Here is a 57,671-nt window from a genome sequence, read left to right on the forward strand (position 1 = left end):
AAAATTACTGGGAAGGTTTCAAAGAAGTTGGGGAGACGACGCACGGTCAATTCCCGTCCTTCAGAATCTTTGAATACGGCGTGACCTTGCCAAGATTGAGCAATGCCATCACCCTTGACCATCGGCCCAGTACGGAATAGACCGCCTTTAGCGGGGCTATTACCGACATAATCATAGAAAGCCAGCTTTTCGGGAATCTGCGACCAAGCTTGCTCAAGGGTTGCACCTTGGGCAACACTTGTTTGGACGCGCTGCTGAATTTCTTGACGGAAGTAGCCTTGATCCCATTGATAACGGGTTGGGCCAAATAATTCGATGGGAGTGGCGGCGTTACCGTACCACATAGTACCTGCAACAACGAAAGCAGCAAAGAAAACTGCTGCAATACTGCTAGAAAGTACTGTTTCAATGTTCCCCATCCGTAAGGCTTTGTAGAGCCGTTCGGGCGGTCTTACTGTGAGGTGGAATAAGCCTGCAATAATACCAACAACGCCAGCAGCAATGTGGTGAGCCACAATGCCACCAGGGTTATATGGGTTAAAACCATCTGGGCCCCATTCTGGTGCTACTGCAAGCGCTGCTCCAGTTATACCATAGGGGTCAGTAACCCACATGCCTGGGCCAAATAGTCCGGTGAGGTGAAAAGCACCAAACCCAAAACAAAGTAGACCAGATAAGAACAGGTGAATGCCAAACATTTTTGGCAAGTCTAGGGCAGGTTCACCAGTGCGGGGATCTCTAAAGAGTTCCAAATCCCAATAAACCCAGTGCCAAACGGCGGCTAGGAACAAAAGACCGGAAAGAACGATGTGAGCTGCTGCAACGCCTTCAAATGACCAGAAACCAGGATCGGTTGCTGGGCCACCGGTAACGTTCCAACCACCCCAAGATTGGGTAACACCCAAACGCGACATGAAGGGTAGAACGAACATCCCTTGACGCCACATCGGATTGAGAACCGGATCGCTAGGGTCAAAAACAGCTAGTTCGTAGAGTGCCATCGAACCAGCCCAGCCTGCTACTAAGGCTGTGTGCATTAAGTGTACAGAAATCAGCCGTCCTGGATCATTCAGAACGACTGTATGTACTCGGTACCAGGGTAGTCCCATCGACTACGCTCCTCCTCGATGAGTTAGTTTACAAAGCAATTTTCTTACTGAGATTCTAAGGAACGAAACTCGCCACTCAGAAAACTCTCTCTTGTTTTTTGTTATTGCCACAGCCAGAACCTTACCACAGCTTAGTCTTATAAGTTAGACAGTGTGGGTGCTTTGGCAATGCTTACTCGCTCTTTTGAGATTTACCCTGTAGGGTAGCCATCACTAAGCAAAAATGAGAATGTTTTAAAAAGTGTAACTATTGATGGAATTGTTTGCAAGCGTGTAAATTGATGCGATCGCGTAGCATGTCCAAGTTTTTTCGCTACCAATCGCTGTCGGGGATTAAATTTTCTTATCTTTTCTTTACGAGGGCAATGGGGAGCAGGGGAAGAAGCAAGGAAGCAAGGGAGCAGAGTTTTCCCCTCTACCCCCCGCTCTTCTGCCTCTTTCCCATGCCCAATGCCCAATTCCCAATTCCCAATGCCCTACTATCTACTGAACCACCAATTGGATGTTTTGCAGTTGACATTTTGTCTCAGCTGTAGCCAGGCGTTCAATTACCTGTTCGGCGCTCATCAAGCGCTTGAGTACTACTTGACCTATGGTCTGACTGGCAATTTCTGGTGTTGTTGGCTTCACTTCGACGGTTAAAACGGCTTCTTCAACTCGATAAAGCCATAGCAATTCGTTTTGTTCCACTAAACAAATATTCATTCGCTGAATATCTGGTTGGCGTCGCCATGCGGTTATTTGCCAGAGTCCATCAGATGCCCAGACTCTCGCAACTGCCCATCCCTCAGATAGAAAGAAATATTTCACGCTCTTAGTCTCACTATTAGACTTTCAATCTGCTGTTTACAATATCGTATATTATTTATTAATAATGTATAGTTAATGATATTTTAAATTCAGGCTATTTAAATTATTATTAGTCTACATTTTAATAATAAAAACACTTATTTAAATAATTGAACTCAGTACAATAAATAACAACATCATATCTGATTTTAAGCTAATAGTTTTATTTGATCGCCAAGTATACATAAAATATTTATGTATACTATAGTTAGCAAATGCCGAACATAATTCTATGAATACTTCAGACAATTATGAACAAACCTATAAATTCACCATTTAGATATCCTGGTGGCAAATTTTATGCTCGTAATTTGATTCTTAATTATATTCCTTCTCATTCCTATTATGTTGAACCTTTTGCAGGGGGTGGATCTATCTTTTTTGTAAAAGATAAAGTAAACATTAATTGGCTCAATGATATTGATGAATTATTAATAAATACATTGTTAATAATTCGAGATAAACCCGAAGAATTAATAAAATTTTTAGAAGGTGAATCTGCTACTAAGGAAAGACATACATATTACAAAAGTGAATTCATACCACAAAATAAATTAGAACAAGCTGTTAGATGGTTTTACCTCAACAGAACCTCCTATTCTGGGATCATGAAGCATCAGAACTGTTATTGGGGATATGGTGAAAAATACAGTATGCGTCCAGAAAATTGGCCCAGAAATATCCGTCGAACTTCTGAGAAGCTTCAAAACGTTAAAATTACTAATCTCGACTTTGAAGAAGTTATTGAATCTGTACCTGATGGCTCTTTTTTATTTATTGATCCTCCTTATTTCAATGCAGATCAAGATAAATTTTATGTTCATTCATTTTCTAAAGACGATCATTTCAGACTATGCCAAATATTAAACAAACATAAGCAAAGAATAAAATTTCTTATAACTTATGATAATAGCGAAACAATTAGAAAATTATATGAATGGGCATTGGAAATATACGACAAAGAATGGAATTACACAATTAGTAGAACCGACGATCAAAAAAATGGAAAAAGTAAACAAGATCACTTTAAAGGCGAACGATATAAGGGGAAAGAAATTTTTATATTAAATTACTCTTATCTTGAGTCTACTTCTCAAAATTATGAACTTCAATATTGATAAGAGTGATGTTTTTCTGGTCTCTTTCAATCATTCTTATGTATGTGCGATGAAGTTCTGCTTTTTCGGCTAATTCCTCTTGGGATAGCCCTCTTTGCAATCTTTCATCTCTGACTCGTTTTCCAAATTGATCAAGTATCTCAGCTCTCATAGAATTTTGCTAAGACAACTAAAGACAGTAGTAAACTTATGCTAACTATAGTTTTACATACTATAGTTAGCATTGCAGTGAATAAACTATGACTCGATATAGTTTATTCATTTTTTTTTAGTATTTTGACTTAATCATCCTGAATACGCATAATCTATCTATCGAGCAAAGCTCTCTATAAAAAGTGTGTAAAGTAGTAACTAATTGTAAAAATTGCTATAAAACTAGCGAATATATAGTAATATCACTCACCGCTCATTACAAAAAATTTAACTGTATGACCTGGTTTTCTTGGTCCGTGAAACGGTGGGGTCGGATTACACAATTCCTATCTCTGTTCTGTCTATGTTTGTTTTTAGTTGTTAGTTGCGCTCCTCGTCCACAGTCAGCTACGCCACCATCGGGCTCTGTGAATAGCCCTACAGGTGATGGTCGTATTACTATAGGTACAACAGCAAAGCCGAGAACCCTTGATCCGGCTGATGCTTATGAGTTAGCATCGTTAGGTTTGGTGTTTAATATGAGCGATCGCCTCTACACCTACGAACCAGGAAGCACGGAAATTAAGCCCCAGCTAGCTACAGCATTACCTAAAGTTAGCCAAGATGCCTTAACTTATACCATTCCCTTACGTCAGGGAGTAGTTTTTCACGATGGGACTCCCTTCAATGCCCAAGCAATGGCTTTTACCATCAACCGCTTTATTCAAAATAAAGGAAAACCATCATTCTTACTAGCTGATGTAATAGATTCGGTAAAAACTACAGGCGAGTATGAGTTAACCTTTAAGCTGAAAAAGCCCTTTGCAGCGTTTCCTTCATTGCTGGCGTTTCCTGGGGTATGTGCAGTTTCGCAAAAAGCTTACGAACTTGGTGCTGGTAAATTTAAGCCGAATATTTTTGTGGGGACTGGCCCTTACAAATTAGGACAGTATGGTACTGATTCAATCCGATTTGATCTGTTTGATAAGTATTGGGGAGAAAAACCAGTTAACAAGGGTGTTAACCTCCAAATTCAAACTAGTCCGGTTAATTTGTTTAATGCTTTCCGTACAGGCGCAATCGATGTAGCTTATCTATCGTTACAGCCAGATCAAAATCGTAGTTTGGAAGAAGGTGGTAAAAAAGGGGATTGGCAAGCGATCGCAGCTGAGGGTAGTGTAGTAAGTTATCTGGTATTAAACCGGAATCAAAAACCTTTAGATAAATTAGAGGTAAGACAAGCGATCGCCTCAATAATTGACCGTCCACTGTTAAATGAACGGGCGTTACTTGGTCAAGCAGATCCGCTTTATAGCATGATTCCGACGACGTTTAAAGTTTCTGTGCCATTATTTAAAGAAAAATATGGTGATGCTAACTTTGATCAAGCTAAAAAATTGTTAACTACTGCTGGTTTTTCTAAAGAGAATCCGGCAAAAGTACAAATTTGGTATCCTTCTAGTTCACCTACTCGTAGTTTGGCAGCACAGACGCTCAAATCTCTTGTTGATGCCAAAATGGATGGAATACTGCAATTTGAAGTCACCCCCGCCGAAGGGCCAGCCTTCTTTAAAGACATTACCAAAGGTTTATATCCAGGGGCTTTACTAGATTGGTATCCAGATTTTTTAGACCCAGATAATTATGTCCAGCCGTTTTTGGCTTGTGACAAAGGTTCAGTTGCTAAAGGATGCGAAGATGGAGGCAGTCAAAGTCAGGGTTCGTTTTACTATAGCGAAGCCATGAATAAACTGATTGATCAGCAACGCAAAGAACTAAACCCCGAAGCGCGTCAGAAAATTTTTGCAGAAATTCAAACGCAAGTAGCTACTGATGTACCTTATGTTCCTTTATGGCAAAGCAAAGACTATGTATTTGCCCAAAAAGGTGTTAGTAGTGTACAACTTAACCCTACCCAAATTCTGGTTTACCAGACAATTAAAAAGTAGTCATTAGTCATTAGTCATTAGTCATAACTGTTGACCATTGACTTTTGACTCTTAAGTAAAATGTTTCATGTTCAATATATATCTAGTTAATAGCTAAGATAGTTTCAAAAACTGCATTTATAATTTTGAATTGTTTATGTCTCGTTCTAAAGCTTTACAATATTACATTGTTTCTCGGTTGCTTCTCGCGCCACTTCAGCTATTAACGATTATCACCATTGTATTTCTCTTATTAAGAGCAACACCAGGAGATCCAGCAGATGCAATTCTCGGCGGACGTGCGCCAGAAGCTGCTAAAGAAGAATTGCGAAAACAACTAGGTTTAAACCTTCCTCTGTGGCTACAGTACCTCAATTATTTGGGAAATTTGTTGCGCTTTGATTTGGGAACTTCTTTGTTGAGTAGCGGAGATAATGTTTGGGACATAATTAGACAATATTTCCCGGCGACAGTGGAGTTAGCAGTATGTAGTATGGCGGTTGCACTCATCGTTGGAATTGCGGTTGGGACTCTTTCAGCTTCTCGTCCTGGAACATATTTTGATGTCGGTGGGCGCTTATTTGGGATCATCACCTACGCACTCCCCATGTTTTGGGCAGGAATGCTTTTACAGTTGATTTTCTCAGTCCAACTGGGTTGGTTTCCCAATTCCAACCGCTTTCCGCCTAATCTTCCGGCTCCAACTACTGTGACTGGATTGTATACAATTGATAGCTTACTCGGTGGAAATTTCACTCAGTTTTTCACATCTTTGCACCATCTTGCCCTACCAAGTCTCACATTAGGAATTTTACTCAGTGGGATTTTTGAGCGAATTGTGCGAGTGAATTTAAAGCAAACCTTGCAAGCTGATTATGTAGAAGCCGCTAGAGCCAGAGGTATTGGTGAAAATAAGATTTTAGCCTCTCACGCTTTAAAAAATGCTCTAATTCCAGTAATTACAGTCTTGGGATTAACCTTTGCCTCTCTGTTAGGTGGGGCAATTTTGACAGAGGTAACATTTTCTTGGCCTGGGTTAGCAAATCGACTTTATCAAGCGATCGCCGATCGCGATTATCCCACAGTCCAGGGAGTGCTGGTGTTCTTTGGTGCGATCGTTGTGAGTGCCAGCATTTTAATTGATATTTTAAATGCTTATGTAGATCCCCGAATTCGATATTAGCAAAGAGTTGTTAAAATAATTCTTAATTCGTAAATATAGGTTTTTCGTTTACTCTTACCTCTCTCCTAAAAGGAGAAAGACATTGAATCTTACTCCCCTTACCTTGTAGGGAAGGGGCTGGGGGTTAGGTCTATAATTCGACTCAACCCCGAAGCACCATAATACTATTTTTATAATTTATAAAAGCTTCAAGTAAATAAATTAAACTCTAATTTGACCACGTAAGCTAATATAAAAGCTGCCATATACTCTTTTATATAAAAATAATAAGAATTTGTTTCCCTCTTTTTGGAATTATTTTTGGTTTTGTAAATGCAATTATTACAGGAAAAGTACTGGTTCGATTCTTGAGACAATCTAAACAAACCCACTCGTGATATAATTCCAGTGATTACAGTCTTGGAATTAACTTTTGCGTCTCTATAGGGTGGGACAACTTTGACATTTTATTGAGAAATACCACTGGCTAAAATACCAAGAATTTTATTCACATCTTTAAGATAATATTCGCTTAAATCAATGGTCAATGTTTGTTCTTCTAATTTGAGGAATTGCCAAATACTGCCCGTTGTAACTGCTCCGTAAACTGTTTTAATCTCACTTGCAGCTTGCGCATTAAAAATTTGGGCTGCTACCATTTCTGCTGCACACTGACCCAAACCTGCATTAATATTTTCTTTTTTAGCTTCTACAACTGTAATTACTGGTGCTGTCAAAATTAGAATTTCTGGAGATTTAGTAATAATAAAATCGCAAGTACCGTTTAATCCTTTGCTATTATCGACAGTAAAATCTACCCCAGAAAACAAACCAATTTGTTCTCGTAACTGTCGCCGTAAATCAACTAAAATTGGAGCAATAATTAACTCAGAACGAGCTTTTTCACTATTACTACCTAAAGCGATCGCCAGGTTATAATTGAGTGTTTCTACAAGTAAATTACTCGCAGCTAATTCAGGAGCTTCGACGAAAATATCACGTTTCTCTAATGTAGTTAAACTAAACTCTTGTTTTGCTTTAGCTAAACTAAACTCGCTGTAGGACATAAAACTACTACTCCGTTTAGTTTCTAGTTGAAGAATACACACTCAATTTTTGCACAAAAGCTTAATCTAGAGGATGACCTAGATAGTCTACTTCATTAATTTGAAATTTGCTGTCAGCGATGCCTACGCAATTTGCTATTCTAAACGCTTATCTTCTTAAACTACGCGGGTCGAGTGCATCTCTCAGCCCATCACCGAGTAAGTTGAATGCTAACACTGTGAGAATAATCAGCACAGCCGGCGGCCAAATTAACCAAGGTTGCAACACCAAAATTGAAGCATTGCTAGCTAGAGAAAGCATATTTCCCCAAGAGGGGTCTGGTTGTTGTATTCCCAAACCGATGAGACTTAATATCGCTTCTGCGCCAATAAAGCTGGGAATTGCAAGAGTAGCAGAGATAACTACATAACTAGCCGTTTGCGGCAAAACGTGGCGGAGGATTATATAAATTGGGTTCGCGCCCATCGCGCGTGCAGCTTGGACAAATTCTCGCTCTTTGATTGATAGTACCTGTCCCCGAATAACCCGTGCTAAACCAGCCCAGCTAATAACCGAAGTAATCACTACAATCAGCAAAAAGCGCTGGGTACTGCTTAAACCAGGTGGTAAGACTGCTCCTAAAGTCACCAAAAGATAAATACTAGGGAAAGTCATTAACACTTCTGCCAAGCGCATAATGACGCTATCAGTCACACCGCCCAAATAGCCGGAAATTCCCCCGATGATCAAACCGAGGGGATAGGTAATAATAATGCCAAAAATACCGATAAACATACTGATGCGACCACCATGCAGCAAGCGACTGAATTGGTCGCGGCTTTGGTCATCAGTGCCCAAAATGTTGAATTTTGCCCCAGTTGTTGTGCCAAATAAATGCCAATTTAAGGGAATACCAGAAAAGATTGTGACCTCATCCCACTTTGGGGGTAATGGCAAACTCATCTGCAACAATCGGTATTCTGGCCCAGAGACAAATAAACGCAGGGGTGAGGGCTTTGTCAAGTCTACAATGAGTTCGCGATCGCCTGTTTCTAAATTCGTGTCTCCCTGAGTCGTCGGGTAAATATACGGCCCGACAAACTGCCCTGATTTAGAAACCCAATGTATCTTAGTTGGTGGCAGCAGTGAACCATTGGGCTGTGAAGCATAGGGGTCATAAGGAGCCACGAAATCTGCTGCAATTACTGCTATGTAGAAAATTAACAGCAAAATTGCCCCAAATCGTGCCAAAGGATTTTTTTTCAGTCGTCGCCACCAATCCATAGTAGTTAGGAGTTATAAATTAGGATTTATGAGTTATTAAACTTTTATCTTAATTCATAACTCCTGTACAGACGCAATTAATCGCGTCTCTCTAATTCCCAACTCCTAATTTCTCTAAATAGCGCTGCTGTTCTTCCTGTTGTTTTTCATGTTCCACAACAAACACGTTTGAGTAGAGATTAGCCAGAATTTGTTTTCCCTGTTGTGTCAGTGATAGATAATGTAGCCCCTCTTGGATATAAGGATAGACGCCATTCCAGTAAAACTTAGCGTAATTATTACGTAAATCAGCAGGGGTTTTATAGCCTAAAACTTTATTTACACCAGTTTCTTCAAACTCGTAAAATAAAGAAGTAATTTTCTTCAGGTAACGAGGGTCGCTTAGTTGACCAATCAAATCAGCAGCACGGACTAATCCTGCAAAGCACCTTGTATCTTGATGATCTTCTGCCGCAGGCACGGGAAATCGAGTCAATTCAATATTGCTCTTAATTGCCTCAGCATCTATTAACTTGTGACCTCCAAAACGCTCATCAATAAAAAGCTTGGCTCTATCAACATGATATGGCGTCAGACTGGCATCAGAAGCGCCAGGAGCTACAGAAATCATTTTGCCATTTTTACCTGTGGAATATAAGTTTGCTGTCTCTCGGTCTTGTCGGCAAACTCCCTTAACGTAGCCAATATCATGAGACACCAAGGAAATGATACAATGCAGCCAGTCTTCACTGGAAACACCACCTTCCCTAATGTGTTTGCCACGTAAGATTTCTTGCCCCACCAGGGTTACAAGTACTGTGTGTTCAACATTATGATAAAGAGCGTCGCTATTGGCAATATTTTCCAAAGCCATGTTACCAGCCCAGGCGATGATATCCTGATAATCATTTTTGAAGCAGCCATAAGTGCGACGGTAACCTTCTCGAATTTCATTTACAAAGGCATCAATTAAAATTTCAGTAGCATTGAACATATCTGGTTACTCTGGTAAATAGCAATTATTTATTGATTTGATTTCAAAATTCTATAATCAGGCTTGCCCTTGCTGGAATTTAACCTCACTTCCATTCTTTTTTCTTCCTAAAAGAGAGGCTTAAAAACCTGATTATTTCATTGCTCCCCTCTCGGAGGGAGGCTCGGTAGGAGAGGTTCGTCAAACTCACATGAATTTAAGACAATATATTTTGCTCCTTTGTAACTCATGTTTAGCTGCGGATGCTAGCTTGTCCTATCCCTAAATTGAATAGTAGAGAATGGTTTCCTGGTGACACAAAGGCTTCAGAGGAATTATCGATGCCGGACAAAAATATTTATTTGATATAACTTTATACATAAAAGGCTGGGTTTTAAATTAGATAAATCTAGATTCGCTTTACTAGTTTTTCATATCTAGCCATTGGTTGACGGTGATCTAAATACATATATTGTGTGACCTTGAGTAACTAAATGATATGAAATAATTTTTGTATCATAACTTACATAAGTTTTTCTAAGCTTTTTTGGTAGTAATTACTCTTAGCAAGTTTGTTTTATTATATACATTGATATATAAAAGACATTTACTATGAAATGCGTCATAGTTGATATGAAGTAAATAAACTTCAAGTTTTCTTAAGAAAATACCAAGATTGGTATGCATAGACAGAAAGTGGAGGTAAGACTGTGAGCGATGAAAGTGTTTCAGAAGTCGAGGTGAATAAACCTGTAACATCTGAAGATGCTAGCTTTTTGAGCAAATCAGATCAAAAACCAACCAGGGCATGGTTGAAGCCATTATTCTTGGGTGCTGGTTTAGGAATTGCGATCGCCTTTGGTAGTATGGCTGTATTAAGTCGTCTTCCATCTCGTCAGCAAAGCGCGGTAGCGGATAAAAAAGTTAACCCAGCAATGACAGTTACCATCGCCACAATAGAAACCGCCCGTGTTTTCCGTACCCTCAAAACTACTGGAACTGTAGCAGCACGCGATTTAATTCCGGTGTTACCGCAGACAAACGGCTTACAAATCAAAAGCATCCCCGAAGATGTAAAAGAAGGGGCTTTTGTCAAAAAAGGTCAAGTGTTGGCGGTGTTGGATGGTTCCATATTGCAAAGCCAAATTAGCCAAGCCAAAGCAGATGTGGAATCAAAACAAGCAGATGTGGAATCAAAACAAGCAGATTTAGCTTCTAAGCAGGCAGATTTGGCATCAAATAAAGCCATAGTCCAGCAAAAACAAGCAGATTTAGCTCAAGCTAAGGCGAAGTTAGAAGAAGCAGCCAAGAATTATCAGCGCTATCAACAATTGGCTGACTCTGGAACGATTAGTAAGCAAGAACTCGATACTCGTTCCTACGCTGTGAAAACTGCCGTAGAAGTTGTGAATCTGTCCCAAGAAAATGTGCGTAGTGCTAAAGCTAATATCGGCAGCGCCCAAGCCAATATTAGTAACGCCCAAGCTATCATCAACAAAGCCAAAGCCGATGTCAAGAGCAGTGCTGCTAAGGTGCAACAACTACAAACTCAGTTAGGACAAACTGTGGTGCGATCGCCTGTTGCTGGAATAATCGCCGAAAAACTTGCCAGAGTAGGTGATGTAACTGGTGTACCGCCACAAACTCAGGTGGGAACTGTGATTGGTGGCACACAAAAGCTATTTTCAATTATCCAAGATGAAAAGTTAGAACTTCAGGCGAAAGTACCTGAAATTCAATTAAATCAAGTGAAAATTGGCGCATCTGTGCAAATTACTTCTGATGTCGATCAGCGCGTGCGATCGCAAGGACGAGTTAGGGAGATACAGCCACAGGTAAACGATCAAAGGCGGGAGGCGACAGTAAAAATTGACTTACCGCCAACAACTTTACTTAAACCAGGGATGTTTGCTAGTGCTGCAATTACTACTAACTCAGGGATGAAGATAGTAGTGCCGCAAAAAGCAGTGCAATCTCAAGCAGACTCAAGTGTAATTGTATTTACCTTATCGAGTGGAGATATAGTCCGCAGCCAAAAAGTAGAGTTAGGAGATCCTGCCAATGAGGATAAAGTGGAAATAAAAAGTGGGTTGCAATTAGGCAATCGCGTCATAGTTGATGGTGCAGGATATCTCAAAGATGGTGATAAGGTTCGAGTGGCTGAAGGGAATGGGGAGAAATAACCAATGACAAATGACAAATAACCAATGACAAATGACTAATCCAAAATCTAAAATTTCCCGATGTCTTTTAATATCTCAGCTTGGTCGATTAAAAAACCCGTTCCTACAATAGTCTTATTTTTAATTTTAACGGTTGTGGGTTGGTTCTCTTTCATATCCTTGGGGATTGATACTAACCCAAATATTGATGTGCCAACAGTTTCGATAAAAGTCACCCAACCGGGTGCAGGCCCGGCCGAACTAGAATCCCAAGTGACGAAAAAAATTGAAGATGCCGTCGCGGGGTTGGGCAATATCGATTTTATGATTTCCACCGTTAGTGATGGGAATTCTAACACGACAATCAATTTTGTTTTGGGTACAGATAGCGATCGCGCCACCAATGATGTTCGGAATGCGATCGCTCAAATTCGCCAAGATTTACCCCAAGATATCAACGATCCAATTGTGGAACGTCTGGAATTTGCCGGCGGCCCGGTGATTACTTACGCGGTTAAATCAGATCAGCGTTCTGTAGAAGAATTAAGCAATATTGTCGATCAAACCATTAGCCGCGCTTTATTGGGAGTCCGTGGTGTAGCACAAATTCAGCGCGTGGGTGGAGTTGACCGAGAAATTCGGATTAATCTTAATCCAAACCGTTTACAATCTTTGGGTATTACCGCCACTCAGGTAAACGACCAAATCCGCACTTTGAACATTAACTTACCTGGAGGACGCGCCGAAGTCGGTGGTAGCGAACAAAGTATCCGCACTTTAGGGAGTGCTGCCAGTGTGGATATGTTGAAAACTTACGAAATCCTCTTACCACAAGGCGGTTCCGTCCCCTTATCCACCTTGGGAAGTGTAGAAGATAAATTTGGCGATGTGCGTCAAGCCGCCCGCTTAAATAATCAACCTGTGGTAGCTTTTCAAGTGTTGCGTAGTACCGGCAGCGTTCTGGTGACTGTGGAACAAGGAGTGAAAGCAGCTGTCAAAGAACTGGAAAAAACCCTTCCCGCAGATGTCAAGCTGAATTTAATTTTTACTAGAGCCGATATTGTTCGCCAATCTTATCAAACCACCATTGATGAATTGATTCAAGCTTCGCTGCTGGCAGTCATCGTTATTTTAGTATTTTTGCGGGACTGGCGAGCAACATTAATTACGGCTGTTGCCTTACCTCTGTCAATAATTCCCACCTTTGCAGTGCAGCAAGCCCTTGGTTACACCCTCAACAACATGACTTTGTTGGCATTAGCGCTGGCAGTGGGCAACTTGGTAGATGATGCCGTTGTAGAAATTGAAAACATGGAACGGCACATGGCTATGGGGAAATCAGCTTGGGAAGCTGCTTTCGACTCTTCTGATGAAGTAGGGTTAGCGGTAATAGCAAGTTCAGCCACAATTATTGCGGTGTTTCTGCCCGTTGCCTTTATGGGTGGGATTCCGGGGCAGTTTTTCCAACCATTTGGTGTTACCGTTGCCGTTTCCACAATTTTCTCAACTCTTGTAGCGCGGATGGTTACGCCGATGATGGGGGCGTATCTTTTGAAAGAGAAGGAAGGAACTGGGGGAACAGGGAGAACAATAAAATTCTTCAATTTCAAATTTACACTTCCAGGTAGCGGGAATGAAAATAGAAAACTTATCACTGAAAAGCGTCGGGGTTTTCAACCTTATAGATCGCTTCTTGAGTGGGCGTTACGCCATAGATTGACAACAATGGCGATCGCTTTAGCTTTCTTTGTTGCGAGTCTGACGCTGGTTCCATTGATTCCCAAGGGTTTTGTTGATGATGGCGACTTTGGAATTTCCAACGTATCTATAGAATTACCTCCTGGTTCGACATTAGAAGACGTTAATAAGGTAGTTACACAAGCGACTAGCATCATCCGGCAAAACCCAGTAGTTGAAGGTGTACTCGCAACCGAAGAGATCAATTCTGCAACCCTTGCAATTAATCTCAAACCTAGAGAAGAGCGAAATATTTCCCAAAAACAGTTTGAGGAACAAGTACGCCCTACCTTTGAGCAAATACCAGGAGCTAGAATTAGTTTCCAAAGTCAGTCACCAGGTGACAGTAACAAGGGTTTATCAATTGTCCTCAGAAGTGAAAATCCCGAAGCATTGAATAAAGCGGCTGAAGCCCTAGAAAAGCAGATGCGATCGCTAGCCGGATTGGTAGAAGTGTCTTCGACTGCAAGTTTAGTCAAACCAGAGATTTTGGTAATTCCCAACCCACAACGGGCAGCAGATTTGGGGGTGACAGTGCAAGCGATCGCTCGGACTGCTTCCCTTGCTACCATTGGGGACAATGAGGCCAACTTGGCGAAATTTAATTTAAGCGATCGGCAAATTCCTATTCGTGTGCAAATCGATCCGAAAGCGCGGGCTGACATCAACACAATCACAAATCTGCAAGTCCTCAGTGAAAGTGGTAGATTGATTCCCCTCGTCGCAGTTGCAGACATCCGCTTTGGGAGTGGCCCTGCAACCATTAACCGTTACGATCGCGCCCGTCAAGTTGCCGTAGAAGCCAATTTGCAAGGGATTTCTTTGGGACAGGCAGTAGAAACAATTAACAAACTACCTGTGATGCAAAACTTACCGCCAGGAGTAGTACAGCAACCATCCGGTAGCGCCAAAATTATGCAAGACATTTTCGGGCGCTTTGGCGGTGCATTAGGGCTGGCATTAATGTGTATCTATGCAATTCTGGTGCTGTTGTATAACAACTTTCTGCATCCATTATCGATTATGGCAGCCTTGCCTTTTTGTTTAGGCGGCGCATTGGTAGCATTGATGGTTGCTCACAAACCCTTGGGACTTTATGCCTTGATTGGTATCATCCTGCTGTTGGGAATTGTCACCAAAAACTCGATTCTGTTAGTGGACTATACAATCATCAACATGCAGGAAGGGAAAACCCAGCGTCAGGCACTTATTGAATCGGGCGTGTCACGTCTGCGTCCGATTTTAATGACTTCTTTGGCAACGATCGCAGGGACTCTGCCTTTAGCATTAGGAATTGGTGCGGGTTCTGAAGTTCGCCAACCAATGGGAATTGCGATTATGGGCGGTTTTACAACTTCTACCTTGCTGACATTGGTAGTCGTGCCAGTGATATTTAGCTACATTGATAATTTCCAGAGTTGGATTATGGATAGATTGCGCTATGGGTTTGGTAAGAAACCATCGCGTTCATAATGCCCACTCAATTTTGGATTTTATAATGCTTCGCGGCTGAGTTCAATACAGACCTAACTCTTGTGCGTAAGTTTTACCCCTCCCTAACCCTCCCCTTGCAAAGGCTACGGTGTACACACAAGTCGAATTACCCCCCTTAATCCCCCCTTATAAAGGGGGGAAAAAGAAATCTATCTAGTTCCCTCCCCTTTATAAGGGGAGGGTTAGGGTGGGGTAAGGTTATATTAACTTCGCTCTGAAGAAGATTGTTTCTGTTTGGAAACGCTACGCTGAGGGTTTAAAAATGGGGGAATGGGACAATCTAGCGTCATTGCGATCGCTCTTAGTAAATCTGCTTCTGATTGTGTAACTTTATTATCCAAAAGTACAGTGTGGGCGCAGGCATCAACAATAGCTTGCTTAAGTTTTGGACTGGCTAAACGGAGGCGATCAATACTCTTCTTAAGCTCAGTGAAATTACAATTTAGTGGTATTTCTGGTTTTTCTTGTTCTCCAGCTTTGGGAAGTCGAAAAACTCCAGAGCGAAAAGCATAGGCGATGTCTTGAATGGACGCATCGGGTTGGGAATATCCGATGCGGGCAATCACGGACAATACTAATAGACTATCTGGCCAAATCTCTTCTATAGAGGTAAATTCAACTGTTATCGCAGATGTAGGATTTATACTAGGTTGGAGGCGATGCCACAGGATTAACTGCAACACAAAATGCCACAGTGATAAACTTCCGGTAGCTACAACTAAACCGTGGACGCATTTGCACAACCTTTGGCATTCTTTGGCAGAATTTTGGCGTAATACGGGTACTGCCAAATCCACAAGTGGCAAGCGAATTTTAGGATCTAACTGGCTAATTTCGCTAGTTAATTCCAAAGTTTTATCTACCAACTCAGCAGGCTGCACCTCGCGTAACCAAGCAATTTGATGTTGTTGGATCTCGATATTTTCAGTATCTAGAGCTAACGCAAAAGCGATCGCCATTGCACTTTCCTGTTCCCGCGCACCCAAACGCAGAGATTCTGGTAACTGCGATAACAGCGCTTGAGCATGGGCAAAATGCTCTGGTGTGACGCTTCCCACTTGGTTCACAATCTGTTCTGGCGTGGCGTTAGAACCACCAGCAAAGCCCATTGTTAGGGATTCCTGAGAGGGGGAACGCATCTGATTGCGAGATGGCATTGCTGGTAAATTGCTGACGTTTAAACCCCCAACGCGGCGGATACGTTCTGCTAAGGGTGGGTGGGTAGAAAACATATTTTCCCAGAAAGAGGGGTTGAGGGCATTGCCAAAAAACATGTGGCTAGCGGCTTCTGCTCCGGGCGCAATCAAACGTGAATCCATCTTTTGGAGTTTTTGGAAGACTCCGGTAAGTCCGTTGGGGTTGCGAGTGAACTGTACAGCCGAAGCATCGGCGAGAAATTCCCGTTGGCGAGAGACGGCGGCTTTAATTAAGCGTCCACAGAATAATCCAATACCGCCAATTGCCATCAATGTCAAACCAAAAGCCCAGATAGGTAAACCCTTGTCTTCCTTTCCTAAACGAAAGCTATCACGAATGCGCCAGAGCAATTCCCCGGTTAAGTAAATGAACAAAATCCCATGTAACAATCCCACCAAACGCAAATTTAGCCGCATATCTCCATTGAGAATATGACTGAATTCGTGGCCGATGACTCCTTGTAACTCATCCCGGTTCAGGTGTTCCAAAGTTCCACGGGTAACTCCAATTACAGCATCATTGGGCGTAAATCCCGCAGCAAAGGCATTAATGCTGGTTTCTCTCTCAAGGAGATAAACTTCTGGGACGGAAATACCAGAAGCGATCGCCATTTCCTCGACAATATTTAATAGAATTCGCCCTTGTTCATCCGCCATATCTCGTATCAGAAGTCTTCCCCCTAACTCCTGGGCAATTACGCTTCCGCCCTCACGGAGATAGGCAATTTTATACAGACTTCCGATTGCGATCGCAGTTATTGTAATGCCAGCTACGTAAAGAAATATCCCTGGATGCCACCAAACACGGGGAGCCATGCGGAACAGAAATAAAGTGGCAATATAAATCGCCATAATCATAACTGCGATCGACAGGGAAAATAACCCGATTAATTGTTGCGTATTTTGGCGTGCGCGATCCTGATGTTCAAAGAAATTCATAGACACCTAAAAAGATACGCGTGGGGCATTTCTCACTTCTGGAGTAGCTTCGGGGAGCAATTCTGCAACAGTAAAGTTAAAAGTATTGGCTACAAGGTTGCTGGGGAAAGATTCGCTCTTGGTGTTGTAAAGTGTTACCGCGTCATTAAAAGCCTGACGGGCAAAAGCAATCCGGTTTTCAGTGGAAGATAATTCTTCCATAACCTGAGTCATGGTGCGATCGGCTTTCAATTCTGGATAAGATTCTGAAAGTACCATCAACCGACTTAACGCACCCGTTAGCGCCCCTTCAGCATTGCCCAACTGTTGCATCGCTTGTGGATCTCCGGGATTTTGTGCCGCACGACTGCTAGCATTAATTGCAGAATTCCGAGCGGCAATAACTGCTTCTAGAGTTTCCCGTTCATGTTTCATGTAGCCTTTGGCAGTTTCCACCAAATTGGGAATTAAATCATAGCGGCGCTGTAATTGAACATCGATTTGAGAGTAAGCATTTTTGTAACGGTTGCGATACTTGACTAAATCGTTGTAGCTATTAATGATAATTACAGCAACAATGGCAACTAAGGCAACAGAAAATATTAAAAGCCCCATATTTTTAGATGATTTCCATCAGATACTTACTTTATATCCAGCAAAATTTGTGTGGATATAAAGATGAGTCTACTTGTAGCAAGTTGGCTTCGTCGTCTGTAAAAATAGTTACGCAAATTTACTGGTGTAGGATTTTTTAAATAACCGCAGAGGCGTAGAGAAAGCAGAGAGAAATAATTTCCAAAAATTCCAAGTTTGTGAATATCATCTCTCTTTTCTCTGTGTACTCTGCGTCTCTGTGGTTGATTAAAAATTGTAGTCAGAGTAAGTTACCCATGAATATGAAGAAATAGGGAATAACCACTGACAGCAAAAATAAAAAGGATAGCGGCAGGAAAAATTACTACATCCCTGACAATAAATAAAATCCAATCTTTTCTTAGTTCTTGTTTAAACTTGAGTTCTCGCAATTTTGGCTCAAGTTCTACATCTTCTTGTGACTGCAAATTCTCAGGTGAGATAGTCAATGGATTTTCGGCTTTGTTGGCAATTATTTTTGATAAATCTGTCATGGTGTTTAGATAGCAATAATTTCACAGTGTTAATATGCTTATGTTTTGCTAAGTTTTTAAGGCAGAGTCCAGTTTTCCAGTTTTAATTCATTGATGCGTTCGTAGTGACGAGTATTGTTTGTTACTAAAGTATAGTTTTCTGCAAGTGTAACACTAGCAATTAGTAAATCAAATTCAGCAATTGTTTGCCCTATTTTAGGGAGTTCTGTTTTTAATTCACCATACTTTCTGAGAGCAGGATCAGTTAAAGGTACGACGGGTAAGTTTTGAATAAAGTCTTCTGCACGAGTTAAATTTTCCACTACTCGTTGAGAATTATAAGCACCAAAATATAACTCAGCAACTGTGATGCTACAAATATAAATTTGCTCCCATCCTATTTCTCTAACTTTATTTATGACTGAATTAATATCTTTAATCCAATAAATGCAAGTATCGGTATCAAGTAAATAAGTCATAGACTAATGTCATTGTTAGAAATAGTCCGGCTATCATAAATGTCTTTGACTATTTCCTCAGCAGTACGTTCATCTTCCCAAGGGCCAAGCCTTTGCATAAATGTGTCTAGTGGATGCGGTTTTGGCTGCTGTTCAGATGAGACAATTATTTCATTCACTATCAATTGATTTGCTTCTGGGACTCCTAATTTTTTGGTTTCCTCTTTAGCTATAACCATAATTTGCATCAATCTTATAGCCTGACGCAGAACATCACTTTTACTTGTGCCTATTTTATTTGCTAGTTCGTCTAGTATCTGATTTAGTTCAGGTGACAAATCTAAGTTTAAGCGAACCATATTTTGAATGTTAGTCATGGTTCCATCCTTGTGTAAAATATTAAGTATATTATAATTGGCTGAGGCTGTAAAATTAACAGCGATGATTCAAGAATTTCATAGGGTTATTCTAACTAATATAATGATGCTTATATCTGAGTTCATTTGTTTTCGATAAATTCATCAACTGTAATTCCTGCCTGTCGAATCAAACTTCTAAGTAACCCAGGTGCTAATTCCCGATGATTGGGAATTGATAAAGTTGGTTTTGATTCACACCAAAGTATTATATGGCTTCCTGTTTGGTGATCTAATATATAACCAAAATTTTCAAAAATCTTTACAGCTTCCTTACCAGAGATATTTGATAAACGTCCCATTTATACTACAACTTCCCCGATAAATACTTGCGATTCTTTAGCAATATAAGGTTTGCCATGTTTAGCTTGAACGTGGAGATATCCCGTAATGGCATCTTTAATATTTTCAATTGCCTCATCTAGTGTTTTGCCTTGACTCACACAGCCTGGAAGTTCAGGAACTTCAGCAACATAACCTGCATATTCTGAATCAAGCGTAAAAATTACTTGAAATTTCATAATAAATTAATCTTGGATAGTTGAGGTCTAGAATAAATATAACGCTCAAATCCTAAGTTTGTTACTTCATCCTATTGGTAGAAGAGAAAGTGTGGGATCGCGGCTAATAATCTAATTTAGAATGGCATACAGCCAAATAATATTTTAAAATTTAAAATATCTGCAAATATTTATACAAAAACTTTTACTGGATGATTCATCCGTGTTATTTTATCTGGTAAATGCTCATGTTTTGACTTCTGCATCTCTTCTTTAAAAGTTTTCTGAACGATTTTGACGATTAAAGCTTCCAAATCTGCGACTGTCAAACTACTTAGAAGCTGATCTGATGAAGCTTGGAAGTTTTGCATAGAAAATATTTCTGCATCCTGCTGTATTAGTGTGACTGTTGGTTTTTTCTCTACTTCAGAGTAATTTAATGATTCATTCGTAATCATATCTTTAGTTATTCTGGGATTTTTTTTATTCCAATTTGACACAATTTCAAAATAACCTGCGGCATCTTCTAAACAATACTCAAACATATTTAATAAAATATCTATCCAAAAACCCAGCTTTATGTACTAACCCAATCGCACCTTTCCTCAACCCTCCACAGGCAATCCATTAAACGCCATATTTTCCATAAAATGTATCGCACTTTGTCCTGGCTTGTAAATAAATCAAGTTTTGAACTCGTAAACCAGCTTTTGCGACTCCAAAACGAGCTTTTGCGACTTCAAAACCAGCTTTTGCGACTTCAAAACCAGCTTTTGCGACTTCAAAACCAGCTTTTGCGACTCCAAAACGAGCTTTTGCGACACCAAAACCAGCTTTTGTCAAAGAATTTCAGCAAATCTACTCAGATTTTTCCTGCTTGCTAAGTTCTCTTCAATAAAAAAACGCAAATATACGCATTCCGACGCAATTTCAGCGTTTCTATACGTATAAATGCGATAAAAGTAGAAACAATTCCAGCTTTATAGCGCTTCTCGGTTGAGTCCAATACAGACCTAACCCCCAGCCCCTTCCCTACATTCGCGCAGCGTCTCGAAGAGAGGGAAGGGGAGCAAGCTTCAAAGCCTCTCTAAGGAGAGAGGAATGGAAGTGAGGTCAGAGTGTATTGTATCCACGCGAGAACCGCTATATTTAATGGGCGTTGCTGAATCTAGGGATGAATATCTCACGCAAAGGAAAATTCAATAAAATCATCCCGCATTTATGCAACATCATTTAATGGACTAACGCGATCGCCCTCTTCGTCAACGCTTCAGCAGTCAATCCATTAAACGCCATCAACTCGCCAGCACTGGCTGTAGTTTCGCCACGCTTCCATGCAAAAGTATCGCGTTTACAATTACTCCGTAACAAAATTGGTTCTAGCATCCCCGCAGCACCACCTGTAACAGCAATTAAGGCATCACCATCAAATAATTCGGCAAATTTGGCATCATCTAAGAAACCGCCTTCAGGTTCAGAACAGGTATCCCATGCGGTATCATGGCTACGGTACAATTGCCGAGGATTGATGACAGAAATAATCTTCGCACCAATACCTTCAGTTTCTAAGAAAGCCGCAGCTTCAAATACTGGCATTAATGTTAAATCGCCAATCACAGCAAATACAACTTGTCTATCACCAGCGACTTCATGTAATAACACTGCACCATCGCGCAACCCTTGACGAGTTTGTTCTAAAGTTGTGCGAATTGGTAATGGCGTTTTACTTGCAGTAATCACAATTCCCTTATTCTTAGTTTTCAACGCCCAATCATAACAAGCTTGAATACTATTAGCATCAGGCGGAAATAATGGGAAAATATTTCCATTTCGCATCAATGAAGCAAAGTAAGCTTCAATTTCTGGACGTTGGTGAGTCCAACCGTTGCGCCCTTGCTCTAATGCGCCGGCTGTGAATAAAGTAATAGTCGAGGGAGTTTTACGGCGCAATTCTGCCATTGATTGGGTTACAGTTTGCCAAATTGGTAATCCGTTGATGGCAAAAGATTCGTAGGAACACCACAAAGTTCTCGCACCCATTAACGCTAAACCGGCAGCTAAACCGGCACAAGCATCTTCACTCAATGGTTCATAAACTTGTCCATTTGGTGCTTGAAAATATAAGTCGTCGGTTGTGGGGTGGATAATCTTTAATGCTTGGTTGATGTTAGCAATTCCTGATGCTTCATTACCATCGGCGTTGGTGACGAGAAAATCCCGATCTTTATTTCCAACTATTCCTACCAATCGTCCCATTGCGGTTGTGGAAACTTTGGCTTCACCTCCAACTGCATATTCTTCTAAAGGTAATTCGCCTAATTCTGGTAATGGAAATTCAAATTCTGTCACCACAGTTTTTGCTGCTGGGCCACCACCGGCGCGTTCGGCATTTGTTCTGACTAATTGCCAAGCTTCCGCAGACAAAGCACGGGTTTGCAATGCACTAATAATATGCGGCGCATCCAGCGTATCTTTAGGATAGAGGTTGTGAGATTTTGCCCCCCGCGCGTGGACTCCTGCACCTTTGAGTTGTTTAATAATGAAGACGGTAAGTTTACCACCCAACGCCGATCGCGCTGCTTTATCTACACCAGAAAGTACTGCTTGAGTAAATGCTAGGCGTTTCTCAAAGGAAAAGGCAGTACTATCAACGTAATCCCCTGGCTGGTTTTGATCGTCAAAATCTTTGGCATCAACTAACACCACTTCATCAAAGCCGTTACCTTGCCAATATGCTTGCATCTGTTCGTTGGTTTTCAGGGAAACCATGCTGTGATGTTCTTGGCTGTAACCGTTCCACACCAATATCGGTAAGAAGTTGGTGGCAGCAGGATAAGCTGTATGGAAATGTGCGATCGCACTTACAATATAAGGCTCACCCAATCCACCATCACCAACTGTAAAGGGGAACAACTTATCTTTGTGCAACAGTGCAGCAGCCATTGCAAAGTGTTGTCCTTGTCCTAATGGCCCCGCAGGTGCGAGAATACCGGGAATGAAACCAGAAAGATGTCCTAATAATCCGTGCTTTTCTCGGAAGCGATCGCGCAATTGTTGAACTGTAAAAATTCCCATGTCCTCTAGGGAACGATCCAAGAACATGGCACTATAAAATCCGGGGGCGTGGTGTCCAACTTCGGTAATAATGTTCTTGTATCCCAGCATGACAAGAGATGCGTAAGCTTCTGCTTGGCTGGCGAATCCGCCGGGATGCCCAGAAGCTTTACTTGCAGTAACTTGCAAAGTCAGGTAGCGGAGGGCATCGGCAGCAAGTAAAGTTTGATATACAGCTGCTTTGTCAGTGGGAGATGCGATCGCTACTTTGCCCGACTCTATAGCAGGTGTTGCACCATAAGTTTGAAAATCTGGTAAAGCTTCACCAAAATATTGAATTCCTTCAGAAAAATCGGGAAGCGCTGAAGATGCCTTTGGGGAGATTGCAGTCATGCTGAGTACCTTTTGACGATTAGATGAAACTGTAGATGCTCGTTGAATTTAACAAAAATTTTACATCTTGGAGGTTGTAACAGTTTATTGCTTTTTTGCAACGTTAGAATAAGTACTTTAAATGCTTACGCAACTAAAATTTCAATTCGTTTATAGCGCTTCTCGTTTACGTGAGGTACACCCGTAGGGGCACGGCAGTGCCGTGCCCCTACAGCCCGCGATATAATGTTTTACCGCATCTGAACGGGAATTGCTACAAGTAGCAAAAAAATATTATGTAGCAAAAAAATTTATGAAATTACCAAAGGGCCCTCAAACCCCAGCAGTTTTACAGATAGTGCGCTGGATCACCAATCCCATGTCATTTATGGAAGCTTGCGCCACAAGGTATGGCAAGATTTTTACTATCAGATTAGAGAAAGATTCTCCTCCCTTGGTGATTGTCAGCAACCCTCAAGCACTACAGCACATTTTGACAACCAATACCGTAGTAAGGACTTCAGTCCTTACTACAAACCTTTAATTATTTACGCCGTTTTACTTACCTGAAAATATCTGTGAACTTCCATCTATACATTTAGATAGATTTTCACTGCTTTGACATAATCCCCTATAGTCCTGATTAAAAGAGGACTATAGGGGATTTTAATATATTGCAACTGCAAAAAGAATGACTTTTGAGGCTGAACATGTATACCAATATAGGGCATTCTTACATCACCAAAAGACGTAATTTATCTGGTTATCTATCAAAAATATTTTTAGCTAGTTTTTTCCATCAATGCCTCGAAAGATTCAGCAAAAACATTATTATTATCATTGGAAAAGTTAATGGAGCTTATTTATTAAGAAAATTCTAATAGTGGTATTCTCCTCTAGTAAATTAACCTAAAAAAATTTTCAATATGACTCTAATTCCCTGCTTTTTAAAGAGGGTTATAGAGGATTAAGTCTTATCCTAAGCAGATGGAATTACTTGCAGCTTAGGAAATTATAAAAATATCAGAAAAACAATGAAAATAGTTGAGAATATAAGCACATCGGCATTGCTACAAACTCTGCAATTAATTGCTCAACCCACGAATTTTTTAGAAAATAATGCTGCCCAGTATGGTGATACTTTCACAGTAAAGGTAATGGGTTTAAAGTCGCCACCGATAGTATTTTTTAGCCATCCCCAAGCAATTAGTGATTGTTTTGCCATCCCTGCACAAAAGTTAGATTTTAAGAAAGCAACCCATGTATTTAAACCCTTATTTGGAGAGAATTCTATTGTATTTCAAGAGGCGCGATCGCACCAACAACAACGCCAGTTATTATTACCAGCATTTCATGGGGATAATTTAAAATTTTATGGACAAGCAATTTGCCAAATAACTGAAGAAGTTACACAAAATTGGATATCAGGAACAAATATTTGTATACACAACTCAATGTCAGATATCACTTTAAAAATTATCTTGCAAGTGGTATTTGGAATTACTCATGGTGCGCGTTACCAACAATTAAAAGAACAATTGAGTTCTTTATTAGAAGATGTAACTAAACCTTGGTATTCTAGCCTATTTTTCTTTCCTTTGCTGCAACAAGATTTAGGTGCATGGAGTCCTTGGGGAGTTTTCTTAAAAAGACGGGAGCAAATTGACAAACTCATCTATGCAGAAATTTCTGAAAGACGTTTGCAAAATACTGCTATGCGTACAGATATTCTCAGTATGTTAATGTCAGCGCGTGACGTAAATGGACAACAAATGACAGATGAAGAATTACGCGATCAACTAGTTTCATTATTGCTGTTGGGTTACGAAACTACATCTGGCGTATTAGCCTGGGTATTTTATTTAATTCACTCTCATCCAGATGTGAAACATCGGTTAATGCAAGAACTAAACACCTTGCATGATCTCACAAATCCTGAAGCAATTACACAACTACCTTATCTCACCGCCGTTTGTCAAGAAACACTGCGAATTCATCCTATTGCTTTAATTTGCACACCGCGAATGGTAAAAGATAAAGTAGAAATTATGGGGCATAAATTTACCTCAGACACAGTTTTAGTTCCTTGTATTTATTTAGCGCATCGCCGAAGTGAGGCTTACCCAGAACCAGAACAGTTTCGTCCCGAAAGATTCCTCAACCAAAAGTTTTCGCCTTATGAATATTTACCCTTTGGTGGGGGTTATCGTGGTTGCATTGGTGCGGCATTTTCTATGTATGAACTAAAATTAGTAACAGCCATAATATTATCCCATTTTGAACTAAGCCTTACTGATAAACGTCCAGTGCATCCAGTCCGTCGTGGTATTACAATTGTCCCTAGCGGCGGTGTAAAAATGGTTGTTACCACAAAAGCAAAACTAAAAAGACAAACAATACTTTCTACTTGATTACTCAATCCTCCAATTTGCATATACCGCAATATAGATCCCCTCGTTAGGATCTAGCCTTTACAGTAAATAGTAGAGGATATTTAGGAGATTATTAATTTATGCCTGATGAGCATCGGTTGGAAGAACAATTTCTATCCCAGGAAGCTGAAAGAAGAATATCTGAAAAGCTAGATGACGCAGAAAAAATTGAAATAGATGTACAAACCGATCTGTTGAAAATAGTTCAGGGACAGGCGGATGGAGTTTCAGTTACAGGACAAGGATTAATAATCCAAGAAGATATTCGCGTACAAGAAATAAAACTGCAAACAGAAAATATTAGCATCAATCCTTTAAGCGCTATTTTTGGTCAAATAGAACTCAATGAGCCAGTAAATGCTATTGCTCAGATTATACTCACAGAAGTAGATATGAACCGCGCCTTAGCATCAGACTTTGTTAGCAGCCAGATGCAAAGCTATGATTTGGATGTAGATGGTAGAATTGTGAGTTTTGAGGCACAAAAAATTGAAATATTTTTACCTGGTGATGGGAAAATAGAATGTAGGGGAAGAGTGCTGTTAAAGGAAAATGGAAATACTCGCCCTTTGGCTTACACTGCGATCGCCCGCCCACGGACTCATTCACAACCCGCAATGCTGGAGAGCTTTAACTGCACTGAGGGAGGGGGAATTTCCATAGAAGTAGTTACAGCTTTAATGCACAAAGCCAAAGAATTGATGAATGTACCATATTTTAAATGGGAAGATATGGTGTTTCATATTAAAGATATAAAAATAGAAACTGGTAGTTTAGTGCTTCTCGTAGAAACTCAAATGAGGCAAATACCATCATCAGAAATATCATCTCTTTAGTAGTATCGGCAGTAGTTAAAGATAATTTTGCTACTGAAGGATGATGTAAAAGCAGTAAAATGTTTTTACTATTTAGAAAGCTACTTATTTCTAAATTTCAACTATGCAAGAGTATGATGTTGTGCTAATTGGTGCTGGACACAATGGGTTAGTTTGTGCAGCTTATTTGCTGAAAGCTGGTTATAGCGTCCTGTTACTAGAAAAGCGTTCTGTTCCAGGCGGTGCAGCAACAACTGAAGAATGTTTACCACAAGAGGCTCCTGGATTTAAATTTAACTTATGTGCTATTGACCATGAATTTATTCACTTAGGGCCAGTAGTTGAAGAATTAGAACTAGAAAAATACGGCTTGCATTATTTGGAGTGCGATCCAGTTGTTTTCTGTCCTCATCCTGATGGAAAGTATTTCTTAGCACATAAGTCGCTAGAAAAAACTTGTGCAGAAATCGCTCGTTATAGTGAACGTGATGCTAAAAAATACGCAGAATTTGTAGATTATTGGCAACGAGCGATCGGTGCAATGGTTCCGATGTTTAATGCACCGCCAAAGTCAATTATAGATATCGTGGGCAACTACGATATCAAAAAATTAAAAGATTTATTTTCGATGATTGGTTCCCCAAACAAAACGCTGGACTTTATTCGCACCATGTTAACCAGCGCTGAGGATTTACTTAACGAGTGGTTTGATGAGGAATTTCTAAAAGCGCCATTAGCAAGACTTGCAGCAGAACTTGGTGCGCCGCCATCGCAAAAAACCCTTGCCATTGGTGCAATTATGATGGCGATGCGTCACAATCCTGGAATGGCCAGACCACGCGGCGGAACTGGCGCACTTGTTAAAGCTTTAGTGAATTTAGTCACAAGTAAAGGTGGCGTTATTCTCACAGATCAGCATGTTGAAAAAGTTCTAATTGATGATGGAAAAGCTGTTGGTGTACGAGTGGCTGGTAACACCGAATATCGGGCTAAATACGGCGTAATTTCTAATATTGATGCCAAGCGGTTATTTTTGCAAATGACTGATAAAAGCGATATCGATGGAGCCGATCCTAACTTATGGGAAAGATTAGAACGCCGCATCGTTAACAATAACGAAACTATCCTCAAGATAGACTTAGCTTTAGACGAACCACTGCGCTTTCCATATCATGCTCACAAAGACGAATATCTTGTTGGTTCTATCTTGATTGCCGATTCTGTGGCTCATGTGGAACAGGCTCATAGTAAATGTACTTTGGGAGAAATTCCTGATGCCGATCCATCAATGTATGTGGTCATGCCTAGCTACTTAGACCCTACATTAGCACCACCAGGTAAGCACACTGCATGGATTGAGTTTTTTGCCCCTTATCAAATTGCCGGTGCAGAAGGCACTGGTTTAAGAGGTACTGGTTGGACAGATGAATTGAAAAACAAAGTTGCAGATAGGGTGGTTGATAAGTTAGCAGATTATGCACCAAATGTCAAAAACGCAACTATCGCCCGTCGTGTAGAAAGTCCAGCAGAACTAGGAGAAAGATTAGGTGCGTATAAAGGGAATTATTACCATGTTGACATGACTTTAGATCAGATGGTATTTTTCCGTCCCTTGCCAGAAATAGCGAACTACAAAACGCCAATTGAGAATCTATTTTTAACTGGTGCAGGGACTCATCCAGGTGGTTCGATTTCGGGAATGCCAGGACGCAATTGTGCGCGTGTATTTTTGCAGGCAAAGCATCCAATTAGCCAAACTTTGAAGGATGCAAGAGATTCGATTAAGTCAACTGTCGAGTCAGTGTTTGGCATTAATTAGGTTTTATGTAAAGAGGCAAAGGCGCGAAGTAAGGCTTTGCCTCTTTGCGTTTTTACATCAGTTTCTTTGTCATATCATCCCCAACGAGCAGTTGAAACTTGTGTTTGACTTGGCTGAAAATGGTTTCAGATAGCGGTAAAACATGTTAGTGCTATTGCTTGATACTATGAAGCAAATAACAGCATTTTTTAGTAAAAAACTAATACGAGCGCACGCTTGTTAATTAACAACGATATCACCAATATGCGTGCGATCGCAAAATATAGAGCAACAAAAATAATTGTTTTTGAGTGAAATTGGCTACAAGCAATTGCTTTATGTGTATTTAGTATGATAATCTAACATACGTTTGATTTGAAGAAGCTTCTATGCATCCTCAAAAAAGTTATTTTTCAAAATATAAGGAAATTAATGGGTAAAAAGTAGTGTATTTTAATAAGGTTCAAAAAATGAACAATTTTTAACATCGTTTTATAATTTTTGTATGTACAGCATGGTTTTTCGGCGCTGCTTCATTGCATCTGGATTGATAGTTTTCTTCGCATTTGGCTGTAGTGGTGGGGCAAACTCATCGGCAGAAAATACTAACCAAGTTGTGCAAGAGAATAATGTAACCCAGCTTTTCATAGAAGCGAAGACTACCCAAAAAGTAGAAGATTTCTTTCATCAAGGGAATAATTTATTAGATGGACAACGTTACGAAGATGCAATAAAAGCTTATGATAAAGCGATCGCCATCAAAGTTGAAAGTCCTGAAGCTTGGATTAACCGTGGCATAGCCTTAACATCGTTGCAACGTTACCAAGACGCGATCGCATCCTACGACAAAGCGATCGCCATCCAACCCGACAAAGATGAAGCCTGGTATAATCGTGGCATAGCCTTAACATCGTTGCAACGCTACCAAGACGCGATCGCATCTTACGACAAAGCGATCGCCATTCAACCCGATAAATATGAAGCCTTAATTAACCGAGGCATTGCTCTGACAAAACTACACCGCTACCAAGATGCGATCGCATCTTATAATAAAGCGATCGCCATAAAGCCAGATTTGCACCAAGCGTATTACAACAAAGCTTGCTCTTATGCTTTACAAAGCAATCTCGAATTAGCAATTGAGAACCTAGATAAAGCAATCCAGTTTGTTCCTGATAAATACAAAAAATTAGCAAAAACTGACCCAGACTTTAGCAAAGTGCGTAGTGAAAAGCAGTTTCAGGAATTAGTGCAATAGTATTTTGTAATCATTACTGGACGTAAAATTAAAGCCCACTATATTACTGTGCATAACGTCTGCGGCAGCCATTTTTATCGTCCAGTGCAAAATTAAAATAAATTATTTTAAAATAAAAGACAAGTCAAGATTAGTTAAATCGTTAAATTATACAAATACGGTATGATACCTAAGTACTGGTATGCTGCCTTTGTTTTTGTTGTTTTATCTCTCGCCAGTTGTAATAACAAAAATTACCGAGATTTTTTAAATGAAGGCAATGATTACTTTTTCAAGCAAAAGTATGAACAAGCGATCGCATCTTATGATAAGGTGATCGCCATCAAACCTGACAAATATGATGCTTGGTATAATCGAGGTCTTGCCCTAAATGACTTGCAACGCTACAAAGAGGCGATCGCATCTTATGATAAAGTGATCGCCATCAAACCTGATGAATATAAAGCTTGGCATAATCGAGGTTTTGCCCTAAATGAGTTGCAACGCTACAGAGACGCGATCGCATCTTATGATAAAGCGATCGCCATCAAACCTGATGAATATCAAATTTGGTCTAACCGAGGTATTGCCTTAGATAGGTTGCAACGGTATTCTGAGGCGATTGCATCATTCGATAAAGCCATCGCTATTAAACCTGATGATCATGATGCTTGGAATGGCCGAGGTATTGCCTTAGATGAATTGCAACGGTATTCCGAAGCGATCGCATCATTCGATAAAGCCATCGCTATCAAACCTGACTCCTATGAAGTTTGGTATAACCGAGGTAGCATTTTAGAAAAGTTGCAACGTTATCCCGAGGCGATCGCATCATTCGATAAAGCCATCGCTATCAAACCTGACTCCTATGAAGTTTGGTATAACCGAGGTAGCATTTTAGTAAAGTTGCAACGTTATCCCGAGGCGATCGCATCTTATGATAAAGCGCTTGCCATCAAACCCAACTTAGATCAAGCTTGGAATAACCGAGGTGCTTCTTTACATAAATTGCAACGTTATTCGGAAGCGCTTACATCTTATGATAAAGCGATCGCTATCAAACCTGACGAATATGATGTTTGGTATAATCGAGGTGTTTCTTTACAGAAATTGCAACGGTATTCCGAGGCGATCGCGTCTTATAATAAAGCGATCGCTATTAAGCCGGATTTGCACCAAGCATATTACAACAAAGCTTGCTCTTATGCTTTACAAAGCAATCTCAAATTAGCAATTGAGAACCTAGATAAAGCAATCCAGTTTGTTCCTAATAAATACAAGAAATTAGCAAAAACTGACCCTGACTTTAGCAAAGTGCGTAGTGAAAAACAGTTTCAGGAATTACTAGAATAGGATTTTATAACTACCATTTAGTCTAGAATAGAAGCTTGCTATAACAAAGATTTTTTCTTGAGCGGTTTACGATTAGACATGAAAAAATTGTTAATCACCGGAGCAAGTGGTTTTTTAGGATGGCATCTTTGCCAGCTTGCAAAACAAGAATGGGAGATTTATGGCACTTATTTATCCCATCCTTTAGAGATTCCTGGCATTAAAATGCTAAAAGTGAACTTAACAGATTTTCAAGAATTGCAGCGTACCTTTAGTGAAATAAAACCTGTAGGAGTTATTCATACTGCTGCACAATCGCAACCAAATTTTTGTCAAACCCACCCTGAAGAATCGCACGCAATTAACGTTATAGCATCCTGCAATATTGCTGGACTTTGCGCGGATAATTCTATTCCTTGTGCTTTTACCTCAACCGATTTGGTCTTTGATGGTTTAAATGCTCCATATCGAGAAACAGATGTTGTGTGCCCTGTCAATCTTTACGGTGAGCAAAAAGTCATGGCGGAAGCAGGTATGTTAGAAAGATATCCCATGACAGCAGTGTGTCGGATGCCGTTAATGTTTGGTGCAGAAACACCCACAGCGAAAAGTTTTATTCAGCCATTTATTCAAACTTTACAAGCAGAAAAAGAACTAAATTTATTTATTGATGAATTTCGCACCCCAGTAAGTGGAACAACTGCCGCCAAAGGACTTTTATTAGCATTAGAAAAAGTTAACGGCATCATTCACTTAGGTGGAAAAGAGCGGATTTCACGTTATGATTTTGGAAAAATATTAGTTGAGGTATTTCAACTTCCCGCTACCAAGCTCAAATCCTGTCGTCAACAAGATGTGAAAATGGCAGCGCCTAGACCGACAGATGTTTCTTTGGATAGTTCCAAAGCATTTGCACTGGGGTATCAGCCTTTATCTTTACGAGAAGAATTAGAAGAGTTAGGAATTAAAACTCCTAACTCCTAACAGACGCGATTAATCGCGTCTCTACTCCTAACTCCTCACTTACTTTTAATAAGCATCCATTGGTAGACAAGAACAAACAAAATTCCTGTCGCCAAAAGCTGCATCAATGCGACCAACAGCCGGCCAGAATTTATACTCACGAGTCCAAGGTGCAGGATAAGCAGCTTGTTCACGAGAATAGGGATGATGCCATTCGCCGATGATAAGACTTTCAGCAGTATGGGGTGCGTTCTTCAAAACATTATCTTGAGCATCTACCTTACCTGATTCTATTTCGGCAATTTCTTGGCGAATAGAAATCAACGCATCGCAGAAACGATCTAACTCTTGTTTAGATTCACTTTCTGTAGGTTCCACCATGATTGTACCCCCTACAGGCCAGGAGACAGTCGGAGCATGGAAACCATAATCCATCAGACGCTTGGCAACATCATCAATTTCGATCGCAGCTGATTTTTTGAGCGATCGCAAATCTAAAATACATTCATGGGCAACTAGACCATTTTTCCCCTGATATAAAACGGGATAGTATGATTCCAGTCTCCTCGCGATGTAGTTAGCGTTGAGAATCGCCACCTTAGTAGCTTGGGTTAAACCATCTGCACCCATCATGGCGATGTACATCCAAGAAATCACCAAGATACTAGCACTACCCCAAGGCGCAGCAGCAACCGCACCAATATGTTGGGTACTGGGGATTAGAGATTGGGTATTGGGAATTTCTTCTTTCTTAGTCCCCAGTCCCCAGTCCCCAGTCCCTACCACAGGATGTCCAGGGAGAAAAGGCACAAGATGAGAAGCTACCCCAATTGGCCCCATACCAGGGCCACCACCACCATGAGGAATACAGAAGGTTTTATGTAAGTTTAAATGGCAGACATCCGCGCCAATATCTCCAGGACGGCAAATCCCTACTTGGGCATTCATATTTGCCCCATCCATGTAAACTTGTCCACCGTGACTGTGAACTACAGCGCAGATTTCCTGAATTGGCTCCTCAAAAACACCATGAGTTGAGGGATATGTCACCATTAAGGCAGCTAATTCATTGCTGTGTTTTTCTGCTTTAGCCTTCAGGTCATCAACGTCAATATTACCTTGTGAGTCACAGGCAACTGCCACCACTTTCATTCCACACATCACCGCACTGGCTGGATTTGTCCCATGTGCTGAAGTGGGAATCAAACAAACATTACGGTGTGCTTCACCCCGGCTTTCATGATACTGATGAATTACTAAAAGTCCTGCATACTCACCCTGAGAACCAGCATTTGGTTGTAGAGAAATTCCGGCAAAACCAGTAATTTCAGCTAACCATGCCTCAAGTTGCTCAAACAAGATTTGATAACCCTGTGTTTGCGACGCAGGTGCAAACGGGTGAATCTTGCCAAATTCCTCCCAAGTTACTGGAATCATCTCAGCAGTCGCATTCAACTTCATTGTGCATGACCCCAAGGGAATCATTGATGTTGTTAGCGACAAGTCCTTGCTTTCTAGCTTGTGCAGATAGCGCAACAACTCAGTTTCTGAGTGATAGCGGTTAAATACAGGATGGGTGAGATAAGTGCTTTGACGGCTAAATGGTTCACCGCTTAAACCTGATTGCTGAGTTATCCATTCCATCTCTTGGACATTCAAAACAAACCGTAGCTCATCTGTCCCTGCAAAAATCTGGCATATATCTCGCACATCATCCAATGTGGTAGTCTCGTCCAACGAGATACCAACAGTAGATGTATCAAAAATACGTAGATTAATTTGACGGGCTTCAGCAGCTTGTAAAATTTCTTGCAGAGGTTTAGTTCCTAACTCCACCTGTAGCGTATCAAAGAAAGGTTTAGAACTAATGCTGTAACCTAGTCGCTGCAACCACTCTGCCAAAATCAGAGTTAGGGAATGTATCTTCTGAGCTATTGTCTTAAGTCCATCTGGGCCATGATAAACAGCGTACATACTTGCCATTACTGCCAGCAGCACCTGTGCAGTACAAATATTACTAGTAGCTTTTTCACGGCGGATGTGCTGTTCGCGGGTTTGTAAGGCAAGACGTAATGCAGGCTTACCTTGAGCATCTTTTGATACTCCCACAATTCGCCCTGGAACCAACCGTTTATACTCTTCCTTCGTAGCAAAGTATGCCGCATGAGGCCCCCCAAACCCCAACGAAATACCAAAGCGCTGGGTGCTGCCCACAGCAATATCAGCGCCAAATTCCCCAGGAGGGGTAAGCAAAGTTAAACTTAAAGGATCTGCTGCTACCGTCACCAATGCACCCTTAGCATGGGCTTTTTCTATAAAAGCGCGGTAGTCGTAAATGGTGCCATCACTAGCGGGGTATTGTAGAACAGCCCCAAAAATTGGTTGATCAAAATCAAATGTTTGATGATCGCCAACAATAATCTTAATCCCTAATGGTTTAGCGCGTGTTTGCAACACGTCGATAGTTTGGGGATGGCAGTCACCAGAGACAAAATAGGCATTTGCCTGATTTTTACAAATACCATAGCTTAGGCTCATTGCCTCAGCTGCGGCTGTAGCTTCATCAAGTAACGACGCATTAGCGATTTCCAAACCTGTTAAGTCGATAATCAGGGTTTGGAAATTTAGCAGTGCTTCTAGTCGCCCTTGGGCAATTTCTGGCTGATAAGGAGTGTAGGCAGTATACCAACCGGGATTTTCTAGGATGTTACGCCCAATTACAGGTGGGGTAATACTGTCGTAATATCCCATACCGATGTATGAACGGAAAACCTGATTTTTGGCAGCAACTTTTTTTAATGATGTCAGTGCTGCATACTCACTTTCTGCTTCTGGTAACTTTAACGGTTGCTTGAGCCGAATTGCCTGCGGGACTGTTTGGTTGATTAGGGCATCCAGACTAGGAAACCCCAAAACCTTAAGCATTTGCTGGATATCGTCGGAGTTAGGGCCAATGTGTCTTGGCACAAAACTACTTAACTTTTGACTTTTTTCGTTCAGCACTTGCTGCTCATTAGACTTGAGAATAGGGGCATCTAATACCACAAATTACTCTCCAGATAGTACTATTTAATATTTTGCAATAAATACTCATGAGAAGTGGGTGTAACTTTTCAGTTCATCTAAATTTCATGAATTATCTTCGGGTGGAGTAGAAAGAGGCAGGGGGCAGGGAGCGGGGAGAATTGGGGAGAAGAATTTGCAGTTTTTCCCCCTGCCCCCTTACTCCCTACTCCCCTTCTACTTGTGCGCGATACTCATCTGCTGTCAAGGCATCCTCAACTTCATCAGGGTCATTGACGCGCACTTTCAAAAACCACCCTTCCCCGTAAGGGTCTTCTGACACGTCTTCAGGAGAATTAATTAAAGCTTCATTGCGTTCTATAACTGTGCCTGTCACTGGTGAATTCAGTTCTTCAACGGCTTTCACTGATTCAATTGTGCCAAAGTTTTCTCCCCTAGTAAGAGCGTCACCAATTTCTGGCAGTTCTAAAAAGACGATATCACCCAATTCATGTACAGCAAATTCAGTAATACCAATGGTGGCAATTTCACCATCTATTCGCACGTATTCATGAGAATCTAGGTATCTGAAATCTTGAGGATATTCAAAAGACATATCACTTCCTCTCCCTTATCAAAAAAATTATTGTCCCAACAGTTATCAAAGTCATATCTGGTAATGAACCTTACTGTAGATTGACTAACTCACAACACATTATTCCTCAAAAACCTCGACGCTTATCAGTTGGCGACACGATTTTTTGACCGATAAAATGGACGTTTAACTACAACTCCTGGGTAAGCTTTGCCGCGAATTTCGACTTCTAGCTGTTGACCGATGGTTGCTAATTGAGTAGGAACGTAAGCTAAGGCAATGGGATAACCAAGTGTAGGCGACAGAGTGCCACTGGTAACTTCTCCCACAACTTTACCTACTGATAACACTTGATAGCCGTGACGGGCAATGTTGCGTCCTTGGGTTTGCAAACCCACCAATCGGCGCTGCACTCCACTAGCTTTTTGCTGTGCTAAAATTTCCCGACCAATAAATTCGCCTTTGGTATCTAAGTGAACTAGCCACCCCAAACCTGCTTCTAAAGGTGTGGTGGTGTTATCAATATCTTGTCCGTAAAGTGCCATCGCCGCTTCTAGCCGCAGAGTGTCTCTCGCACCGAGTCCACAGGGGATAACACCAGCATGATGGAGATTTAACCACAATTCTACCCCCACATCCGGGTCTACCATCACCTCAAAGCCATCTTCCCCGGTGTAACCTGTACGGGCAAGGAAAGCAGGTTTACCTAATAGGGTTGCTTCTAAATGTCCGAAGGCTTTGATTGGTTGTAAGTCTTCTTGCACTAAGGGTTGGAGGTATTTAATCGCTTTTGTCCCTTGCACGGCAATTAAGGCTTTATCTGGTGAAAGGTCTTGGAATTGCACTTTATCTAAGTCAAGGTGTTGCAATAGCCATGCTTTATCTTTAGCAGAGGTTGCTGCATTGACGATGATGAATGCCTTCTGTACACCAATGGTGTCTTCACCTTGGTAATAAACAATGATATCATCAATAATTCCGGCTTGGGGATTTAACAATACGGTGTATTGTGCTTGACCGGATTGCAAACGACTCAAGTCTGAAGGCACTAGAGGCTGGAGTTGGGAAATGAGGTTTTTACCTTGGAGGGTAAATTTGCCCATGTGAGAAATATCGAACATTCCGGCTGTATTTCTTACAGCCTCGTGTTCGCGGCTAATGCCACTAAATTGCACGGGCATTTCCCAACCGCCAAAGCTGGTAAAGCGTGCTTTAAGTTCTACACCCACTTGATATAAAGGGGTTCGCGCCAGAGATTGGGCGTTGTCTTCTTGATTAGCCACAGGTAATTTTGCGTAGATGCGGAGCAACTTGCCATTAGGCATCGCACCTCAACATCTATAATCCTACGAGATGCTTTCTGGTTTGACAGTCTGATGTATTGAATTTGGGAATGGGGCATTCATTACTATTTCTCCCCCATCTCCTTCATTCCCCACTCCCCACTCCCCACTCCCTTGTCCCCTTTCATAAGCTTTAATAGTTAATGGTGCAAGTGTTGAGATTTATTAAGAAGACATTATGAAATATTGGCGACTGTTAGCTAGCTTTGTCTTAGCAATGGTTCTTTTTTGGTTTCCCCTATCAGCGCAAGCTGCAAGTTCTTCCAGTATTACCCGTTCTGTGGGTAATGATGAACTCAAGGGCAAGGATTACTCTGGTCAAAGTTTAGTTAGTACTGAGTTTACCAATCTCAAATTAGAGAATGCCAATTTTAGCAGTGCTGACTTACGTGGTGTCGTGTTTAACGGTACTCTGCTGGAGGGAGTAAATCTGCATGGTGCTGATTTTAGTGAAGGCATAGCCTATCTAACAAAATTTAAAGATGCTGATTTAAGTGATGCTGTATTGACTGATGCAATGATGCTGCGTTCTATTTTTGATGATGTAAATGTCACAGGTGCTGATTTTACGAATGCAATTTTAGATGGGACGCAAGTGAAAAAACTTTGTGTTAAGGCAAGTGGTGTTAATTCTAAAACTGGTGTAGATACTCGCCAGTCTTTAGGATGTAAGTAGAATCTATCCCCCTCTTCTTCGCTGGTGTAGAGGGGGATAGATTTGAACTAATTACGAATTACGAATTGATGAGTTAGGCGCAGCGATCGCTAGTGATATGCTTCTCTTAAAAAGCTGGCATAATTTGCCCGAATCGTCATAGTAGTCGGATGACTTACACCTAAAGTTTGTTCACAAATTTTCAAAGCTTGCTCAAATAAGGGTTTGGCTTTCCTGTAGCGTCTTGTATTACGGTAGAGTGCTGCAAGATTGTTCAGACTAATGGCGACATCAGGATGATTATCTCCCAGCAAGCGCTTACTAACTTCTAAAGCTTGTTGATACAAGGGTTCGGCTTTGGTGTGGCGTTCTGTAGATTCGTAGAGTTGTGCTAAATTATTCAGGCTAGTAGCGACATCAAGATGGTTCTCTCCCAGCAAGCGTTTTCTCAGTTCTAAAGCTTTTTTAAGCAAGGGTTCAGCTTTGCTGTAGCGTCCTGTGTAACAGTACAATGCTGCTAAATTGTTCAAGGTAGTAGCCACATGGGGATGTTCTTCTCCCACTAGGCGTTTCCACAATTTCAAAGCTTGCTGATACAAAGGTTCGGCTTGGTTATAGCGTCCTATGGATTCATAAAGTAATGCTAAATAGCTTAGGGTAGTGGCGACATCGGTATGTTCTTCTCCCAACAGGCGTTTTCTCAGTTTTAAAGCTTGTTGATACAGAGGTTCGGCTTCACTGTAACGTCCTGTAGAATCGTACAGTTGTGCTAAATTATTAAGGCTAGTGGCGACATCAAGATGGTTGTCTCCCAGCAGGTGTTTTCTCAGTTTTAAAGCTTGCTGATACAAAGGTTCAGCTTCGCTGTAACGTCCTGTAGATTTGTAAAATCCTGCTAAATTGTTCAAACTAGCGGCGACATCGGTATGTTCTAAACCATGACGATTTTGAGTCAGTTCTACACACTGTTGCAACCAAGATTCTGCTTGCTGATAAAGTCCTTGACCTTGATAAAACCAAGACAATTTGGTAAAAAGAGTGATTAGATTTTCATCGCCTACATACTGAGATAGGTGGGTTGCAACTTGTATAATGTGCGGGATATGTGGAGTGAGGTTGAGAATATCTTCATGGTTAGGCTGTTGCGGAATTAGCTTTGCTACTTCTAACATCATTCCTGCAAAGTTAGTTTTTGCTTCATCCGCCTCATTTGACTTATCCAACTTCATTTGAAAAAGTTGCCGAATCAGGGGATTGAGATGATAAATTCCTTTACTTTTCTGTTGTAGCAAATGCAATTCTAGCAAATCGGCTATGGCTTTTTGCCAAAGTTCTTGTTTTTTCTTATCTTCTATCGTCTCAAGAGATAAGGGAATGTCAGCTAAGGCACACAAACTTAGCAAACAGCCAAAGCTTTGTGCATTTTCATCCAACTGTTCCCAACTTAATTCAAAAACTTCAGCTACACCGTATTCATAAGACATCAATGAGTTAGCATTGACTACTGATTCATGTTCCACTCGTTTTTTCTCTAGCCGCTTCAGCACTGTTTCCAGAGACAAATCTGGCATTTTATCCAGATATCGCCCTACTAACTCTAGCGCTAAAGGCAAATATCCTAAAAATTTACAAATTCTTCTCGCAACCCAAGGTTCTTGTTGCAGTCTTTCCCGAATCACCAGCGTTTTTAATAATTTCATCGCCGCCGATGGTTTGAGGACATTCAATTCGCTATTATATTTCGCCCTCAGGTAGGCTTGTAAGGTTTCTAGTTTGTCCCGATTGTTAGAAATAGCTAACTCAAGATAACTTTGAGCAAACTTTTCATATATCTCACCCATCCACTTTCTGAAAGCAGTAACATCAACGTTTAATTCGCTGATAAGTTTAGCTTCACTTTTACCTAAATTATCATTATTATAATACTTTATAAAAGCTGCTGTTTGCTCTAGAGATAAGCTATGAGTAGCAGCTTCTTTGGCTAGAAAATTAGCCCATTGCATAAACAGTTTATAATGTTTATCTTTAATTATACTTTGTCTTTATTTGGGAGAGAAATAACATTTGTATAGAAACAGTTAAAAGCAATGGCTTGCCGTTAGGGATTGCCATTTGAGCCTGTGAACCTCAAGTTTCAAGTTTGAGAATCGAACCGCAGAGGACGCAGAGGGCGCAAAGGAAGAGATAACAGGAAGCGATCGCCATTTAAGATTACAATTTGTAAGCGATCGCTATTCTCCTGCTTGTTGTTTGAGTAAATTGACCAAACTATCGGATAACCACAAACTAGCGTCACGTAAAGCTTCAATTCCAGGAGATATGCTTGGGATTATTCCACGTCTTTTTGCTAATATCAGCAAGCCTCCGGTTTCGATAGTAATAATACTTAAAGCTTGACCACAACGCCGTGCTGCTCTATCGTCAACAATAGCGGCACAGTCGGAATTTTTTAATGCCAAACTCAATACTTGTGATTCTACCTTTCCCAAATCCCAAGCTGCTACAACAGGAGTAATAGCATTAACTTCTACTATTTGTATCCAAGAAATATTGGGTAATTGTGTTGATGCGACATCATCTTTTGTTGTAACTTCTTCAAGAACACCGAATGGAACTAAAATTTCTGTGAATAATTGTGTAAGTACTTGTGCTTGCTGACTTTTCAAAAGAACAATCAAAGGTGAAGAGTTAATAATCACACGATGAATCGACATTTGCCAGTTCCTGGGCTAACTCTTGGGCAGTATATTGCATAAAATATACTTGGTAGCGTGATAAGGCATTAATAAATTCAGCACGAGTTAGCCCAGCAATTTCTCTTACTTTGGCTTGTGATATGTCGCCTAATTCATACCATTTCACTGCTGCGGCAATTCGCATTTATTGGATAAATTCTTCTGGATTTTTCCGAAGTGCTGAAAATACTGTTTCTGATAATTGAATTGGTACTGTTCGCATAAATTTATTCTCAGTTTATTAGAGAGCATTTCTCTTCTCAAAGGGCGCGAAGAAATAGTAAGAGAGAGCGATCGCTATTTGAAGTTAGAATTGATGGGCGATCGCTGCTAAAATTTAAACTACAACTTTGGTGTGGCATCAATTTGGTGTGATTTTTTGAAAGGGTGCGATCGTTAGCGATATGGTTTTCTTAAAAAGATTGCATAATTTCCCCGAACTCTTATCGTATCGGGATGACCTACACCCAAAATCTGCTCACAAATTGCCAAAGCTTGCTGATACAGGGGTTCAGCTTCGTTATAGCGTCCTATAGAACCGTAGAGTGCTGCGAGATTGTTCAAGATAGTAGCGACATTGGGATGGTTGTCTCCTAGTAAGCTTTTGTACAGTTCCAAAGCTTGCTGAAACAGGGGTTCGGCTTCGCTGTAGCGTCCTGTAGACTCGTAGAGTAATGCGAGATTATTCAGGCTAGTGGCGACATCGGGATGGTTGTCTCCCAGTAAGCGTTTAGTCAGTTCTAAAGCTTGCTGATACAGGGCTTGGGCTTCGCCGTAGCGCCCTGTAGAACGGTAAAGTTCTGCGAGATTGTTCAGGCTAGCCGCGACATCAGGATGTTTTAAACCAAGACGATTTTCAGCTATATCTTTACATAGTTTGTACCAAGGTTCTGCTTGCTGATAAAGTCCTTGACCGTAATAAAACCAGCCTAAACCTCTGAAAGGCCAAATTAAATCCTCGTGGCTGAGATATTGGGATAGATGGGTTGCAACTTCTGCAAGGTGAGGGATATGTGGAGTGAAATTGAAAATATCTTCACGGTTAGGCTGTTGAGGAATTCGCTTTGCCACGTTTACCATTATCGCTGCAAAAGCAGTTTTCACCTTATCCGCCTCGCTTGCAATTTTAACTTCATTGTCGATTGGGGGAATTGCCTCTGTGATTGTGGCAATTACGGGTTTAGTTAAAACTTTAGTACGCCCGATAAGCGAAAGAACAAAGTAGGGATATTGGCAAAGGCAAATTCTTCGCTTCGTTGCTATCCCGCCTCGGAATCAATTCCGAGGCTAATAGCTTAAGTCCGTTAAAACGGACTAAATTTTAGTTAATTTGAGTCAGCTTTAACTGACTTGTGCTGTTAACCTGCGATTTAAATCGCAGGCGGGCTGAAGGTATCGCCCATAACTTGAGCCTTTGAACCTGAACGTTGAGCCTTTGAACCTGAACGTTGAGCCTTTGAGCCTGGACATTGAGCCTCTGAACCTGAACGTTGCACCTTTTTGCTCGAACGTTGCACCTTTTTGCTCGAACGTTGCACCTTTTTGCTCGAACGTTGCACCTTTTTACTCGAACGTTGCACCTTTTTACTTGAACGTTGAGCCTTTTTACTCGAACGTTGAGTCTTTGAACCTCAAATTTGCGATTTGGTACTCAAAACAGTCAGGTAAATACTGTATTTCTTATGCCTTCTGCCTTCTTAAACTAAGGTGACTGATTTAACACCCACTTCACCCACTGCCCCAAGGAACTTACAACATTCAACCTTTGAACTCCAGGCGCACGGGCGGCGGCGAGTCCATCAACGGCGACTAATGCGGCGTATTGCAAGCCCAAGAAACTATCAACTGCTGCATAAGGGCCACCTAAAGTAATAGCTCCAGCAGCATACATTTGACCTCTATCACTACGCATTTCTACTAGTTCAAAATTGTTCGCTACAGTTAATCGCCCCAAATGATTCACTGGCAAGTTGTAATGTTTCACCAAATCTGCTATTAGAGGATTGGCATCTACCTTGGCATCCAGCCCAGTAGCGTCAACAATAAAGTCAGCTAACAATTTCATTTCCCCAAAGCTTTGTTCTCGAATACGGGTAATAGTCCGGTTTTGGGTATCTCGTTCTACATCCAGCACTTCACCGAAGGTAATTTGATACCAACCTTCGCTTATCCCTTGGGCAGTAATTTGCTGCCAGTCGTGGCGGTCGGCGGTGGTAGTTCCACCCCAGTCTGCTAGTAAACGCTTGCGTTCATCGGGGGTGGCTTTTTCTAACATTGCCCGGAGTTCGCCGCCCCAACAGGCTTTAGGCCAGTTAAAGGGTTGAAATTCGTAATGATTTTTGACTAGGCGCTGGGTATTTTGAAATTTGTTGCCTTGAGGTTTTGGCGATCGCATTAAATGCAAAACTGCAATATTCCGATTTCTTTTTCTAGCTTCATAAATGCGCTGTATAATCCGCGAAGCCACAATTCCCCGCCCTCGAATCAATACCGTACCACCTTGTTGCTCTAGTTGCTCATAAACGTGATCGTGTGCTTCATAAGCATTGACGACAGATTTAAAATCTTGATATTTTTCTCTATAAGCTTGCAAATCTGGGAGAAACTGAATTGCTGGATACCCAGTAGCTAAATGTAAATAACGACTAACTAAAAAAGCATAATTTCCTGGGGCGCGAGAATAGGCTATACAATACCTGCCATCATCAGTTTTGCGAATTCCCCTAACTCGTCCATAGCGATAAATTTGATTCCAGCTAATGCGCTTCGCCTCCCTATCTATGGAATCAAAGACATTACCCGCACGGGGAGTATAAGTTTCTGCAAATGTAGGTTCAGCAAACACTTGCCACAAATACTTGAATGCTGATTTTATCTGTCCCTTGCTGCAATCGTGCCAAGCCTCACGCAAAGCATAACTAGGCCAGCCCCAAATATTATCAGGACAAGAGTCAGAATTAGAGCGCAGTCTTTCATATAAGGGAATTTGCGAATTCAAACAAAGGCGCTTGTAACGAGCATAAGGTTCCGCCTCTAATCCCAAAGCCACAATTTTGTCAGCACGAACACCACTAATTCGCAGCAAATCAGCCCAAACAAAGCTACCCAGTCCTGCCCCAATCGCTAGATAATCAGATTCATCTACTGGCAGTCCCGTAGCATGAAGTGCTTGCACAGCAACATTTAGTGCCTGAAACGCTAGCGGCGGGAAATTACTTGTCAAGGGCGTTATAGGCTGGGCTACAGGCAAGCTGGGGTCTGGAAGATTGGTATTTGCGTTGAAGTGAATCGTTGAAGGAGGGCTAGTATCTGGTGCGGGTACGTTAGCAGTAAATGTCACTGTTATTAAATAGGGGCCAATTTGTAATGTATCCCCATTAGCCAGAACACTGCGCGTTTGTGGTTGACCATTGACATACACACCGTTAACGCTGCCTTGGTCAATTACCACCAGATGGTCTTGTTCCCAGTCAATTAGGGCATGGTAACGAGAAACTTCGTTACTGTTAAGCAACATCCGAGAAACCCGTACTCCCCTGAGTTCAGCAGGTAAACGAGCGAATTCTCGACCAAAAGCGATCGGCATACTCAACCTTGGTTCTCGCCGTTCACCCGTCGCTGGATCGTCCCAACTCAATTGGATTTGTTCATTAGTCATTAGTCATTAGTCATTAGTCATTTGGAAAAAACTCTTGTACAGACGCGATTAATCGCGTCTCTCCTAATTCCCTGCTACCAAAACACTCACAGCCGCAGCTAAAGATGTTCCACACCAATGACAGCCAATTTGTAGATTCTCTCCTGGGGAAACTTTATGACATTTGGGGCATTCTAAGCCATAAATTCCTGGCGGTGGTGCAGGGGGTATTGATGGATGGTGATGATGTCCAATAGGTACTGGTGGATGTGGTGGCAGCAAAATTGTTGCTGGAATGCTAGCTGTAGAAATGCTAGTAACGTTGAGTTTTGTTTGTCCTAAAGTGATACTACTGCCTTGAATTAAAGGCATTTCACCTTGGACTAATTGCCGTCCATCGATAAGGGGGGGATTTTGCGATCGCAAATTCCTAATATAAAAGTGCTGTTGCTGGTGATGAAAAAATATTTCAATGTGTAAACCAGAGACAGTAGGGTGGCTCAGAACAATATCGCACCGGAGTGGGTCACGACCAATGCGAACAGTGCCAAGATTTTTACTTGGCTGTTGTTCGTAAATGTTCTGAGTTTTATCTTGCCCTGCATCGTGCCACTGTAAAGTTAGTGCGTTCATTGTTCTAACTTCGTAAATCGTATTTAGCTACTTCAACTTCTTTCTGTGCGATTCCTAACACGATTGAGTCGGTACAAGCAAGTATTTAGAAAAAACTTCAATAAGTTTTAGACCTCTTGCATAAATCAAAAAAAAAGAACCCCACCCCGCCAAAGCTACGCTTTGTCTCCCCTCCCGAAAAGCGGGGAGGGGTTGGGAATGGGGTGTTAGGGACTTTTGCAAGAGGTCTATTATCTATCCGATGCCAATTTATCAGCAATGCGCGTCGTTTCTGGCAGCCGATATTTAGGCGTGCAGCGTAATACATAGTCAATCGCCGTGGGTAAACTAATTCGATGACCACTGGAGATGTACAGAGGTTTTACTCCTGTGCGCGATCGCAAAACTGCCCCAACCGTTTCGCCTTTATATATAAGTGGTTGGCTGCTGCCTTTTGTTTCTGGCAATTCCTCATACTTACCTACTAACCTGGACTTAGCTACACCAATTGTCGGCATATCTATAAGTAACCCTAAATGGCTAGCTATACCTAATCTGCGAGGATGGGCAATTCCTTGACCATCACACAGGATGATATCTGGTGTTGTTTTAATCTTCTCCAGCGCATCGAGAACAGCTGGAATTTCCCGAAATGAGAGGAACCCAGGAACATAAGGAAAGGTCGTAGGACGGTATGCTAGGCTTGTCTCGATTACTTGCAAATCAGGAAAACTCAGTACTGCGACAGCTGCACGGCTAATGGTTCCATCAGCTTCAAAACCCATATCCACCCCGGCAACGTGCTGGACAGGTTCTTGTAGTTGATCCTCAGTAATTACTCGATCTCGCAGCTTTTCTTGGATAACGATGGCTTCTTCCAACGTCGAGGGCCAAGCATGATCTCGATAAAACTTCATATTGAAAATTGGAATTAAACTGATTAATATTAATCCTGTTATGGCAAGCACAAAAACAAGAGTTTTTGATATAGATACAGGGAAAATCTATTTTTTGCAAAAGTTTGTGAATGACTATCTTTATCCTAGACATTTTAGCCAAGATTAGCTGATATCTTGCATCATAATGTTACTTAAGGCTGTCAAGAGGGAATCCTGAGAATATAAGTTTATTTTTCTAGATTTTCTCTTTTACTGGTTATGACACAGCCAAATATTCTGGAGCTTGCAAGACAGGGAGACACGCAGGCGATCGCATCTCTGATGAACCGCCACCTACACCCCAAAGGGATCAACGCACAAGTTGCCTTCCAAGATACTTGCTTGGAGGTAATACTAGAATCTGCCCAAGTGCTAAATCAGCATATTTTAGTTGCATTTATCCGTAAAGGGTTAACCGCTTTAGGGGTTTCATCTATTGAAATAGTGAAAGTTTACGGGCAACAAACTGGTCAAGAGTTTCCAGTTTGGAGTAAAGAGTTTAATTTAGGCATAGCAGAAGCTGACCTAGAAGCATTAGATGATGAACATTTTTCTAGTAATCCTCAATCGCTAACTATTTGTATTAACTTAAGTGGCGATACTGCACAGCGATTAACAAACCAAGATTTTGAATTTATTGCTAATCAAATTAGCACTGATATTTTATCATCTTGTTCTGAAGTTCTTATTCAAAAAGTAAGTATTAGTAATGGTAGTTCTGTGATTACAAAGGAACGTTAGTGTTTCAAGCTCACCCCTAGGCGCAGAAAAGTGTCTAAAATTGATGTTTTTCTAACAATTATAATAAATTAAAGTATCTTTTCAATATTGGACTTCAAAGATTTTCAAAAGACGAAATCAAAGCTGAACATAGGCGTTAAATATAGCATGTCTTAATTTAGCTGAAAGTACAAGCTAGATGCGATTAATGTATCTACTAAGTTCCTATCAAGTGGTCGAGAGAAAATATATCCTTGTGCGTGCTTGCATTTTTTAATTTGAAGCTGTGTTAATTGCTCTCTTGTTTCTATACCCTCGGCTATTACATCTATGTTAAGACTTTGTGCTAGAGAAATAATCGCCTGAACAATTTCCAAGTTTTCTCCATTAGCACCAATGTTCATAACAAATGAACGATCAATCTTTAATGCACTAAAGTGAAAATGGTGCAGGTAACTCAAGGATGAATAACCTGTGCCAAAATCATCTAGATGTAACTGAATGTCCATCTGTTGTAATTCCAAAAGCATAGCAGTCGCTGAGTCAGAATTTTTCATCAGTACGGTTTCAGTAATCTCCAACTTTAAACTGCTGCCTTGTAGACCAGAATCTAGTAAAATTTGGCGAATTTCCTCAATCAAATTGGGGTGGAAAAACTGTTTACTAGAAATATTTACACTGATGCTTAAGGTTGGGTTAGTAGGAAATTTCAATTGCCAAGCCCGCATCTGACGACAAGCTTCGCGTAACACCCAATAACCAATCGGTACAATCAGCCCAGTTTCTTCTGCTAAGGGAATAAACCTGTCTGGAGAAACAAATCCATCTTCAGGATGTTGCCAGCGCACAAGAGCCTCAAAGCCGATAATCTGATAAGTTTCTAACGAGACAATTGGCTGATAGTAAACCTGAAATTCTTGGCGTTCAATTGCCCGTCGTAGATCCATTTCTAACTGTAATAACTGGGCAGCTTGAGTGTACATACTAAAATCAAATATTTCATAGCGTGCTTTTCCTAATGCTTTAGCACGGTACATTGCAATGTCAGCGTCACGGATGAGTTCTTCTGGCAGATTATAAGTGCTTGTGCCTAAAGCGATACCAATACTTACAGTAGTAATTACTTCATTTCCCCGAAGATTGAAAGCTCCTGTCAAAGCTGCATTTATTCTGTTCGCTACATTTTTTACATCGTTTAAATCTTTGATATCATCTAATAAAATTGTGAACTCATCTCCACCTAAACGGGCAACTGTATCTCCTGCACGGAGACACCTTTCTAATCTGCGTGCCAGGGCCATTAGCAATTGATCCCCAATTATATGACCAAGGCTATCGTTAATAACTTTAAAGCGATCCACATCTAGGAACAGAATAGCGAATCTGTAGTCTGAATGACGTTTTGTTAATGCCAGCGCCTGTTCCAACCTTTCGATAAATAAAGCACGGTTTGGCAGTCCAGTTAGTGAATCGTGAAAAACATCATGAATTAATTGCGCTTCGGTTTGTTTTTGCTCCGTAATATTCAACACCGTACCAATGAAGCGGAGCGGTTTTCCGTTTGCATCAAAGTAGGCTTGCCCTTTCGCTCTCAGCCAGCGTTCAACTTTATCCTGAATGCCAATTGTTCGATACTCAGCATCATAAGAGCCACCTGATGCTGGGTTAAACGCCTCTTGAATAATTTCCTGAAGACGATCGCAATCATCGGGATGTAAGCCCTCAAAAAATGCCTCTATACTACTCTCGGCATCGGGCGGTAGCCCAAACATGGCTTTGCAGCCAGTATCCAATTTCAATTCTCCTGTAACCAGATTCCAATCCCAAGTTCCCAATTGGGCAGAGGCGATCGCCATCCGCAAGCGGTCTTCATTCTCCCGCAGGGCTATCTCAGACTGTTTGCGATCGCTAATATCCTTGAACAGGATAGCCACTTTGCGTCTCTCCGGTTCCTCAGTGCGAAACGCATAAACTTCAAACCAGCGATTCATCGCCTCAGAGCCATTTTCAAAGCGAACGGGTTCACCCGTTAGAGCCACTCTGCCATAAGTCTTAAACCAAAATTCTTCCATATTGGGAACGAGTTGGCGTAACGTTTTACCCTCTGCCTGTTGGAGTCCGGTTTGTTGCTCAAATGCAGGGTTAATTTCTAGGAAGCGATAATCAATCGGCGTATTGTTTGCATCAAACAACATCTCAATAACGCAAAAGCCGTCTTCCATTGTTTCAAACAGCGTGCGATAGCGTTCCTCAGATCGCCGCAGGGCTTCCTCTGCTTGTTTGCGATCGGTGATATCAATAACTGAGCCGATGTAGCCCTTATACTGCCCATCTGCCTCATACCAGGGACTTGCTGCATCAATTGCCCAACTATATTCACCATCCTGACGGCGTAAACGGTATTCTGCTCGAAAGGCTTTGTGATGGATATTAGCGCTTATAAATGTTTCTCGAACAAATGCAAAATCCTCTGGATGCACCGCATTCAGCCAACCAAACCCCAGCCCTGTTGCTTCAGTTTGTCCTGTGAATTCATACCAACTTTGACTGAGATAGGTGCAGTATCCGGTGGCATCCGTCACCCAAACCATTACAGGTGCATTGTCTGCCATTGTACGGAATCGTTCTTCACTCTGGCGCAGGGCTTCATCTACCTGAATCTGCTCGGTGATCTCTTGACAGACGGTATGGATGCCAATTATCTGCTCGCCATCCTTTAACGGCAAAAAGCTCTCCAGCCAGACACGCTCTACTCCCGGTTGTGCCGGAGTTTTCCCCCGAATTTCGATGTTTAGTAGCGGTTCTCCCGTTTCTAAGATAGGACGCAGCAACTCTTCGGCAGTATCCGCGATGTTAGGCAGTAACTCTCGAATTGTTCGTCCAATGTGTTCCTCTACGGAAAATCCATTGATCTCTGCCAATCGCTGGTTAATTCGCACAAAGCGTAGGTTGGTATCGAGAACATTTAACCCGATTGGAACAGACTGGTAGATACTTTCAATCTCAGCCAGTTGCCGTTGCAGCGTTGCCCTGCTTTCCTGTAACTCTGCTTCTGCCTGCTTGCGATGCGTCATATTTTGGATGAGTACCATGCCTGCAAAAATCTCACCCTGCTCACTGCGTACAGGCAAAGTATGTACTTCATAAACCTGATTAGAGTAAAGCACTTCCTGGACTGAAACTTCGCCTTTTAGTGCTGCACGATACAACGGTTCAATTTGCTCACAGGTTTCTGGAGGCAGGGCTTCCCAAATGGTTTGCCCCACTAGTGCCGCTCCATCTAATCGCAATTGTTTGATTTCGCTACCTTCTATGAGCAAAAAGCGCAAGTCATGGTCAAACAGATGAACTGCGCTATTGGGGATGTGTTGTGTTAGGGTTCGATACAAGGCTTCCCGTTCTGCCAGGACTGCATTTGCCTGTTCTAATTGGGCAGTCCGTTCGGCAACACGCTGTTCTAGTTCTTGGTTGGCGCGTTGTAGGGGAACTTCGGTCTCTTTCTGCTGGGTCATGTCACGGGCAACGCAGTATATCAATCCCCGGACAATCTGCGGTGATGCTGTCCAACCCAGCCATCGGTAGCAGCCATCTTTCGTCCGGTAACGATTCTCGAAATTGAGCGTTGGTATCCCGGTTTTCACCTTCTCCATTTCTGCTAACGTGGCGAAGTGGTCGTCTGGATGCACGAAGTCTAAAAAAGGACTGGCTAATAATTCTGCTTCTGAGTGGCCAAGGGTTTGGGTAAATGCAGGATTGATCCGCTTAAAGTAGCCATCCAGACCAATGACCGACAGCAGATCGAGCGATCGCTCAAAGAAGAAGGCTTCTTCGGATAAAACCAATCGATTCACGGGTGAGGCAACAGGATCTTTAGAGGTCATAACAGAATTACAGAGCAAATAAAGCGGAATTATCGCAAAGCAGACGAGATAAGTTGGGGTAATTTAGTACTCAAGCCCTAACACTACTTAAGAGGGGAGCATATCAGGATAGTTAAGATTTTTTCCATCCGCAGTTAACAAAGAATAATCGTAAAATCTGGCTTTAACAACAATCAGTTGGTCAGACAGGTCGCTATAGAAGCCGCTTAATTGAATTGCATCAGTTACTATTGGCAAAAACAAATTCAATAGTTGTACACCATAATAAGCTAAAGCAACTTATAAACATTTATCAACAACCAAAAGTATAACTATTCTCTTTTACTCTACCAAATTGACTATTTTTCAGTAAGAAAGAATGCTGATTCGCTAATCTTACTCAATCAGCAAAATCTCTAGATGAGCAAAAGTTTGCCACAATTTTACCTAAAGCTCTACTTAGCCCAACCTTACACATATTACAGAGCGTATTCTTACTAATCACGCTGATAATATTGTTCCGCTTGCGACATATTAAACTGTAATAGCTTTTCCTCTGGCAACTTGTATGCCAAAATTGGCTTACAAGGCGAAATATTCAAATTGCGAATAATTTCTGCCGCCACAGCCTTTGCTAGTAAAGGTGGTACAGAGTTACCAACTTGCCGAAATCCATGCCATTTAGTTACATGAAATCTAAACCAATCGGGGTAAGAATGTAATCTCGCCGCTTCCCTGACTGTAATGCAACGCGGCGTAATTGGATGAATCGGTCTAGGCGATGTGAAAGAACCCCTATACTTGTCTGTTCCCGCTCTTAAAGTATTACAGACACCAGCAGGATGCAGTTTATAAAAACGACTAATTTTTTCTCTCTCGCCTTGTTGAGTCTCCTGAAAACGTTGAATAGTTTCCGCAGAATGTTTTGTTCTTAAACTTGAAGAAAGTATTCGCAAATCATATTCTCGCTTATAAGAATAATCATCGTCTAAGCATTTGATACCGCGAAGTACAAGAGCATAGTTACTAGGTTTTTCGTATTCTGCTACAACCCAATCTCTTGTTATTAACTCTGAATATTTTTCTATTTCAGGTAAATCCCCAATTGCATCCAATACTGTAGGGCTTAATGGTATATCAAATATTTTTTTAGAAGTTAAATTATTTGGTAATGCTTGTTTAGTAATCGGCTGAGGATATTTCGGTAACTCTACATCCTGCCTTGCACCTATAAGAAATAATCTCTCACGCGACTGTGGTACTCCATAATGTGCAGCGTTGAGAACTTGGTAATTTTCTTCTACTTTATAGCCGTGAATTCTAAACTCGCTAATTAAGGATTGGAGGATTTGTTTATGTTTGCCAACTGTAATCCCCCGAACATTTTCCATTACAAAAAACTTTGGTTTCAGCTCAAAAACTAGCCGATGAAAATGAAACACCAAAGAGTTTCGGGGATCATCAATAGCCCGTTTTCCAATTAGAGAAAACCCTTGACATGGGGATCCAGAAATTACCACATCAATTTCGCGATCGCCAATCTCAGACCGATTCCTAATTTCTTCCCCGGTTGTATCCACAACACTTTTACATAACACTGAGCAATAAGGGAAGTTAAACTCATGTGTTGCACAGTGGATCGGGTCAATTTCCACAGACGCTAGGACATCAAAGCCAGCTTGTTCAAAGCCAAGAGTCATACCCCCCGCACCGGCGAATAAGTCAACAGCGATCGCTCTTTGTTTTTTCATCTCATAAGCCATGACACCTCTAAAGAGATTGGGATTGGGTATCACGTATTAAATATACAAAATTTTCCCTACTCCCCACTTTGTACAGACGCGATTAATCGCGTCTCTCCCTACTCGCCATTCCCCGATACCATTTGGAAAATTTCTTGAGCAACGCGATCGCAAACCCCAACTTCTCCTAAACTTTGCCGCATTTCTTGATAATCCGCCAAAGTTTGCGCTCTGCGACTGGGATTGAGTAGCAGTTCCATCGCTGCTTGGATAACATTCTCTGGTGTGGCTTGCTCTTGTAAAAATTCTGGCACAATCGGCTTCATCACCACTAAATTAGGTGGTGATGCAAAGGTTACAGAACCTTTGAGGATTTTACGAGCTATCCAAGCAGTCAGGGAACTTAAACGGTAAACTACAACTTGCGGCACATTTAACAGAGCAAGTTCTAGGTTGACAGTACCAGATTTACTAATGGCTAAATCAGCAGCAGCAAAAACTTCCATTTGTTGACCTGATATAATTGTCGCTCGTAAACCGTAACGCTCAATAGCCTGCTCAATTGGCTGTCTATAGACTTCCAACGACAGAGGAATCCAGAAATGAACTTCAGGTAATTTCGCTTGAATAGTTTGGGCGGCTTGAAAAATAATTGGTAAAAGATATTTTAGTTCTTGGCGGCGAGAGGCGGGGAGAAGTGCGATCGCAATTTGTTCTGGTGCAATTCCCAATGTTGCACGGGCTGCTTGGCGACTGGGAGCGTCTTGGATTCGGTCAACCAAAGGATGCCCTACCCAACTAACTTCTGCCCCTTTCTCACGAAAGTAACGAGCTTCTTGTGGAAAAATTGCCAACAGCTTATCTGTAAAACTAACAATCCGGTTAGTTCTACGCAAACTTATTGACCAAGCCCACTCTTGGGGAGCAATGTAATACACCACAGGCACATCTGGTAATTGCTGTTTCATATAAGTCCCAATTTCCAGATTGGGAGTCATATAATCGATCAGCACCACCAAGTCAGGTGGATTTTGTTTTAAGAAAGCGATCGCCTGACGTTGCACCTGGAGAGTTGGTAAAAGATAAGGCAAACCTTCTAGAATACCCATTGAGCCAATACTACTGGTATTTCCCAACAGAATTGCGCCAGCCTCCACCATTTTTTCGCCACCCAGCGCCACAATCTCTAATTCCAACCCAATTGCTACAGCTTGACGCTTCAGCGCTGTAATTAGCAGCGACCCTTGTAAATCGCCAGATACTTCGCCAGTGCTGATAAATATCCGCATTTGATAATTAAAGTTAGGAAATAAATAGTTAGGAGTGAGGAGTTAGGAGTGAGGAGTTAAAAATTTAAGTCATCAACTTACAACTCATAATCTTAAATAGTTAGGAGTGAGGAGTTAAAAATTTGAGTCATCACTCCTAAACTCATAACTCCTAACTCCTAACTTATAATTCACGATTCATCACTAACGCCTTTTTTTGCCCTACCGGGAATCAAACCACGTCTTCCTGGCATCTGAGAAAGTAGTAGGAAACGTCGCAAATGCTGCAACTGTTCGCTATTCCCTAACAATTCCAACTCTTCTAAAGCATCTTTAAAGGGTAAATCAGAACGGTAGAGAATGCGGAAGGCTTTTTTGAGCATTTGTAAATCTGTTGAGTCCATACCAGACCGTTTAAGTCCGACAAGGTTGAGGGTTCTTACCCGCGCCGGATTTCCCTCCACTAGCATATATGGGGCCACATCCCGGTCAATCCGTGCCATGCCTCCCACCATTGCCTGTCTACCAATATGCACAAATTGATGGACACCTAAAACCCCACTCAGCCTAGCGCGTGATTCTATATGGACATGACCTGCCAACGCCACAGAGTTAGCAATCACTACCTGGTCTTCAATCACGCAGTTATGAGCCACATGAACATAAGCCATCAGTAAGTTACCATCACCAATCACTGTTGCTTCACCAGCACCAGTAGCACGGTTAATGGTAACGTACTCACGAATCAAGTTGTTATCACCAATTTTGACCCAGGTTGGTTCTCCCACAAACTTGAGATCCTGGGGTTCCATACCGATGGCTGCACCTGTAAAAATCTGATTTTGCGCCCCAATTTCACAAGGCCCTTCTAACACGGCATGAGCGCCGATTATTGTTTCAGGGCCCACTTTGACATGCGCTCCAATCACAGCATAGGCACCGACTTGCACTGTATGGTGGAGTTCCGATTTCGGATGAATTACAGCAGTTGGATGAATTAGCGTTTTCAAGGGTGAATCTCCAGAACTGTCTTGATAAGCCAGCGCCGGGTGGGGTTTTTAAAGCAGTGCGTTACCCTGGTTAAGAGAGTTTTACTGACTGCCGTCCCATTGAGGCGACTGGCATTGTTGAGGGTTAAATATTTCAGTGAACGAAAGTGTCTGGCAAAGCAAGTTAAGTGTGTTCGTGAGTGCGTCTCGTAAAGAGGGCGTCGAAAATCAATAAATTATTCAAATGCTGTTGTGGATTTTTTTTAACTGCGATCCTTTTTCAGGATTCAGTAAAGGCATTTCACGGCTATGCCAATACCACGAAAGCAAACTTTTAATTAACTAGAGAAAACATTAATTCCCCTTCACAAGCAAGTTGACCATCAACTTCGGCACGACCTTGCATCTTACCGAAACGACGTTGTTTTACCCATAACAGTTCCACTGTTATTACTAGTTGATCCCCCGGTACAACCTGGCGGCGAAAACGGACTTTATCGATACCAGCGAAGACGAACAGTCCGCCTTCTACCGAAGACATTTGAGTTAAAACAATGCCCCCAACTTGTGCCATTGCTTCTACAATTAGCACCCCCGGCATCAGTGGACGTCCTGGGAAATGTCCTGGAAAATGGGGTTCGTTGATAGTGACATTTTTAACTCCAACAGCTTTTTTACCTGGAACGTAGTCAATTATTTTGTCTACAAGTAAAAATGGGTAACGGTGGGGTAGCAATTTCTGAATTTCTTCAGATGTAAAGGTTGTTTTAATCTCAGATATGATTGTAGTCTCATTTATAGCTTCTGATTCAGTAGATATCGGTGTAGTTGTATCGATGGTATTCACTTCAGTGAGGATTGACATTGGCCGTATAGTTGATTTTTCATCTGAAAGTTGAGTAGGCAAGCGTATGTCGAAAGCCTTAATAATCCTGAACTTTAAACTTTAAATCTAAAATCTAAAATCCAAAATCTAAAATTCTCTGAGCCAGTTGAATGTGTAAATTGTGGCTGGCTTTATACGCTAAGAAATGAGCAATAGGAAAAGTTCCTAGTAAACTTAAATCTCCTACTAAATCCAAGATTTTATGACGGACTGGCTCATTTGCAAATCTTAATGGTGGATTTAACCACCCTTCTGACCCACAAACAAGTGCATTATCCAAACTGCCACCTTTAATTAACCCTGTTTTTTGTAAGTGTTCAATTTGATGCAGTAACCCAAAAGTCCGAGCGGGAGCAATTTGTGCAGCAAAGCTAGCAGAAGCTTTTTCTAGTTCGGTGGTTAGTGACCAACTGTGCCATTGATTACCAATGGCTGGCAGGTCAAAATCAATACCGTAACTAAAACGGGTTTCTGGTGCTGGCAGGGCACATACAAAGGCATCGCCTTGATAGACCCATATTGGTTCTGTAATAGCCTTGGGAACTTGGTTGTTAAAGGGCTGTGATACTAGGCCAACTTGGGCAATGTTGGCTGTCCATACACTTGCTGAACCATCTAAAAGTGGAACTTCTGGGCCATCAATTTCAATCCGGGCATTATCCACACCCATACCCGAAAGCGCAGCCAACAAATGTTCTACCGTGCGGACTGCTACCTCATCCTTGCCCAACTGAGTTGAGAGAACAGTGTGATTAACTGCCGCAACTTGGGCTGGAATGATCGGCAAATCCAGTAAATCTACCCGTACAAAGTAGCGTCCACTTCCCGCCTCAGCTGGTAGTATCCGCACCTGGGTACTAACACCGCTATGCAATCCCACCCCTATTTGGGTAATTTCCCCAGCTAGAGTGTGCTGTTGCATAGCCGAAAAGACAGTATATTTTCTTTAGTATTGTTCATCGTCTGTTTTGGTAAGATCCCTGATATTCCCCTAAAAATGTCATTAATCCCTTTATCGGAACAGTATTCAGGTAAATGTCAAATTTAGCAAGCTGATTAAGAAAAGAGAGTTGTCATTAGTCCTTTGTCCTTTGTTATTTACCAATGACCAATAACTAAATGACTAATGACAAATTAAAATCTTTCGCCAATACCGAAATTAATTCGGCTATCACCATCATCATTGATACCGTAGTCAATCCGAATTGGTCCCAGTGGAGACTGGACGCGAACGCCAAGACCATAGCCGAAGCCACTACCATTTTTATTCAAAACTTCAGCCGCCCTAGTACTAGTTCCCAGATCGCTGCCGAGATCAAAAAATAGTGCGCCACTGACTACTGAAAAAACTGGAAATCGATACTCTACTGATGCTTGCACATAAGAGCGTCCACTACCTAATGCTCCTTCTTCATAACCCCGAACTGAGTTGCTACCCCCAAGGGTAAAAGCTTCGTAGGGAGGTAAGTCACCAACGATGGTTCCTGCTTGCAGGTTAAATGCTAAGGTTTGTGCGCCTTTGGAGAGACTAATCAGCTTGATGGGTAAATATTGGCTGTAGCTTCCCCGAAATCTGGTGAGTAAGATGTTGCCTAGCCCGATGGGGACTGACTGATCAACTCCGAAGCGCAGATAAGAACCGCTAGTGGGTTGCAATGGGTTATTGCGAAGATCGCGCTGTGCTCCCAATTGCAACAGTAGTAAATCGTCTTGACCGCCGCTAGATAAGGTTAGTGGAATTTCTTCACTGATGCGGTTGCCGTTATCATCAAATACGGCTCCTGTTTTTCTGAGATTGCCATCAGCATCACGCGCAGAAACTCGTTGATACTGTAAACCTGCTGAGGCAGTCCATACAGAACTTTTGTAAGGATTGGCAGAGAGGGGACGGGTAAAGGTAACACCACCACCTACACGGAGAATCCGGGGGCGATCCTGATCATTTGTATTAGTAGGATTACCTGGATTAAACGTTCTAATATCTTGATCTTGACCATCAAAGATCAATGAAATGGAACTACGGCGAAAAATATTGGTTGTGTAGGAAGTCCGGTAGGGATCTCCGGCAATCCAGGGGTCTGTGAACCGCAGGTCAAACAGCAGTTCCCGTTCTCCCACCTGTACTTCTGCTCCCAGTTTTTGATTCCTACCGTTCAGGTTTTGCTGTTGATAGCTAACTGTTCCAAAAAGTCCGCTAGCAGAACTAATCCCTGCACCAGCCGCAATCGAACCACTGCTGCGTTCAGCTACATTTACTACTACATCCACCTTGCTGGGATCACTACCAGGATCAAGGGAGACATTCACATCTTCAAACAGTCCTAGTCCATACACGCGCTGTAGGTCTTTTTGTACTGTGTTGCGATTGAATACTTGTCCTGGCTTCAACTCCAATTCTCGCGTAATGATGTAATCCTGTGTCCGTCCCCGAATTGGTTGTCCTTTCTCGTTTGTCTCTTGACCATCTTTATTGCGAAACCGGACTCTAATCTTCTCTACTACACCTTCTGCTACTTGCAATGTCACAACTCCGTTTTCAGAGACTTGTGGCGCTCCAATCACGTTAGCTAGTACGTAACCTTGGTCTTGATATCGCTTGTTTAATTGCTTGATGCCTTCCTGCAAATCACGCAAGTTAAGGATTTTGCCATACTGCCCCCGAAATACTTCATCCACAGTATTAGCTGGGAGTACTGAGGCAACACCAGTACCAGGATTAGCTTGCACTTCTACTTTGCTTAGGACGGGGTTAGGCTGTACAACAAAGCTCACCCGCACTCCCAAGGGGGTATCTTCTGGGGCTGCTTGCACGTTGGAGAAGAAGCCAGTACCAAAAATGGCGTTAATATCTTCTTGCAGTTGGCTGCGGGTTGTCGTTCGTCCTGGTTGGGTACGAATTACTTTATAAACTTGGTCTTCCAATCCTGGTGGTAGTTGCCCAGTCTGTGCTCTAACTACAACTTCCGACACCAGTACGCGGGGATCATTGGCTTCTGGGGCTGCGTTGGGTTGAGTATTTCCCGGAGTTGTCGGCGGGTTAACATTCTGTGGACTGGGAGTTGCACCTGGGTTTGGGGCAGGCGTGTTGGGTTGAGTATTTCCCGGAGTTGTCGGCGG

47 protein-coding genes and 1 pseudogene (1 of these 48 running past the window's edge) are annotated in these 57,671 nt (G+C 41.6%); 14 read left to right on the forward strand and 34 right to left on the reverse strand.

Going from position 1 to position 57,671, the window contains the following annotated elements; all coding sequences use genetic code 11:
• Both psbB and V7K25_RS12645 read right to left on the reverse strand, forming a co-directional pair.
• Positions 1-1,109: photosystem II chlorophyll-binding protein CP47 (gene psbB / locus V7K25_RS12640; protein ID WP_335158374.1), on the reverse strand; the 1,109-nt coding region annotated here is incomplete at its 3' end.
• A 483-nt stretch (positions 1,110-1,592) separates the two neighbouring features.
• Complete coding sequence (locus V7K25_RS12645; protein WP_335158376.1) at positions 1,593-1,919, reverse strand: hypothetical protein; 327 nt, start codon at positions 1,917-1,919, stop codon at positions 1,593-1,595.
• 290 nt (positions 1,920-2,209) lie between these two features.
• Between V7K25_RS12645 and V7K25_RS12650 the strand changes: the two genes are divergently transcribed.
• Positions 2,210-3,076 carry a DNA adenine methylase gene (locus tag V7K25_RS12650; RefSeq protein ID WP_335158378.1) on the forward strand — a complete coding sequence of 289 codons (867 nt, stop codon included), beginning with the start codon at positions 2,210-2,212 and terminating at the stop codon, positions 3,074-3,076.
• On the opposite strand, the gene V7K25_RS12655 is transcribed toward V7K25_RS12650, so the two are convergent.
• Entirely contained in the window at positions 3,045-3,227 is a 183-nt protein-coding gene (locus tag V7K25_RS12655; protein ID WP_335158380.1) for a helix-turn-helix domain-containing protein, read from the reverse strand. The two genes, V7K25_RS12650 and V7K25_RS12655, sit on opposite strands and share 32 nt — an antisense overlap.
• Positions 3,228-3,504: 277 nt before the next feature.
• On the opposite strand from V7K25_RS12655, the gene V7K25_RS12660 reads away from it, so the two are divergent.
• Both V7K25_RS12660 and V7K25_RS12665 read left to right on the forward strand, forming a co-directional pair.
• Positions 3,505-5,157: an ABC transporter substrate-binding protein gene (locus V7K25_RS12660; RefSeq protein ID WP_335158382.1), complete on the forward strand. Its 1,653-nt coding sequence runs from the start codon at positions 3,505-3,507 to the stop codon at positions 5,155-5,157.
• 136 nt (positions 5,158-5,293) lie between these two features.
• On the forward strand, positions 5,294-6,319 hold the full coding sequence (locus tag V7K25_RS12665) for an ABC transporter permease (protein WP_335158384.1): 1,026 nt from the start codon (positions 5,294-5,296) through the stop codon (positions 6,317-6,319).
• A gap of 446 nt (positions 6,320-6,765) precedes the next feature.
• Here V7K25_RS12665 and V7K25_RS12670 read toward each other — a convergent pair whose 3' ends face one another.
• The 3 genes from V7K25_RS12670 to V7K25_RS12680 form a co-directional block, all read right to left on the reverse strand.
• Entirely contained in the window at positions 6,766-7,365 is a 600-nt protein-coding gene (locus V7K25_RS12670) for a hypothetical protein (protein WP_335158386.1), read from the reverse strand.
• A 148-nt stretch (positions 7,366-7,513) separates the two neighbouring features.
• Positions 7,514-8,629 carry an ABC transporter permease gene (locus V7K25_RS12675; protein WP_335158388.1) on the reverse strand — a complete coding sequence of 372 codons (1,116 nt, stop codon included), beginning with the start codon at positions 8,627-8,629 and terminating at the stop codon, positions 7,514-7,516.
• 91 nt (positions 8,630-8,720) lie between these two features.
• Positions 8,721-9,602: an Npun_R2479 family HD domain-containing metalloprotein gene (locus tag V7K25_RS12680; RefSeq protein ID WP_109009623.1), complete on the reverse strand. Its 882-nt coding sequence runs from the start codon at positions 9,600-9,602 to the stop codon at positions 8,721-8,723.
• Positions 9,603-10,291: 689 nt separating this feature from the next.
• Here V7K25_RS12680 and V7K25_RS12685 point away from each other — a divergent pair.
• Both V7K25_RS12685 and V7K25_RS12690 read left to right on the forward strand, forming a co-directional pair.
• The gene (locus tag V7K25_RS12685) at positions 10,292-11,764 is read left to right on the forward strand and encodes an efflux RND transporter periplasmic adaptor subunit (protein ID WP_335158391.1); all 1,473 of its coding nucleotides are present in this window, start codon (positions 10,292-10,294) and stop codon (positions 11,762-11,764) included.
• Positions 11,765-11,824: 60 nt separating this feature from the next.
• Positions 11,825-14,953 carry an efflux RND transporter permease subunit gene (locus tag V7K25_RS12690; RefSeq protein WP_335158393.1) on the forward strand — a complete coding sequence of 1,043 codons (3,129 nt, stop codon included), beginning with the start codon at positions 11,825-11,827 and terminating at the stop codon, positions 14,951-14,953.
• Between the two features lie 224 nt (positions 14,954-15,177).
• On the opposite strand, the gene V7K25_RS12695 is transcribed toward V7K25_RS12690, so the two are convergent.
• The 10 genes from V7K25_RS12695 to V7K25_RS12740 all read right to left on the reverse strand — a co-directional run bounded on the left by V7K25_RS12695 (position 15,178) and on the right by V7K25_RS12740 (position 23,015).
• On the reverse strand, positions 15,178-17,109 hold the full coding sequence (locus V7K25_RS12695; RefSeq protein ID WP_335158395.1) for a M48 family metallopeptidase: 1,932 nt from the start codon (positions 17,107-17,109) through the stop codon (positions 15,178-15,180).
• Between the two features lie 6 nt (positions 17,110-17,115).
• Positions 17,116-17,703 (reverse strand): LemA family protein, encoded by a 588-nt coding sequence (locus V7K25_RS12700; RefSeq protein ID WP_335158396.1) that lies wholly within the window; start codon positions 17,701-17,703, stop codon positions 17,116-17,118.
• A 269-nt stretch (positions 17,704-17,972) separates the two neighbouring features.
• Positions 17,973-18,215, reverse strand: coding sequence for a hypothetical protein (locus V7K25_RS12705; protein ID WP_335158398.1), 243 nt, complete (start codon positions 18,213-18,215; stop codon positions 17,973-17,975).
• A gap of 56 nt (positions 18,216-18,271) precedes the next feature.
• Positions 18,272-18,673: a type II toxin-antitoxin system VapC family toxin gene (locus V7K25_RS12710; protein WP_335158400.1), complete on the reverse strand. Its 402-nt coding sequence runs from the start codon at positions 18,671-18,673 to the stop codon at positions 18,272-18,274.
• Positions 18,670-19,029 (reverse strand): CopG family transcriptional regulator, encoded by a 360-nt coding sequence (locus tag V7K25_RS12715; RefSeq protein ID WP_335158402.1) that lies wholly within the window; start codon positions 19,027-19,029, stop codon positions 18,670-18,672. The genes V7K25_RS12710 and V7K25_RS12715 overlap by 4 nt, the downstream gene beginning before the upstream one ends.
• 122 nt (positions 19,030-19,151) lie before the next feature.
• Positions 19,152-19,370 (reverse strand): type II toxin-antitoxin system HicA family toxin, encoded by a 219-nt coding sequence (locus V7K25_RS12720; protein ID WP_335158404.1) that lies wholly within the window; start codon positions 19,368-19,370, stop codon positions 19,152-19,154.
• On the reverse strand, positions 19,371-19,589 hold the full coding sequence (locus tag V7K25_RS12725) for a type II toxin-antitoxin system HicB family antitoxin (RefSeq protein WP_335158406.1): 219 nt from the start codon (positions 19,587-19,589) through the stop codon (positions 19,371-19,373).
• 170 nt (positions 19,590-19,759) lie between these two features.
• Positions 19,760-20,113 carry a hypothetical protein gene (locus V7K25_RS12730; protein WP_335158408.1) on the reverse strand — a complete coding sequence of 118 codons (354 nt, stop codon included), beginning with the start codon at positions 20,111-20,113 and terminating at the stop codon, positions 19,760-19,762.
• Between the two features lie 82 nt (positions 20,114-20,195).
• Positions 20,196-20,411, reverse strand: coding sequence for a hypothetical protein (locus tag V7K25_RS12735; RefSeq protein WP_335158410.1), 216 nt, complete (start codon positions 20,409-20,411; stop codon positions 20,196-20,198).
• 390 nt (positions 20,412-20,801) lie between these two features.
• Complete coding sequence (locus V7K25_RS12740; RefSeq protein ID WP_335158412.1) at positions 20,802-23,015, reverse strand: phosphoketolase; 2,214 nt, start codon at positions 23,013-23,015, stop codon at positions 20,802-20,804.
• Positions 23,016-23,307: 292 nt separating this feature from the next.
• Here V7K25_RS12740 and V7K25_RS12745 point away from each other — a divergent pair, with 292 nt between their 5' ends.
• The 7 genes from V7K25_RS12745 (at position 23,308) to V7K25_RS12775 (ending at position 31,592) form a co-directional block, all read left to right on the forward strand.
• Positions 23,308-23,538, forward strand: coding sequence for a hypothetical protein (locus V7K25_RS12745; RefSeq protein ID WP_335158414.1), 231 nt, complete (start codon positions 23,308-23,310; stop codon positions 23,536-23,538).
• 490 nt (positions 23,539-24,028) lie between these two features.
• Positions 24,029-25,405, forward strand: coding sequence for a cytochrome P450 (locus tag V7K25_RS12750; RefSeq protein ID WP_335158416.1), 1,377 nt, complete (start codon positions 24,029-24,031; stop codon positions 25,403-25,405).
• Between the two features lie 101 nt (positions 25,406-25,506).
• A complete protein-coding gene (locus V7K25_RS12755) occupies positions 25,507-26,262 on the forward strand; it encodes an LmeA family phospholipid-binding protein (protein ID WP_335158418.1) in 756 nt (251 codons plus the stop codon).
• 103 nt (positions 26,263-26,365) lie between these two features.
• Positions 26,366-28,060: a beta-carotene ketolase CrtO gene (gene crtO, locus V7K25_RS12760; RefSeq protein ID WP_335158420.1), complete on the forward strand. Its 1,695-nt coding sequence runs from the start codon at positions 26,366-26,368 to the stop codon at positions 28,058-28,060.
• 493 nt (positions 28,061-28,553) lie between these two features.
• On the forward strand, positions 28,554-29,297 hold the full coding sequence (locus V7K25_RS12765; RefSeq protein ID WP_335158587.1) for a tetratricopeptide repeat protein: 744 nt from the start codon (positions 28,554-28,556) through the stop codon (positions 29,295-29,297).
• 162 nt (positions 29,298-29,459) lie between these two features.
• A complete protein-coding gene (locus V7K25_RS12770) occupies positions 29,460-30,629 on the forward strand; it encodes a tetratricopeptide repeat protein (protein WP_335158422.1) in 1,170 nt (389 codons plus the stop codon).
• Positions 30,630-30,707: 78 nt separating this feature from the next.
• Positions 30,708-31,592: an SDR family oxidoreductase gene (locus V7K25_RS12775; protein WP_335158424.1), complete on the forward strand. Its 885-nt coding sequence runs from the start codon at positions 30,708-30,710 to the stop codon at positions 31,590-31,592.
• 45 nt (positions 31,593-31,637) lie between these two features.
• On the opposite strand, the gene gcvP is transcribed toward V7K25_RS12775, so the two are convergent.
• The 3 genes from gcvP to gcvT all read right to left on the reverse strand — a co-directional run bounded on the left by gcvP (position 31,638) and on the right by gcvT (position 36,452).
• Positions 31,638-34,616 carry an aminomethyl-transferring glycine dehydrogenase gene (gene gcvP, locus V7K25_RS12780; RefSeq protein ID WP_335158426.1) on the reverse strand — a complete coding sequence of 993 codons (2,979 nt, stop codon included), beginning with the start codon at positions 34,614-34,616 and terminating at the stop codon, positions 31,638-31,640.
• Between the two features lie 184 nt (positions 34,617-34,800).
• Complete coding sequence (gcvH, locus tag V7K25_RS12785; RefSeq protein ID WP_100899443.1) at positions 34,801-35,190, reverse strand: glycine cleavage system protein GcvH; 390 nt, start codon at positions 35,188-35,190, stop codon at positions 34,801-34,803.
• Positions 35,191-35,315: 125 nt separating this feature from the next.
• On the reverse strand, positions 35,316-36,452 hold the full coding sequence (gene gcvT, locus V7K25_RS12790; RefSeq protein WP_335158589.1) for a glycine cleavage system aminomethyltransferase GcvT: 1,137 nt from the start codon (positions 36,450-36,452) through the stop codon (positions 35,316-35,318).
• A gap of 238 nt (positions 36,453-36,690) precedes the next feature.
• Here gcvT and V7K25_RS12795 point away from each other — a divergent pair, with 238 nt between their 5' ends.
• Entirely contained in the window at positions 36,691-37,188 is a 498-nt protein-coding gene (locus tag V7K25_RS12795) for a pentapeptide repeat-containing protein (RefSeq protein WP_335158429.1), read from the forward strand.
• A gap of 89 nt (positions 37,189-37,277) precedes the next feature.
• Here V7K25_RS12795 and V7K25_RS12800 read toward each other — a convergent pair whose 3' ends face one another.
• The 8 genes and pseudogenes from V7K25_RS12800 to nfi all read right to left on the reverse strand — a co-directional run bounded on the left by V7K25_RS12800 (position 37,278) and on the right by nfi (position 45,068).
• Positions 37,278-39,170: a tetratricopeptide repeat protein gene (locus tag V7K25_RS12800; protein WP_335158431.1), complete on the reverse strand. Its 1,893-nt coding sequence runs from the start codon at positions 39,168-39,170 to the stop codon at positions 37,278-37,280.
• 228 nt (positions 39,171-39,398) lie between these two features.
• A complete protein-coding gene (locus tag V7K25_RS12805) occupies positions 39,399-39,881 on the reverse strand; it encodes a DUF3368 domain-containing protein (RefSeq protein WP_335158433.1) in 483 nt (160 codons plus the stop codon).
• Positions 39,856-40,125: pseudogene (locus V7K25_RS12810) on the reverse strand (UPF0175 family protein). Before V7K25_RS12810 ends, V7K25_RS12805 begins: the two are co-directional and overlap by 26 nt.
• Positions 40,126-40,298: 173 nt before the next feature.
• The gene (locus V7K25_RS12815) at positions 40,299-41,006 is read right to left on the reverse strand and encodes a tetratricopeptide repeat protein (RefSeq protein ID WP_335158435.1); all 708 of its coding nucleotides are present in this window, start codon (positions 41,004-41,006) and stop codon (positions 40,299-40,301) included.
• Between the two features lie 266 nt (positions 41,007-41,272).
• Positions 41,273-41,482, reverse strand: coding sequence for a hypothetical protein (locus V7K25_RS12820; protein WP_335158437.1), 210 nt, complete (start codon positions 41,480-41,482; stop codon positions 41,273-41,275).
• A gap of 122 nt (positions 41,483-41,604) precedes the next feature.
• Positions 41,605-43,560, reverse strand: a complete 1,956-nt coding sequence (locus V7K25_RS12825; protein WP_335158438.1) for an FHA domain-containing protein — start codon at positions 43,558-43,560, stop codon at positions 41,605-41,607.
• A gap of 63 nt (positions 43,561-43,623) precedes the next feature.
• On the reverse strand, positions 43,624-44,172 hold the full coding sequence (locus V7K25_RS12830; protein ID WP_335158440.1) for an FHA domain-containing protein: 549 nt from the start codon (positions 44,170-44,172) through the stop codon (positions 43,624-43,626).
• Between the two features lie 230 nt (positions 44,173-44,402).
• Entirely contained in the window at positions 44,403-45,068 is a 666-nt protein-coding gene (gene nfi, locus V7K25_RS12835) for a deoxyribonuclease V (RefSeq protein WP_335158442.1), read from the reverse strand.
• Between the two features lie 240 nt (positions 45,069-45,308).
• On the opposite strand from nfi, the gene V7K25_RS12840 reads away from it, so the two are divergent.
• Entirely contained in the window at positions 45,309-45,830 is a 522-nt protein-coding gene (locus V7K25_RS12840; protein ID WP_335158444.1) for a hypothetical protein, read from the forward strand.
• A 152-nt stretch (positions 45,831-45,982) separates the two neighbouring features.
• Here the strand turns inward: V7K25_RS12840 and V7K25_RS12845 are convergent, their stop codons facing one another.
• From V7K25_RS12845 to V7K25_RS12875, 7 genes are all read right to left on the reverse strand, one after another.
• A complete protein-coding gene (locus tag V7K25_RS12845) occupies positions 45,983-49,690 on the reverse strand; it encodes a sensor domain-containing protein (protein WP_335158446.1) in 3,708 nt (1,235 codons plus the stop codon).
• 476 nt (positions 49,691-50,166) lie between these two features.
• Entirely contained in the window at positions 50,167-51,420 is a 1,254-nt protein-coding gene (locus V7K25_RS12850) for a DNA cytosine methyltransferase (protein ID WP_335158448.1), read from the reverse strand.
• 110 nt (positions 51,421-51,530) lie between these two features.
• A complete protein-coding gene (lpxB, locus tag V7K25_RS12855; RefSeq protein WP_335158450.1) occupies positions 51,531-52,700 on the reverse strand; it encodes a lipid-A-disaccharide synthase in 1,170 nt (389 codons plus the stop codon).
• Between the two features lie 170 nt (positions 52,701-52,870).
• Positions 52,871-53,689, reverse strand: a complete 819-nt coding sequence (lpxA, locus tag V7K25_RS12860) for an acyl-ACP--UDP-N-acetylglucosamine O-acyltransferase (protein WP_335158452.1) — start codon at positions 53,687-53,689, stop codon at positions 52,871-52,873.
• A gap of 313 nt (positions 53,690-54,002) precedes the next feature.
• The gene (gene fabZ / locus V7K25_RS12865) at positions 54,003-54,533 is read right to left on the reverse strand and encodes a 3-hydroxyacyl-ACP dehydratase FabZ (RefSeq protein ID WP_335158453.1); all 531 of its coding nucleotides are present in this window, start codon (positions 54,531-54,533) and stop codon (positions 54,003-54,005) included.
• Positions 54,534-54,627: 94 nt separating this feature from the next.
• Positions 54,628-55,476 carry a UDP-3-O-acyl-N-acetylglucosamine deacetylase gene (gene lpxC, locus V7K25_RS12870; RefSeq protein ID WP_335158455.1) on the reverse strand — a complete coding sequence of 283 codons (849 nt, stop codon included), beginning with the start codon at positions 55,474-55,476 and terminating at the stop codon, positions 54,628-54,630.
• 212 nt (positions 55,477-55,688) lie between these two features.
• On the reverse strand, positions 55,689-57,671 hold the 3' portion of the coding sequence (locus V7K25_RS12875) for a BamA/TamA family outer membrane protein (RefSeq protein ID WP_335158457.1). The gene runs 669 nt beyond the window's last position; 1,983 of the gene's 2,652 nt are visible here — the last part of the coding sequence; its start codon lies off the right edge, out of view; the stop codon is at positions 55,689-55,691.

Origin of the sequence: Nostoc sp., assembly GCF_036919495.1 — a bacterium.
Taxonomy (GTDB): Bacteria; Cyanobacteriota; Cyanobacteriia; order Cyanobacteriales; family Nostocaceae; genus Nostoc.

Excerpts from the sequence above, each read along its gene's own strand:
- V7K25_RS12695 (WP_335158395.1), bottom strand. The coding sequence starts at position 17,109 with ATGAATTTCTTTGAACATCAGGATCGCGCACGCCAAAATACGCAACAA.
- V7K25_RS12745 (WP_335158414.1), top strand. The coding sequence starts at position 23,308 with ATGAAATTACCAAAGGGCCCTCAAACCCCAGCAGTTTTACAGATAGTG.
- V7K25_RS12775 (WP_335158424.1), top strand. The coding sequence starts at position 30,708 with ATGAAAAAATTGTTAATCACCGGAGCAAGTGGTTTTTTAGGATGGCAT.
- V7K25_RS12800 (WP_335158431.1), bottom strand. The coding sequence starts at position 39,170 with ATGCAATGGGCTAATTTTCTAGCCAAAGAAGCTGCTACTCATAGCTTA.
- V7K25_RS12845 (WP_335158446.1), bottom strand. The coding sequence starts at position 49,690 with ATGACCTCTAAAGATCCTGTTGCCTCACCCGTGAATCGATTGGTTTTA.
- V7K25_RS12750 (WP_335158416.1), top strand. The coding sequence starts at position 24,029 with ATGAAAATAGTTGAGAATATAAGCACATCGGCATTGCTACAAACTCTG.
- V7K25_RS12725 (WP_335158406.1), bottom strand. The coding sequence starts at position 19,589 with ATGAAATTTCAAGTAATTTTTACGCTTGATTCAGAATATGCAGGTTAT.
- V7K25_RS12755 (WP_335158418.1), top strand. The coding sequence starts at position 25,507 with ATGCCTGATGAGCATCGGTTGGAAGAACAATTTCTATCCCAGGAAGCT.
- V7K25_RS12850 (WP_335158448.1), bottom strand. The coding sequence starts at position 51,420 with ATGAAAAAACAAAGAGCGATCGCTGTTGACTTATTCGCCGGTGCGGGG.
- V7K25_RS12680 (WP_109009623.1), bottom strand. The coding sequence starts at position 9,602 with ATGTTCAATGCTACTGAAATTTTAATTGATGCCTTTGTAAATGAAATT.
- V7K25_RS12710 (WP_335158400.1), bottom strand. The coding sequence starts at position 18,673 with ATGACTTATTTACTTGATACCGATACTTGCATTTATTGGATTAAAGAT.
- V7K25_RS12795 (WP_335158429.1), top strand. The coding sequence starts at position 36,691 with ATGAAATATTGGCGACTGTTAGCTAGCTTTGTCTTAGCAATGGTTCTT.
- V7K25_RS12700 (WP_335158396.1), bottom strand. The coding sequence starts at position 17,703 with ATGGGGCTTTTAATATTTTCTGTTGCCTTAGTTGCCATTGTTGCTGTA.
- lpxB (WP_335158450.1), bottom strand. The coding sequence starts at position 52,700 with ATGCGGATATTTATCAGCACTGGCGAAGTATCTGGCGATTTACAAGGG.
- V7K25_RS12690 (WP_335158393.1), top strand. The coding sequence starts at position 11,825 with ATGTCTTTTAATATCTCAGCTTGGTCGATTAAAAAACCCGTTCCTACA.
- V7K25_RS12715 (WP_335158402.1), bottom strand. The coding sequence starts at position 19,029 with ATGACTAACATTCAAAATATGGTTCGCTTAAACTTAGATTTGTCACCT.
- V7K25_RS12660 (WP_335158382.1), top strand. The coding sequence starts at position 3,505 with ATGACCTGGTTTTCTTGGTCCGTGAAACGGTGGGGTCGGATTACACAA.
- V7K25_RS12730 (WP_335158408.1), bottom strand. The coding sequence starts at position 20,113 with ATGTTTGAGTATTGTTTAGAAGATGCCGCAGGTTATTTTGAAATTGTG.
- V7K25_RS12655 (WP_335158380.1), bottom strand. The coding sequence starts at position 3,227 with ATGAGAGCTGAGATACTTGATCAATTTGGAAAACGAGTCAGAGATGAA.
- V7K25_RS12825 (WP_335158438.1), bottom strand. The coding sequence starts at position 43,560 with ATGACTAATGAACAAATCCAATTGAGTTGGGACGATCCAGCGACGGGT.
- V7K25_RS12740 (WP_335158412.1), bottom strand. The coding sequence starts at position 23,015 with ATGACTGCAATCTCCCCAAAGGCATCTTCAGCGCTTCCCGATTTTTCT.
- fabZ (WP_335158453.1), bottom strand. The coding sequence starts at position 54,533 with ATGTCAATCCTCACTGAAGTGAATACCATCGATACAACTACACCGATA.
- V7K25_RS12830 (WP_335158440.1), bottom strand. The coding sequence starts at position 44,172 with ATGAACGCACTAACTTTACAGTGGCACGATGCAGGGCAAGATAAAACT.
- V7K25_RS12670 (WP_335158386.1), bottom strand. The coding sequence starts at position 7,365 with ATGTCCTACAGCGAGTTTAGTTTAGCTAAAGCAAAACAAGAGTTTAGT.
- V7K25_RS12705 (WP_335158398.1), bottom strand. The coding sequence starts at position 18,215 with ATGACAGATTTATCAAAAATAATTGCCAACAAAGCCGAAAATCCATTG.
- V7K25_RS12675 (WP_335158388.1), bottom strand. The coding sequence starts at position 8,629 with ATGGATTGGTGGCGACGACTGAAAAAAAATCCTTTGGCACGATTTGGG.
- V7K25_RS12770 (WP_335158422.1), top strand. The coding sequence starts at position 29,460 with ATGATACCTAAGTACTGGTATGCTGCCTTTGTTTTTGTTGTTTTATCT.
- V7K25_RS12665 (WP_335158384.1), top strand. The coding sequence starts at position 5,294 with ATGTCTCGTTCTAAAGCTTTACAATATTACATTGTTTCTCGGTTGCTT.
- V7K25_RS12720 (WP_335158404.1), bottom strand. The coding sequence starts at position 19,370 with ATGGGACGTTTATCAAATATCTCTGGTAAGGAAGCTGTAAAGATTTTT.
- V7K25_RS12650 (WP_335158378.1), top strand. The coding sequence starts at position 2,210 with ATGAACAAACCTATAAATTCACCATTTAGATATCCTGGTGGCAAATTT.
- V7K25_RS12805 (WP_335158433.1), bottom strand. The coding sequence starts at position 39,881 with ATGTCGATTCATCGTGTGATTATTAACTCTTCACCTTTGATTGTTCTT.
- V7K25_RS12765 (WP_335158587.1), top strand. The coding sequence starts at position 28,554 with ATGGTTTTTCGGCGCTGCTTCATTGCATCTGGATTGATAGTTTTCTTC.
- V7K25_RS12840 (WP_335158444.1), top strand. The coding sequence starts at position 45,309 with ATGACACAGCCAAATATTCTGGAGCTTGCAAGACAGGGAGACACGCAG.
- crtO (WP_335158420.1), top strand. The coding sequence starts at position 26,366 with ATGCAAGAGTATGATGTTGTGCTAATTGGTGCTGGACACAATGGGTTA.
- nfi (WP_335158442.1), bottom strand. The coding sequence starts at position 45,068 with ATGAAGTTTTATCGAGATCATGCTTGGCCCTCGACGTTGGAAGAAGCC.
- gcvH (WP_100899443.1), bottom strand. The coding sequence starts at position 35,190 with ATGTCTTTTGAATATCCTCAAGATTTCAGATACCTAGATTCTCATGAA.
- lpxC (WP_335158455.1), bottom strand. The coding sequence starts at position 55,476 with ATGCAACAGCACACTCTAGCTGGGGAAATTACCCAAATAGGGGTGGGA.